This is a genomic window from Mitsuokella sp. oral taxon 131 str. W9106, assembly GCF_000469545.1.
In the GTDB taxonomy this organism is placed as follows: Bacteria; Bacillota; Negativicutes; order Selenomonadales; family Selenomonadaceae; genus AWVT01.
The window spans coordinates 348515-406040 of record NZ_KI273058.1; the positions used below are offsets into that span (position 1 = coordinate 348515).

53 protein-coding genes, 1 tRNA gene and 3 riboswitches (2 of these 57 cut by a window edge) are annotated in these 57526 nt (G+C 58.9%); of the genes, 46 read left to right on the top strand and 8 right to left on the bottom strand.

Annotated elements, in window-relative coordinates:
* Window positions 1-1383, top strand: the 3' portion of a protein-coding gene (locus HMPREF1985_RS06100; protein WP_196805331.1) for a TM1812 family CRISPR-associated protein. Its footprint begins 468 nt before the window's first position; only the last 1383 of its 1851 coding nucleotides appear in the window; its start codon lies off the left edge, out of view; the stop codon is at window positions 1381-1383.
* 127 nt (window positions 1384-1510) lie between these two features.
* On the opposite strand, the gene putP is transcribed toward HMPREF1985_RS06100, so the two are convergent.
* Window positions 1511-2989 (bottom strand): sodium/proline symporter PutP, encoded by a 1479-nt coding sequence (putP, locus tag HMPREF1985_RS06105; protein WP_021771655.1) that lies wholly within the window; start codon window positions 2987-2989, stop codon window positions 1511-1513.
* A 165-nt stretch (window positions 2990-3154) separates the two neighbouring features.
* Here putP and HMPREF1985_RS06110 point away from each other — a divergent pair, with 165 nt between their 5' ends.
* The 18 genes from HMPREF1985_RS06110 to ftsH all read left to right on the top strand — a co-directional run bounded on the left by HMPREF1985_RS06110 (window position 3155) and on the right by ftsH (window position 22579).
* Window positions 3155-4564: an NAD(P)/FAD-dependent oxidoreductase gene (locus HMPREF1985_RS06110; RefSeq protein WP_021771656.1), complete on the top strand. Its 1410-nt coding sequence runs from the start codon at window positions 3155-3157 to the stop codon at window positions 4562-4564.
* 106 nt (window positions 4565-4670) lie between these two features.
* Complete coding sequence (locus HMPREF1985_RS06115) at window positions 4671-5534, top strand: response regulator (RefSeq protein ID WP_040637281.1); 864 nt, start codon at window positions 4671-4673, stop codon at window positions 5532-5534.
* Window positions 5535-5539: 5 nt separating this feature from the next.
* On the top strand, window positions 5540-6007 hold the full coding sequence (locus HMPREF1985_RS06120) for a chemotaxis protein CheX (protein WP_021771658.1): 468 nt from the start codon (window positions 5540-5542) through the stop codon (window positions 6005-6007).
* 132 nt (window positions 6008-6139) lie between these two features.
* The gene (locus HMPREF1985_RS06125) at window positions 6140-6592 is read left to right on the top strand and encodes a DUF1934 domain-containing protein (RefSeq protein WP_021771659.1); all 453 of its coding nucleotides are present in this window, start codon (window positions 6140-6142) and stop codon (window positions 6590-6592) included.
* 10 nt (window positions 6593-6602) lie between these two features.
* Window positions 6603-8258: an arginine--tRNA ligase gene (gene argS, locus HMPREF1985_RS06130; protein WP_040637226.1), complete on the top strand. Its 1656-nt coding sequence runs from the start codon at window positions 6603-6605 to the stop codon at window positions 8256-8258.
* 37 nt (window positions 8259-8295) lie between these two features.
* Entirely contained in the window at window positions 8296-8640 is a 345-nt protein-coding gene (gene rpoE / locus HMPREF1985_RS06135; protein WP_021771661.1) for a DNA-directed RNA polymerase subunit delta, read from the top strand.
* Window positions 8641-8661: 21 nt separating this feature from the next.
* Window positions 8662-10293: a CTP synthase gene (locus tag HMPREF1985_RS06140; RefSeq protein ID WP_021771662.1), complete on the top strand. Its 1632-nt coding sequence runs from the start codon at window positions 8662-8664 to the stop codon at window positions 10291-10293.
* Between the two features lie 122 nt (window positions 10294-10415).
* Entirely contained in the window at window positions 10416-13748 is a 3333-nt protein-coding gene (mfd, locus tag HMPREF1985_RS06145; RefSeq protein ID WP_021771663.1) for a transcription-repair coupling factor, read from the top strand.
* A complete protein-coding gene (locus HMPREF1985_RS06150) occupies window positions 13745-14434 on the top strand; it encodes an SAM-dependent methyltransferase (RefSeq protein ID WP_021771664.1) in 690 nt (229 codons plus the stop codon). Before mfd ends, HMPREF1985_RS06150 begins: the two co-directional genes overlap by 4 nt.
* A gap of 236 nt (window positions 14435-14670) precedes the next feature.
* A complete protein-coding gene (locus tag HMPREF1985_RS06155; RefSeq protein ID WP_021771665.1) occupies window positions 14671-14970 on the top strand; it encodes an HU family DNA-binding protein in 300 nt (99 codons plus the stop codon).
* A 54-nt stretch (window positions 14971-15024) separates the two neighbouring features.
* On the top strand, window positions 15025-15795 hold the full coding sequence (locus HMPREF1985_RS06160; protein ID WP_021771666.1) for an SDR family NAD(P)-dependent oxidoreductase: 771 nt from the start codon (window positions 15025-15027) through the stop codon (window positions 15793-15795).
* Between the two features lie 17 nt (window positions 15796-15812).
* Entirely contained in the window at window positions 15813-16940 is a 1128-nt protein-coding gene (locus tag HMPREF1985_RS06165; RefSeq protein ID WP_040637228.1) for an MGDG synthase family glycosyltransferase, read from the top strand.
* Window positions 16941-17087: 147 nt separating this feature from the next.
* The gene (locus HMPREF1985_RS06170) at window positions 17088-17528 is read left to right on the top strand and encodes a hypothetical protein (protein ID WP_021771668.1); all 441 of its coding nucleotides are present in this window, start codon (window positions 17088-17090) and stop codon (window positions 17526-17528) included.
* 86 nt (window positions 17529-17614) lie between these two features.
* Window positions 17615-17914: an FtsB family cell division protein gene (locus HMPREF1985_RS06175; RefSeq protein WP_021771669.1), complete on the top strand. Its 300-nt coding sequence runs from the start codon at window positions 17615-17617 to the stop codon at window positions 17912-17914.
* 208 nt (window positions 17915-18122) lie between these two features.
* Entirely contained in the window at window positions 18123-18575 is a 453-nt protein-coding gene (locus HMPREF1985_RS06180) for a S1 domain-containing RNA-binding protein (RefSeq protein WP_021771670.1), read from the top strand.
* Window positions 18576-18631: 56 nt separating this feature from the next.
* Window positions 18632-20026, top strand: a complete 1395-nt coding sequence (gene tilS, locus HMPREF1985_RS06185) for a tRNA lysidine(34) synthetase TilS (RefSeq protein ID WP_021771671.1) — start codon at window positions 18632-18634, stop codon at window positions 20024-20026.
* Window positions 20016-20561, top strand: coding sequence for a hypoxanthine phosphoribosyltransferase (gene hpt, locus HMPREF1985_RS06190; RefSeq protein WP_040637229.1), 546 nt, complete (start codon window positions 20016-20018; stop codon window positions 20559-20561). The genes tilS and hpt overlap by 11 nt, the downstream gene beginning before the upstream one ends.
* A 23-nt stretch (window positions 20562-20584) precedes the next feature.
* Complete coding sequence (ftsH, locus tag HMPREF1985_RS06195; protein ID WP_021771673.1) at window positions 20585-22579, top strand: ATP-dependent zinc metalloprotease FtsH; 1995 nt, start codon at window positions 20585-20587, stop codon at window positions 22577-22579.
* A 314-nt stretch (window positions 22580-22893) separates the two neighbouring features.
* Here the strand turns inward: ftsH and serC are convergent, their stop codons facing one another.
* Window positions 22894-23985, bottom strand: coding sequence for a 3-phosphoserine/phosphohydroxythreonine transaminase (gene serC / locus HMPREF1985_RS06200; RefSeq protein ID WP_021771675.1), 1092 nt, complete (start codon window positions 23983-23985; stop codon window positions 22894-22896).
* Window positions 23986-24414: 429 nt separating this feature from the next.
* Here serC and serA point away from each other — a divergent pair, with 429 nt between their 5' ends.
* The gene (serA, locus tag HMPREF1985_RS06205) at window positions 24415-25998 is read left to right on the top strand and encodes a phosphoglycerate dehydrogenase (protein WP_021771676.1); all 1584 of its coding nucleotides are present in this window, start codon (window positions 24415-24417) and stop codon (window positions 25996-25998) included.
* Window positions 25999-26175: 177 nt separating this feature from the next.
* Here serA and HMPREF1985_RS06210 read toward each other — a convergent pair whose 3' ends face one another.
* Entirely contained in the window at window positions 26176-27489 is a 1314-nt protein-coding gene (locus HMPREF1985_RS06210; protein WP_021771677.1) for a replication-associated recombination protein A, read from the bottom strand.
* A 171-nt stretch (window positions 27490-27660) separates the two neighbouring features.
* On the opposite strand from HMPREF1985_RS06210, the gene HMPREF1985_RS11720 reads away from it, so the two are divergent.
* Window positions 27661-27789: a hypothetical protein gene (locus tag HMPREF1985_RS11720; protein ID WP_255349300.1), complete on the top strand. Its 129-nt coding sequence runs from the start codon at window positions 27661-27663 to the stop codon at window positions 27787-27789.
* Between the two features lie 112 nt (window positions 27790-27901).
* Window positions 27902-28486 carry a ComEA family DNA-binding protein gene (locus tag HMPREF1985_RS06220; RefSeq protein ID WP_040637231.1) on the top strand — a complete coding sequence of 195 codons (585 nt, stop codon included), beginning with the start codon at window positions 27902-27904 and terminating at the stop codon, window positions 28484-28486.
* Window positions 28487-28506: 20 nt separating this feature from the next.
* Here the strand turns inward: HMPREF1985_RS06220 and HMPREF1985_RS06225 are convergent, their stop codons facing one another.
* From HMPREF1985_RS06225 to HMPREF1985_RS11590, 3 genes are read right to left on the bottom strand one after another with little or no spacing between them, the layout of a single operon-like run.
* Complete coding sequence (locus tag HMPREF1985_RS06225) at window positions 28507-28692, bottom strand: hypothetical protein (RefSeq protein WP_021771680.1); 186 nt, start codon at window positions 28690-28692, stop codon at window positions 28507-28509.
* Window positions 28689-30200 (bottom strand): Y-family DNA polymerase, encoded by a 1512-nt coding sequence (locus tag HMPREF1985_RS06230; protein ID WP_040637232.1) that lies wholly within the window; start codon window positions 30198-30200, stop codon window positions 28689-28691. Before HMPREF1985_RS06230 ends, HMPREF1985_RS06225 begins: the two co-directional genes overlap by 4 nt.
* A gap of 44 nt (window positions 30201-30244) precedes the next feature.
* On the bottom strand, window positions 30245-30406 hold the full coding sequence (locus tag HMPREF1985_RS11590; protein WP_021771682.1) for a hypothetical protein: 162 nt from the start codon (window positions 30404-30406) through the stop codon (window positions 30245-30247).
* On the opposite strand from HMPREF1985_RS11590, the gene HMPREF1985_RS06235 reads away from it, so the two are divergent.
* The 5 genes from HMPREF1985_RS06235 (at window position 30386) to HMPREF1985_RS06255 (ending at window position 36962) form a co-directional block, all read left to right on the top strand.
* Window positions 30386-31708 carry a TrkH family potassium uptake protein gene (locus tag HMPREF1985_RS06235; protein WP_040637233.1) on the top strand — a complete coding sequence of 441 codons (1323 nt, stop codon included), beginning with the start codon at window positions 30386-30388 and terminating at the stop codon, window positions 31706-31708. The genes HMPREF1985_RS11590 and HMPREF1985_RS06235 overlap by 21 nt on opposite strands.
* Window positions 31709-31746: 38 nt before the next feature.
* The gene (locus tag HMPREF1985_RS06240) at window positions 31747-32397 is read left to right on the top strand and encodes a potassium channel family protein (protein ID WP_021771684.1); all 651 of its coding nucleotides are present in this window, start codon (window positions 31747-31749) and stop codon (window positions 32395-32397) included.
* Window positions 32398-32517: 120 nt separating this feature from the next.
* A complete protein-coding gene (locus tag HMPREF1985_RS06245; RefSeq protein WP_021771685.1) occupies window positions 32518-33462 on the top strand; it encodes a nitronate monooxygenase in 945 nt (314 codons plus the stop codon).
* Window positions 33463-33505: 43 nt separating this feature from the next.
* Window positions 33506-35920 carry a DNA internalization-related competence protein ComEC/Rec2 gene (locus HMPREF1985_RS06250; protein ID WP_021771686.1) on the top strand — a complete coding sequence of 805 codons (2415 nt, stop codon included), beginning with the start codon at window positions 33506-33508 and terminating at the stop codon, window positions 35918-35920.
* 175 nt (window positions 35921-36095) lie between these two features.
* The gene (locus HMPREF1985_RS06255; RefSeq protein ID WP_231385169.1) at window positions 36096-36962 is read left to right on the top strand and encodes an aldo/keto reductase; all 867 of its coding nucleotides are present in this window, start codon (window positions 36096-36098) and stop codon (window positions 36960-36962) included.
* A gap of 128 nt (window positions 36963-37090) precedes the next feature.
* On the opposite strand, the gene HMPREF1985_RS06260 is transcribed toward HMPREF1985_RS06255, so the two are convergent.
* A tRNA-Arg gene (locus HMPREF1985_RS06260) sits at window positions 37091-37165 on the bottom strand.
* Window positions 37166-37198: 33 nt separating this feature from the next.
* Window positions 37199-38386: a Na+/H+ antiporter NhaA gene (gene nhaA, locus HMPREF1985_RS06265; protein WP_021771688.1), complete on the bottom strand. Its 1188-nt coding sequence runs from the start codon at window positions 38384-38386 to the stop codon at window positions 37199-37201.
* 157 nt (window positions 38387-38543) lie between these two features.
* Here nhaA and lepA point away from each other — a divergent pair, with 157 nt between their 5' ends.
* From lepA to modA, 19 genes are all read left to right on the top strand, one after another.
* Window positions 38544-40340 carry a translation elongation factor 4 gene (gene lepA / locus HMPREF1985_RS06270; RefSeq protein ID WP_021771689.1) on the top strand — a complete coding sequence of 599 codons (1797 nt, stop codon included), beginning with the start codon at window positions 38544-38546 and terminating at the stop codon, window positions 40338-40340.
* Entirely contained in the window at window positions 40340-41527 is a 1188-nt protein-coding gene (hemW, locus tag HMPREF1985_RS06275; protein ID WP_021771690.1) for a radical SAM family heme chaperone HemW, read from the top strand. Before lepA ends, hemW begins: the two co-directional genes overlap by 1 nt.
* A 99-nt stretch (window positions 41528-41626) precedes the next feature.
* Window positions 41627-41995 carry a DUF488 domain-containing protein gene (locus tag HMPREF1985_RS06280; RefSeq protein WP_040637293.1) on the top strand — a complete coding sequence of 123 codons (369 nt, stop codon included), beginning with the start codon at window positions 41627-41629 and terminating at the stop codon, window positions 41993-41995.
* 44 nt (window positions 41996-42039) lie between these two features.
* Window positions 42040-42324, top strand: a complete 285-nt coding sequence (locus HMPREF1985_RS06285; protein WP_040637295.1) for a glutaredoxin domain-containing protein — start codon at window positions 42040-42042, stop codon at window positions 42322-42324.
* A 33-nt stretch (window positions 42325-42357) separates the two neighbouring features.
* Window positions 42358-43047, top strand: a complete 690-nt coding sequence (gene thyX / locus HMPREF1985_RS06290; RefSeq protein WP_021771693.1) for an FAD-dependent thymidylate synthase — start codon at window positions 42358-42360, stop codon at window positions 43045-43047.
* Between the two features lie 9 nt (window positions 43048-43056).
* Window positions 43057-43854 carry a 23S rRNA (guanosine(2251)-2'-O)-methyltransferase RlmB gene (gene rlmB / locus HMPREF1985_RS06295; protein WP_021771694.1) on the top strand — a complete coding sequence of 266 codons (798 nt, stop codon included), beginning with the start codon at window positions 43057-43059 and terminating at the stop codon, window positions 43852-43854.
* Window position 43855: 1 nt separating this feature from the next.
* On the top strand, window positions 43856-44395 hold the full coding sequence (locus HMPREF1985_RS06300) for an NYN domain-containing protein (protein WP_021771695.1): 540 nt from the start codon (window positions 43856-43858) through the stop codon (window positions 44393-44395).
* Between the two features lie 87 nt (window positions 44396-44482).
* The gene (sigH, locus tag HMPREF1985_RS06305; RefSeq protein ID WP_040637234.1) at window positions 44483-45229 is read left to right on the top strand and encodes an RNA polymerase sporulation sigma factor SigH; all 747 of its coding nucleotides are present in this window, start codon (window positions 44483-44485) and stop codon (window positions 45227-45229) included.
* Between the two features lie 244 nt (window positions 45230-45473).
* Window positions 45474-45657: riboswitch (cobalamin riboswitch) on the top strand.
* Window positions 45658-45812: 155 nt separating this feature from the next.
* Window positions 45813-46451, top strand: coding sequence for a MotA/TolQ/ExbB proton channel family protein (locus tag HMPREF1985_RS06310; protein WP_021771698.1), 639 nt, complete (start codon window positions 45813-45815; stop codon window positions 46449-46451).
* A complete protein-coding gene (locus tag HMPREF1985_RS06315; RefSeq protein WP_021771699.1) occupies window positions 46448-46861 on the top strand; it encodes an ExbD/TolR family protein in 414 nt (137 codons plus the stop codon). Before HMPREF1985_RS06310 ends, HMPREF1985_RS06315 begins: the two co-directional genes overlap by 4 nt.
* A 3-nt stretch (window positions 46862-46864) precedes the next feature.
* Window positions 46865-47611, top strand: coding sequence for a TonB family protein (locus HMPREF1985_RS06320; protein ID WP_021771700.1), 747 nt, complete (start codon window positions 46865-46867; stop codon window positions 47609-47611).
* A 65-nt stretch (window positions 47612-47676) separates the two neighbouring features.
* On the top strand, window positions 47677-49743 hold the full coding sequence (locus HMPREF1985_RS06325; protein WP_081695813.1) for a TonB-dependent receptor plug domain-containing protein: 2067 nt from the start codon (window positions 47677-47679) through the stop codon (window positions 49741-49743).
* 57 nt (window positions 49744-49800) lie between these two features.
* Window positions 49801-50559: an ABC transporter ATP-binding protein gene (locus HMPREF1985_RS06330; protein WP_040637297.1), complete on the top strand. Its 759-nt coding sequence runs from the start codon at window positions 49801-49803 to the stop codon at window positions 50557-50559.
* Between the two features lie 14 nt (window positions 50560-50573).
* Window positions 50574-50876 (top strand): hypothetical protein, encoded by a 303-nt coding sequence (locus HMPREF1985_RS06335; protein ID WP_021771703.1) that lies wholly within the window; start codon window positions 50574-50576, stop codon window positions 50874-50876.
* A gap of 39 nt (window positions 50877-50915) precedes the next feature.
* On the top strand, window positions 50916-53168 hold the full coding sequence (locus tag HMPREF1985_RS06340) for a TonB-dependent receptor plug domain-containing protein (RefSeq protein ID WP_021771704.1): 2253 nt from the start codon (window positions 50916-50918) through the stop codon (window positions 53166-53168).
* A 14-nt stretch (window positions 53169-53182) separates the two neighbouring features.
* A complete protein-coding gene (locus tag HMPREF1985_RS06345; RefSeq protein WP_196805333.1) occupies window positions 53183-54175 on the top strand; it encodes an ABC transporter substrate-binding protein in 993 nt (330 codons plus the stop codon).
* A complete protein-coding gene (locus tag HMPREF1985_RS06350; protein WP_021771706.1) occupies window positions 54172-55221 on the top strand; it encodes a FecCD family ABC transporter permease in 1050 nt (349 codons plus the stop codon). The genes HMPREF1985_RS06345 and HMPREF1985_RS06350 overlap by 4 nt, the downstream gene beginning before the upstream one ends.
* 90 nt (window positions 55222-55311) lie before the next feature.
* A riboswitch (cobalamin riboswitch) is annotated at window positions 55312-55496 on the top strand.
* 95 nt (window positions 55497-55591) lie between these two features.
* The gene (locus HMPREF1985_RS06355; protein WP_021771707.1) at window positions 55592-56578 is read left to right on the top strand and encodes a sirohydrochlorin cobaltochelatase; all 987 of its coding nucleotides are present in this window, start codon (window positions 55592-55594) and stop codon (window positions 56576-56578) included.
* Between the two features lie 35 nt (window positions 56579-56613).
* A riboswitch (molybdenum cofactor riboswitch) is annotated at window positions 56614-56755 on the top strand.
* A gap of 95 nt (window positions 56756-56850) precedes the next feature.
* Window positions 56851-57526: the 5' portion of a molybdate ABC transporter substrate-binding protein gene (gene modA / locus HMPREF1985_RS06360; RefSeq protein WP_021771708.1), read on the top strand. The gene runs 125 nt beyond the window's last position; 676 of the gene's 801 nt are visible here — the first part of the coding sequence; the start codon lies at window positions 56851-56853; its stop codon lies off the right edge, out of view.

Below are 57526 nucleotides of genomic sequence, written 5' to 3' on the forward strand. Positions count from 1 at the left end.
GATTGGGCAGACTGCAGCCTCTACATCGACCTGACCGGAGGCCCTCGCGCGGCAGACATGGTCCTGTCGCATGTCATGCAGCTTTTGATGCATGACGGGATGCAACTGGAAAAGATGATCTATGCGGATTACGGGAAGCGAAACTGCCTGTACGGCATCGATTCGCTCGTCCATCTGTCAAGGCTCATCGCAGGCGCGGATGCATTCGTGCGCTATGGAAGCTCGTTGATGCTGGAACGCTATTTTGGGTATGTGCATCATGCGGATGAAAGCGGAAATGAGCATCTTTCCGTGCCGCTCCGAAAGCTTCTTTTTGTCATGCATCAGTATTCGGATGTCATGCAGATTTGCCAGGTCAGCGAGATTCAAAATGTGCTTCTTGGATTAAAACATGCGATTGAAGCATGCTCTGCCTATGTCCATTCGGGAAATGCGCCTGTCAAGGAAAGGGCATTTGGCTTGGTGCTCGATACGGTCCGGCGTGAATATGAAGCGATCCTGAAATACGCGGAAGGGGACGACGCGACGCTTTACTACCAGATGATTGACTGGTGCGAAACGAAAGGGTTTACGCAACAGGCGATGACGCTTTGCGTGGAATGGATGCCGGCGTATCTTATGGATAAAGGATTCTGCGAAGTCCAAAACAGGGCGTTTTGTGAGACGCAGGTCACAGCGATCAAGCCGGATTGGCGAAAGAATTTCCTGCGGGAATGCACCGTATCCCAATATCATGCAGATTTTCAGCAGCATCGGCTCGCAAAGGCATCTGAGCTTGCGCAGCGGATTGCACAGGGCGACGAGCAGGCCCTTGATGCAAACGACCCGGCTGTTCCACAGGAGGCAAAAGCGATGTTCCGCTTTTTGCTGGAACAGGGATCGTATCTAGAGGAAATTCAAGCAGAATCACAGGAATCGCAGCGCATCGCGATGCTGAAAAACAAGAAGCAATTAAACGAATGGATTCGGCGCGTGCAGCAATTCGCATTTCCAAACGGGAATCTTTCCGATATGCTTCGGAACAAGCTGGATCGCAAGGATCTGTTTGAAGGGATCGCAAGGATAAAGAAGGAGAAGCGTCCTCATTTTTACCAAATGAAAAAGGCAAAAATGGGTGACAGCAAGGCTTCGACACGCGAAGCGCGCGAGCGTGAGTTTGCGGCGGTCCTACAGGATGTGCAGATCGCGCATACTGCATATCCGAAAGAGAAGGTCGTAAAAATTGCCGGGGCGTATTGGGCGATTGCGCGTATCCGCAATGGGGTCAATCATGCCGCACAGGGAAAAGCCGAAGGAAAAATCGCCCGTGCGGATGTGGATCGAATGATTTGCGATTTGCTTGAGCAGGTGAGGGCGCTTGGGCTCGGTGAGGCAAAGCCGTGACGAAAGACGGTTCTGCGCAGGCATTTTTGAAGGTCGTTTTTTTGGGCGCGGGCACGCAATCAGAAAACGATGGGAAAAGCGCCCTGCGTCTGTCGATCGGCAGATGCAGGACGCTGTTACGTTGGGGTTAGATCTTGCTCTTCCCGACCGCATCGAACGTATCGGTGATTTCCTTCGGCGGTTCTTTTCCTGCAAGGCTCACGCTCCATATAGCGGCGAGGGAGAAGAAAAAGCCCGGCACGATCTCGTAGAGTCCGAAAAACGCGAACGGTTTCCAAACGAGGACGGTGACGCCGCCGACTACGATGCCCGCTAGGACGCCGGCCTTTGTTGTACGCCGCCAGAAGAGGCTCATGAGGAGCGCGGGACCGAATGCCGCGCCGAAGCCTGCCCACGCATAGGCGACCATGTCGAGAATAAAGCTGTTTGGGCTAAGTGCGAGGAATACGGCGAGGCTCGCGATGACGAGGACGCTCGCGCGGCTAATCCATACGAGCTCGCGCTGATCGGCGCTCTCGCGCAGCAGCGTACGGTAAAAGTCCTGCGCAAACGCGGACGCCGCGACGAGGAGCTGCGAGGACGCGGTGCTCATGATGGCGGCGAGGACGGCGGAGAGGATGAGTCCCGCGACGATCGGCGGGAAGAGGTCGTTCGTAAGTACGAGGAAAACGGTCTCGGATGCCGTGCCTTCAAGCGGTGCCTTGAGGTAGACGCGTCCGACCATGCCGACGGCGACGGCGGCGGCGAGCGATAGGACGACCCACGTCATCGCGATGTGCGTCGCCCGGCGAATCTCGCCTGATGTGCGGATCGCCATGAAGCGCACGAGAATGTGCGGCTGGCCGAAGTAGCCGATGCCCCATGCGAGGAGGGATATGAGCTCGATGCATCCCATGGATGAGCCGTCTGGCTTGGTGAGCGGGGCGAGCATGGAGCCGTGAAGGCTCCCGATTGCGGAGAGCGTTGCCGAAAATCCGCCGAACATCATCGCAGCGGTGATCGGCACGACGAGGATCGCGAAGAACATCATGACGCCTTGGATGAAGTCGGTGCGCGAGACGGCGAGAAAGCCGCCGACGAGCGTGTAGAACACGACCGAGCCGGCACCGATGCAGACGGCCGCCGCGTAATTCATGCCGAAGACCGTCTCAAAGAGCCTGCCTGCCGAGACGAATCCCGATGCGGTATAGATGACGAAGAAGATGAGGATGAAGACAGCGGGCACGATGCGCAGGAGGTTGCTCGTGTCGCGGTAGCGGTTTTGCAGGAACTCCGGAAGGGTGAGCGCGTTGTCGGCGAGCTCCGTGTACTTTCGGAGGCGCGCGGCGACGAAGCGCCAGTTTGCCCAAGTGCCGAGCGCGATGCCGATGGCGATCCAGCCCGCGTTGAGTCCTGCAAGGTAGGCGAATCCCGGCACGCCCATGAGCATCCAGCCGCTCATGTCCGATGCTTCGGCGGAGAGCGATGTGACCCATGCGCCGAGCTTGCGGTTGCCGAGGAAGTAGTCGCTCATGTTGCGCGTGCGGCGGTAGTAGTAGACGCCGATCGCCATCATGACGCCGATGTAGAGAACGAAGGTGTTGATGATTGCAAGGTCGTGTGTCAAAAAATCTCCTCCTTGTCCGGCCAGCTGACAGCTTTGTCTGCCAGCATGCCATTATTATACGGGAGTTGGGGACGGTTGGCAATACAGGGTAGATTTTCGGGCAAAGTGCGTTGCTATTTTTGGCCGGAACCCGTATAATACAAAAGGGGGCGCAGCAGGTTCGTTATGCTGCGCGTTTTGTTTGGAGGTGATCGGGTGAAATACGATGTGGCGATTGTGGGCGCGGGACCTGCGGGCATCTTCGCGGCGTACGAGCTGACGAAGGAAGCGCCGCAGCTACGCGTCCTCATTGTGGAGAGCGGCAGGGACATCTATCATCGCGTTTGTCCGATTGCGGCCGGCAGGACGCCGACGTGCATCGGCTGCAAACCGTGCAGCATCATGCGCGGCTTCGGCGGGGCAGGGGCGTTTTCGGACGGCAAGTACAATTTTACGACGGCATTCGGCGGTTGGCTGAACGAATACTTGCCCGATGAGAAGGTCATGGAACTCATCGATTACGTCGATGCGATCAACTGTGAGCACGGCGCGCCGTCCAAGGTCTTTTCGACGGAGCATTCCGCGATTGCGCGCGAGGCGCTCAAGCATGACCTGCACCTGCTCGCGGCGCGCGTGCGCCATCTCGGCACAGAGAACAACCTGCGCATGCTCGAGGCGATGTATGAGCACCTAAAGGAAAAGGTCGCGTTTCGCTTTCTGTCGCCCGTCCGCCATATCGAGAGGGCGGATCGATCACTCGAACTGGAGAGCGGCGAGCGCATCGAGGCGGAATACCTCATCGTCGCGCCCGGCCGAGCTGGTGCGGAGTGGTTCTCGGACGAGTGCGACCGCCTCGGGATCGTACGGGAGAACAATCGCGTTGATGTCGGCGTGCGCGTCGAAGTGCCGGACGCGATTTGGGATGCGGTCACGCGCGAGGTCTACGAGGCGAAGCTCGTCTACCGCACGCATCGGTATGGGGATCTCGTGCGGACGTTCTGCATGAACCCGCATGGCCATGTCGTCATGGAAAACACGGACGGCATCGTGACGGTCAACGGACATTCGTACAGCGACCCGAAGCTCCAAAGCCATAATACGAATTTTGCACTGCTCGTTTCGAATCACTTCACCGAGCCGTTCAAGTCGCCGCATCAGTACGGCAAGCGCATCGCTTCCTTTTCCAACATGCTCGGCGGCGGCATCATCGTGCAGCGCTACGGCGATCTCGTCCGCGGACGGCGTACGGATGCGCACCGTCTCGCCAAGAGCTTTACGCGGCCGACGCTCGCGGCAACGCCGGGCGATCTTTCGCTCGTCCTGCCGAAGCGCCATCTCGACAACATCATTGAGATGATCGGTGCGCTTGACGCCGTTGCTCCCGGCATGAAGAACGAAGACACGCTGCTCTACGGCGTCGAGGTGAAGTTCTACAGTTCGCGTCCGCAGCTCACCAAAGAACTGGAAACGACGCTGCCGAATGTCTTTGCGGCCGGTGACGGCGCAGGTGTGACGCGCGGCCTTTCGCAGGCGGGAGCCAGCGGTGTCTACGCGGCGCGGACGATTCTGTCCCGTTTGAGCAAAAAACAGAGATAATTTTGCCCTTTGGGAAGGTTTTTTTAGGATGCGGCGCGAAAAGATATAAAGATAAGCTGTACGGTTTTTGCCAGTCGAAACTAAGAGAATGAAACAGGTGAGCATTGTGGAAAAAGTCAAGGTACTGATTGTTGACGATTCGAAGATAAGCAGAATGATGCTGAAGACGAGCCTGAAGAAAACAAATTTTGAGGTATGTGCCATGGCGGCGGACGCAGAAGAGGCCGTTGCGCTCTACGCGGAGCACCAGCCTGACGTCGTGACGATGGATATGAACCTTCCGGATGCAGACGGCATCGAGTGCAGCCGCCGTATTCGTATGATCGATTCCAAGGCGAAGATCGTCATGATCAGCGCGATGAAGGACGCGAGCCTCGTTGCGCACGGACGCGAAGCAGGCATCAGCGCGTTCCTGCAAAAGCCGGTCAGCACGAATCAGCTCATCGATACGCTCATGACGCTTTGCCAGCAGCAGGTCGGCAAGCAGGCGATCCTGCGCGAGTCGTACGCAAAGCCGTTTGCGCGTGCGTTCCATGAAGGTATTTTGGATATCACGGGACTCGATGGTGAGGTGGATCTCTCGGCGGATGAGCGCCGCTTTATTGATGTGAGCGGCATTGCGGTCATCATCGGTCTGACGGGGGAACCGGTCGGCCGCGCCATCGTCTCGATGGATACGGATGTCATGCGCGCGTTTGCGCGGCTCATGCTCGGCGCCGAAGACGGCGACGAACTCACCGATGATGAGGCAAGCGACTCCGTCGAGGAGGCGGCAAATATCATCGTCGGGCGCGGCGTATCGAATATCAATGATGTGTTTAAGGATAAGGAAATCCGCATTACGCCGCCGGGGGCGATCTGCGGCACGAATATTCGCATTGCAAGCCCGAAGATCACGACGTTTCGCATCACGGCGCGGACGAGGATCGGGGAAATTCATTTGAACGTTGGGTTTGCAGAAGGAGAATAATCAAAATGGATGCGAAGTTAATCAATCCATTCGTGGATGCTTTCACGTCGGTGATGCCGCAGCTTGGCTTCCCCGAACCGAAGCGCACGAAGCTTTCCGTTCGAGAGAAGAACTCCATCGGGCGAGGCGTTTCGGTCATTCTCGGCTTCACGAAACAGATCCGCGGCAACGTCGTCTACAATATGAAAGAGGACACGGCGAAGTTCATCGCTTCGACGATGATGATGGGCATGCCTGTCGCGGAGTTCGATGCGATGGCACAGAGCGCGATCTCGGAGCTCAGCAATATGCTGACGGCGAACACGGCGACGAATCTTACGGGCATGAAGCTGGAGGTTGATATTTCGACGCCGTCGCTGACGATCGGCGAGGGATTCGTGCTCAAGATCAGCGAGGGGAAGTTTCTCACGATCGATATGGAGTTCGCCGGACATATCGTCGAACTCGATATTGCCGTGGAGCTGCGCGAATAAGAACATGCAGAACGTACGAGGAAAATTGCCGTATCAGCCGATATGGCACTTTTTGATGTTGGCAATTGTCTCGCCTTACGCTATAATGGTACGAATGCCAGCTCCCTCTAGGCGTGAAAGGAAGGCGGCGCGATGCAGGAAGATGCGGTCCACGTGCGCGTAAGCGCCATGCAAGAAGACGCGCGAGGCGAGACGCAGCGCACCGTGATGGAGACGGACGGCCGCCATGCTGTGCGCAGGGGAAAGCACTATGTGCGATATGCGGACGATTCGATTGTGCAGGGCGCGCTCGTCCATACGACGCTAAAGCTCGGGCAGGATGAGGCGTGGCTTTTTAGGCGCGGCGCGATTGAGCACGAGCAGCGCTTTATCATGGGACGCGAGACGCGCGGTACCTATCGTACGCCGTATGGGGAGGTCGCGATCGGTGTGCGGACACAGGCGCTTTCCGTATGCGAAGAGGCGGCATGCACGGTGCTTTCCCTCTCGTATGACCTTTACGCAGCGGGGGAATGGCAGAGCCATCACATCCTGCGCATCGAGGTGACGAAGAGGCGTGCGGGCGAAAATGGAGAGAATGGATAGGAGGATTTTTTTGGAAATCAAGGATATGCTGGCGGGCGCCATCGAAGCGGCCGTGAAAGAAGCGATCGCAGCGGGCGCACTGCCTGCTGCAGAGCTGCCGCAGGTGACGCTCGAAGTGCCGCCGTCAAAGGATCTCGGTGACTTCGCGACGAATTTCGCGATGCAGTCGGCGCGCGTCTTCCACAAGAGCCCGCGCCAGATTGCCGAGGAGATCCGATCGCGCATAGCGGGCGATTTCCTCGACCATGCGGAGATCGCTGGACCGGGCTTTCTGAATTTCTACCTGAAGGGCACCGTCCTCTACGATGCGCTTCGCTCCATCCTTGCGGCAGGCGAGTCGTACGGGAATCTGCCTGCAAAAGACGTGCCGAAGACGCAGGTTGAGTACGTCAGCGCCAATCCGACGGGGCTTCTGCACGTCGGGCACGGACGCGGCGCGGCAGCAGGATCGGCGCTGGTGAACCTTCTGCGCGCTGCAGGCTATCCCGTCGAGAGCGAGTATTACATCAACGATGCGGGCAATCAGATGGATAACCTCGCGCGTTCGGTCAATGCGCGCTACTTGGAGCTCCTTGGAACAGCATGCGAGTTCCCAGAGGACGGTTACCACGGTGCGGACATCACGGAAACGGCGCGCCGCATCATCGAAAAGGACGGCGCGAAGTACCTCGCACTCCCCGAAAAGGAGCGTCTCGCCGTGCTCAAAGAGCTCGCCTACAAAGAGAAGCTCGCCGTGCTGAAGGACGATCTCGCTGCGTTTCACGTCACGTACGACAAGTGGTTCAGCGAGCGCACGCTCCATCCTGACGCGATCCAAGAAGTCATCGCGATTCTCCGGAAGAACGGTACGATCTATGAAAAGGACGGCGCGCTTTGGCTGCGCTCGACGGACTACGGCGACGACAAGGACCGCGTCGTCATCCGCGATAACGGCGTGCCGACCTACCTTGCTGCCGATATCGCCTACCATCACAATAAGTACGAGCGCGGTTTCGGCACGCTCATCAATATATGGGGCGCCGACCATCACGGCTACGTCTGCCGCGTCAAGGCGGCAATGGAGGCACTTGGGCACGATCCGAAGCAGCTTCATGTGCTTCTTTTGCAGATGGTCAGCCTCTACCGTGGCGGCGAGCTTGTCAAGATGAGCAAGCGCACGGGGCAGAGCGTCACGCTGGAAGAGCTCATCGAAGAGGTCGGCACGGATGCGGCGCGCTATTTCTTCCTCATGCGCTCCCTCGACAGCCAGCTCGATTTCGACCTCGACCTTGCCAAGAAGAAGTCGAACGACAATCCCGTCTACTATATCCAGTACGCGCACGCGCGCATATCGAGTATTTTCCGTCAGGCGAAGGAGACGCATCTCGTGCTTGGCGCCGCGCCGAAGCTGGAACTCCTCACGGATGAATCGGAGCAGGCGCTCATCAAGAAGATCATGGAGTACCCAGAGGAAGTCGGCCGCGCAGCAGATGACTGCGCGCCGCAGCGCATTGCGCGCTACAGCTACGACCTCGCGGCGCTTTTTCATAGCTTCTACAACAAGTGCCGTATCATGGGCGTAGGGCAGCCGCTCGCCGAAGCGCGCCTCGCACTCGTGACGATTACGGCACATGTCATTCGCCACAGTCTTGGGATTCTCGGCGTATCGGCGCCGGAACAGATGTGACTGCCGGAAGGCAGCCAGTTGGAAGGGAGAACCATTCATGGAATTTGATTGCCTGAACAAGTCGGAGACCGACGTCGCCTACCATATTCTCACGAAGGCAGGCGAGACGATGTACTACAAGGATCTCGTGACGGAAGTCATCGAGAAGAAGCGCAAGCCAGTCCAGTCGCTTTCGGCGGCGATATCAGAAGTGTACACGCTCATCAATATGGACAGCCGCTTTCAATACGAAGGGGAAGGCCGGTGGGGACTCACGGAGTGGAACCCGCCTGAGGCCAAGCGCTCCCATTCCCGCTCCTCGTCGCGTTCTGGAAGCGCGTCAAAGACAGCAGCAAAGGCAAGCACGAACCGCAAGAAGAAGCTTGAGAGCATCCAGGAATAAGAAAGCGACAGGAGGCACTTCATGGCAAAGTACATTTTCGTGACGGGCGGCGTCGTTTCTTCTCTCGGAAAGGGCATTACGGCAGCATCGCTCGGACGTCTGTTCAAGAGCCGCGGCATCAAGGTCACGATTCAGAAGTTCGACCCGTACATCAACATCGATCCCGGCACGATGAGCCCGTATCAGCACGGCGAGGTGTTCGTGACGGATGACGGGGCGGAGACGGATCTCGACCTCGGCCATTACGAGCGCTTCATCGATATCAGCCTCACGAAGAACTCCAATATCACGACGGGCAAGGTTTACTGGTCGGTTTTGAGCAAGGAGCGCAAGGGCGAGTACCTCGGCTCGACGGTGCAAGTCATCCCACACATCACGAATGAGATCAAGCAGCGCGTCTACGATGTCGCGAAGGCGGACGGCGCTGATGTCGTCATCACGGAGATCGGCGGCACGGTCGGCGACATCGAGAGCCAGCCGTTTCTCGAAGCGATCCGTCAGGTCAAGAAGGAAGTCGGCCCGAATGATACGCTCTACATCCACGTGACGCTTCTGCCGTACATTTCCGCTGCGGGCGAGCTCAAGACGAAGCCAACACAGCACAGCGTCAAGGAACTGCGCGCGATCGGCATCCAGCCCGACATCCTCGTCTGCCGCACGGAAAAGACGATTCCGCAGGAAATGAAGGACAAGATCGCGATGTTCTGCGATGTGCCGCCTGAGGCCGTCATCGAGAACCGCACGGCGGCGACGATCTACGAAGTGCCGCTCATGATGCAGAAGGAAGGGCTTGACAAGATTGCCCTGACGCGGCTTAGGATGGACTACGGTCCCGCCGATATGTCGGATTGGGAGCGCATGGTCTACAAGATCAACCATTTGAAGAAGAAGGTCAAGGTCGCTGTCGTCGGCAAGTACGTCGAGCTGCCCGATGCGTACATCTCCATCACGGAGGCGCTCCATCACGGCGGAATCGCAAACGATGCCACCGTTAAGATCGCATGGGTCAACGCCGAGAAAATCGAAGATCCCGATGTGGATCTCGATGAAGTCTTCGTTGGCTGCAAAGGCATCCTCATCCCCGGCGGATTTGGCGACCGCGGCATCGAGGGAAAGATCCGTGCCGTGCAGTACGCGCGCGAGAAGAAGATCCCGTTCCTCGGCATATGCCTCGGCATGCAGTGTGCCGTCATCGAATTCGCACGTCATGTTTGCGGCATGACGGATGCACACTCGACGGAGTTTAGCCACGAGACGCAGCACCCCGTCATTTCGCTCATGGAGTCGCAGCAGGGCGTCGAGAAGAAAGGCGGCACGATGCGCCTTGGATCTTATGCCTGCAAGCTTCGCGAGGGCACGCATGCGATTGCGGCGTACGGCACGGCAGATATTGAGGAGCGTCACCGCCATCGCTTCGAGTTCAACAATGACTATCGGGAAGCGCTTACGGAGAAAGGGCTCGTCATCGCAGGCACGCTTCCGGATGACAGTCTCGTCGAGATGATCGAGATCCAGGATCATCCTTGGTTCGTCGCAACCCAGGCGCATCCGGAGCTAAAGTCCCGCCCGAACAACCCGCATCCGCTTTTCCGCGACTTTGTGCGCATGAGCCTTGGGGAAGCGAAGGTGGACAAACGCACAGCGGGCGAATAAAACCCAACATACGAAGGAAAGCGACGGGACTGCTGCATGAGCAGGAGTCCCCGCTTTTCGTGCAGGCCGGAAGAAGTACGAAAAGTACGCACGAAGGTACGTACGGAGACTGGGAGAACAAGATGAAGGCTTTGTTTGCGGCGATGCAGCAGGATCCTGCGATGCAGCGCTTGCAGGAATACATAGAGGGCGAGGCGGGCGAGACGCTTGCCTATGGGCTTGGCGGCACGCAGAAGCACGCCGCCTTTGCTGCGTGCTACGCAGCGCATCCGCAGACGATGGTCGTCATCGTGCATTCACAGGAGGCGGCAGCGGACTGGTGCGAGGATCTTGCAGCGCTTCTTCCCCATGCGCACGTCGCGGCGCTGCCCGAGCTCGATGCCGTGCAGGTGCAGGCTACGGCAAAGGGCATGGAGCGTGCGGCACGGCGCATGGAGACGCTCGGGCTGCTCATGCGCACGGCACCCTCGATCGTTATCGCACACGCGGCAGCCGCCGTTCAGAAGGACATGAGCCGTGGCGAGTTCGAGCGCTTGAGCCTCGTGCTGCATATCGGCGATGAGATGGAGCGCGGCGATTTGCTCGCGCGTTTCGTACAGCTCGGCTACGAGCATGCAGACGAGGTCGAGCACGTCGGACAGTTCGCTGCGCGCGGCGGCATTCTTGATGTATTCCCCATCAATGCACGGCAGCCCGTGCGCATCGAACTCTTCGGCGATACCGTCGATTCCTTGCGGGAGTACGATCTCGGCACGAAGCGTTCCCTGCATCATATCGAGCAGGTGCGCGTCCTGCCACTCATGCGAATGGATGCCGCGCAGCGCCCGGAACTCTTTCTTTCCTACCTTTCGGGGCGCGGCCTCGTCGTATTTGACGAGCCTGCCCGCATCCGCGAGCAGATTCGGTCGATGGTGCATGAGAATCCAGACATGAAGGACGCCGTATTCTCGTGGGAGGAGCTCCTCACGGCGGCGAAGGGCAACCGCATCGCCTACTCGGCGCTCATGCTGCAGCAGATTCCGGGGGCAGATCCCGCCCATATGGTCAGCATGACCGTGACGAGCATGACGCCGTTCCAGCGCCAGGTGGACTTGTTCGAAAGCGAGGCGAACCGCTGGGTCGCGCAGAAGCAGCGCGTCCTCGTGCTCCTTGGCAACAAGGAAAAAGCGAACCGCCTGCGTGAGTTCTTTGCGAAACGGCGCGTGCCGTCGCTCGTCGGCGGCGAGGAGGAGACGCTTCGCGAGGATGCCGTGAACGTTCGCGTCGGCACCCTGCTCACGGGCTTTGAAATGGCGGCTGCGCACCTCGTCGTCGTGACGGAACAGGACATCTTCGGCCATACGAAACGCAAGGGCGCCGCGCAGCGTCAGACGGGCGGCGCGCGCATTGCGCACTTCCGCGATATCAAGCCCGGCGACTACGTCGTCCATGAAAGCCACGGCATCGGCAAGTACGTCGGCGTCGAGACGCTCGTCGTTGCGGGCATCCACCGCGACTACCTTCATATCAAGTACGGCGGTGACGACAAGCTGTTCGTGCCGACCGATCAAGTTGGACTCCTGCAAAAATACATCGGCGCAGAGGGGGAAGTGCCGCGCCTCTCGCGCATGGGGGGCACGGAGTGGGTGCGCGCGAAGGCGCGCGCGAAGAAGTCGGTCGAAGATATCGCCAAGCATCTCATCGAGATCTACGCGAAGCGGCGCAAGGCGGAGGGGCATGCGTTCCCGCCCGACGACTCCAGCCAGCGCGAGTTCGAGGAAGCGTTCCCGTATCAAGAGACGGACGATCAGCTCAAGGCGATCGCCGAGATCAAGGCGGACATGGAGCAGAAGAAGCCCATGGAGCGGCTGCTCTGCGGCGATGTCGGCTTCGGCAAGACAGAGGTCGCGATCCGCGCGGCTTACAAGGCGGCGATGGACGGCAAGCAGGTCGCCGTGCTCGTGCCGACGACGGTGCTCGCACAGCAGCACTTTCAGACGTTTACGGCGCGCTTCCAGGACTTTGCGCCGCGCATTGACGTCATATGCCGCTTCCGTACGGCGAAGCAGCAGGCGGAGACGATCGAGAAAGTGCGGAAGGGGCAGATCGACATCCTCATCGGCACGCATGCCATCCTGAACCCGAAAAAGGTCGTATGGAAGGATCTCGGCCTTCTCATCGTCGATGAGGAGCAGCGCTTTGGCGTCAAGCAGAAGGACAGGATCAAGAGCCTCGCGGCAGGCATTGACGTGCTGACGCTCTCGGCGACGCCGATCCCGCGCACGCTCCACATGTCGCTCGTCGGCGCGCGCGATATGAGCATCATCGAGACGCCGCCCGCTGACCGCTTTCCCGTGCAGACGTATGTCGTCGAGAACAACGATACGGTCATCGCGAATGCAATCAAGCGCGAGATACGGCGCGGCGGACAGATCTACTTCGTCTACAACCGCGTCGATACCATCGACAAGATGCGCGACCGACTGCGCTCGCTTGTGCCCGATGCGCGGATCCAGACGGCACATGGGCAGATGCCGGAGGGGATGCTGGAGCGCGTCATGATGGACTTTTACGAGGGCGATTACGACATTTTGCTCGCGACGAGCATCGTCGAGAATGGGCTCGACATCGCAAATGCGAATACGATCATCGTCTACAACGCCGACTATTTCGGCCTTTCGCAGCTCTATCAGATGCGTGGGCGCGTCGGACGCTCGCATCACATGGCATTCGCTTACTTCGTCTATCAGGCGGACAAGATCCTGACCGAGACGGCGGAAAAGCGCCTGCAGGCGATGAAGGAGTTCGCCGAGCTCGGCGCGGGCTTCAAGATCGCCATGCGCGATCTTCAGATTCGCGGTGCGGGCAACCTCCTCGGCGCACAGCAGCACGGGCATATCGCGAGCATCGGCTTCGAGATGTACTGCAAATTGCTGGAAGAGGCCGTCGCGACGCTAAAAGACGGCAAGGCGATCGAAGAGCCCGTGCCGGAGCCGCTCATCGATCTCACGGTCGAGGCGTACATCGACGGGGACTTCATCGCCGATGCCATGCACAAGATCGAGATCTATCAGCGCATCGCTGCCATCCGAACGGAGGAAGAAATATCCTCGCTGCTCGACGAACTCATGGATCGCTTTGGCGAGCCGACGAAGCCGGTCCTGCGCCTTCTCGATGTCGCACGCATCAAGAACATGGCGCGTGCGCTGTCCGTCCGCATGGTCAAGCAGCAGCCGCTCGCACTCGATATATGCCTGCTGGATGGCAAGCAGCTGCCCGCGCGCGCCGTTTTCGCGCTCGACCATGCCTTCGGCAGGCGCATGCGAAAGCGCAGCGATCCGGACGGCTTCCGCTTTGCGCTCGATACGCGAGGCAAGGCGGATATCGCGGGATTCGCACTGCGCGTCCTGCGGATCGCGACGGGCGAGGAGCACGGCAGCCAGCCGAATGTGAAGGGAAAGGGAAGTGCCGTATGAGGGAAATGGAAAAAGGCAACGGCGTCACCGTCGTCGGACTCGGCCCGGGGCGAGCGGGACTCATCACACGCGAGGCGTGGCAGGCGATGGAAGAAGCCGGGCATCTCATCCTGCGCACGCGCATCCATCCGACTGTCACCGCACTGGATGCGGCGGGCATCGGCTATGAGACGTATGACGCACGATACGAGAAGGCGACGAATTTCGAGACGCTGTACGCGGGCATCGCGGATGACCTCGCGAAGCGGGGGAAAGAGGAAGCCGTCGTCTATGCCGTGCCCGGCAGTCCGCTCGTCGCCGAGCGCACCGTCGTGCTCCTTCGCACAGCGGCGGAGCGCATGGGCACGAAGCTTGCCATTCTTCCCGGCATGAGCTTCCTCGAAGTCCTCTGCACGCGCCTTGCGATCGATCCGATCGCGGGGCTTACGATTCTCGATGCCGAGGCGATTGGGGACATGGCGATCTCGCCCCGCCAGGCGCTCGTCGTCACACAGGCCTACGATCCCGTCATCGCCTCTGACGCGAAGCTCGCGCTCATGGCGCACTATCCGGACGACTGCGGGATCGTATTCCTCCACAACCTCGCACTTCCCGACGAATCCATCCGCCGTATCCCGCTCTACGAGCTGGATCGGCAGAAGGATATCGATCACCTCACGAGCGTGTTCGTGCCCGCACAGGAATAGGATGGGGAATGGACTCTTCAGGAAACAAGAACGATGCGCCGCCATGAAAAAACTTGCGTTCTTTTCCCATTTCTGTTAAAGTTTGAACCGTAGCTTTAGGGAAGCACGGATCCATTCAGCCACGCCATCCTGACGCATCTTTTTTGTCCGAACTTCGGCGGAAAATCTACGCCAATCTGACGGACTTCATTTTATCCGTGATTCCTTAGGATGGAATTCGATTGGGAGGCATCACGATGAATCGAACGGAACTCGTCCAAAATGTAGCGGAAAAGTCAAACTTGACGAAGAAGGATGCAGAGAAAGCAATTCATGCGTTCATGGAGTGCGTGCAGCAGGCGCTCGTCGAGGGCGACAAGGTACAGCTCATCGGCTTCGGCACGTTTGAGACGAAGAATCGCGCGGCGCGCAAAGGGCGCAATCCGCGCACGAATGAGCCGATCGAGATCGCGGCGGCGCGCTGCCCTGTGTTCAAGGCAGGAAAGGCGCTGAAGGATGCGGTGAATCCCGAAAGGGACGATATGCGTAAGCGCTAACCAAAAGCCTTCTCTTCGCGGGAAGGCTTTTCCGTTTCGAGGAAGGGGAACCGCATGGACTTGGAACTGGCGGGCAAAGTGGCGCTCATCTCAGGCGGCACGTCGGGGATCGGGCTTGCGTCGGCAGCGGCGTTTCTTGCGGAGGGCGCCTGTGTCGCCTTGATGGCACGCGATACGGGGCACGGCGAGGATGCCGTGCGCGGGCTGCGCGCCGCGCACGGAGCACCGGAGGATGTCGTCTTTTGTGCGGGAAACGTTGCGCAAAAGGACGACTGCGCACGCGTCGTGCAGGAGGTGCAATCCTACTTCGGGCATATCGACGTGCTCGTCAACGCGGCAGGCATTTACGCGGAGGGGGCGCTTGAGGCGCTTCATGAGGAGGAGCTCGACGCTGTCCTCGCGACGAATGTCAAGGGAACGATGCTCCTCTCGCAGGCGGCGCTTCCGCGGATCAAAGAGGTGCGCGGCAATATCGTCAACGTTGCTTCGGATGCCGGGCTGCACGGCAATTACTTTGCAGCAGCGTACTGTGCGAGCAAGGGGGCGGTCGTGCTCTTCACGCGTGCGCTCGCCCTTGAGGTGGCGTCTGCCGGCGTTCGCGTCAATGCGATTGCGCCCGGCGATGTCATGACGCCGATGACGCAGGCGCAGCTCGACGCTGCCCCCGATCCCGTGCAGGCGCTCCGCGAGATGGCAGGCGTCTACCCGCTCGGGCGAATCGCGACGGCGGATGAGGCGGCCGCGCTTATCGTCTACCTCGCGTCGGCCCGCGCCGCCTTTATGACGGGAACGATTTGTCCTTTGGACGGCGGGCTTACGGCATGAGCGCGAAAGGAGCGGATATGGAGCAGAAAACGAAGGCGGCGAAGCGGATTCTCATTTTGACCGCGTCGATCGGATCCGGCCATACCAAGGCAGCAGAGGCGATTGCGACGGAGCTTCGCCGTGCGCTTCCAGGAGCGGAGATCACGACGGTGGATTTCATGGCGCGCCGCATCTCGTTCCTTCATGCGCTCATGAAAAAAGCTTACCTCGTCATGCTCGATTTCGTGCCGAATCTCTACGATGTGTTTTACAAGCTGTCGGGCGGCAAGGCAGGAGGCAAGGCGACGCAGGGCGCCTTTGCACGCGTCATGGCACCGGCGATGCGACGCCTGCTGCGCCGCTATGCGCCCAATCTCGTGCTCTGCACGCACCCATTTCCAGAGGGCGCAGCGGCGCTCGTCAAGCGCGAGGATCCGTCATTCACGCTCGCGACGGTCATGACGGACTATTCGCTCCATTCGATTTGGCTCTGTCCACACGTCGATCATTACTTTATGGCGACAGAGGCGATGCGCGAAGAAATGCGCGCGCGCGGATTTGCCGAAGCGTCGCTCCACGTCACAGGGATCCCCGTTGCGCAGGCTCTCGCCGTCGTGCCGGACTATGCGAGCGTTCGTCACGCCATGGCGATCGAGCAGGGGCAGCGCGCGATTCTCCTCATGGGCGGCGGGCTCGGGCTCGGCGGCATAGAAGAGACGGTGGAGGCGCTCGAATCCATTCCCGAGCGTCTCGCCTTGCTCGTCGTCGCCGGACGCAATGAAGCCCTCAAGGAGCGCGTACAGGACTTCGCTGACCGATCGCATCATCAGGTGTTCGTCTGGGGCTATACGGATCGCGTCCCCGTGCTCATGCGGGCAGCAGACCTCCTCATCACGAAGCCCGGCGCGCTCACGATGAGCGAGGCGTTCGTGCTCGGGCTCCCGATGCTCCTGCACGATCCGATCCCTGGACCTGAGACGGAAAACGCCGTCTACGCGACACGCCACAGAGCTGCCATTTGGCTCCATCCGGGAGAGGATCTTGCGGCAGCGGTGCGCAGCCTCCTTGCAGGCGGCAGCCTGCCTGCCATGGCGAATGCCGCGCAACGCTGCGGGCGTGCCGGTGCGGCCTCCGCCATCGTGCGGACGCTCTTCCCGCACGAATGAATTCTATATGCTTTTTAACCTGTTTTTAAAAGGTTTTCCCTATACACAAATGGAATAGTTTAAATGTGCGGCTCGTCTGGATTCATTTGGAATTGCGGACGTCATGGTTTCAAGTGAGGGAATGCGCCTTGGCATGGAGGAAGAAAGATGTCATTGGTTCAGTTATCGTACCGTTGCCCGACATGCGGCGGAGCGCTTCAGTTCGTCGAAGGCAAGGCAGTGGAGATTGTGGATGGAAAGATCGACATGGACAGCACGAAGCCGCGTTATGAGTGTGAGACGTGCGGCGTTGCCTATCGCGAGCTTTTGGGTTCCAAGTATTTTGAATCATTCCCGATTCCGAAACGGGAAAAGAAACTCCTGCGCACGGGCGATATCCCACCGATGAAGCTGAAACGCGATGCAGAAGGCAAGTGCGATTGCCCGCGCTGCGGGGATCGCATGGACTTCGTCGAGGGCCAGCCCGTCCGCATCATCGACGGCAAGCCCGACATGGAAAACGTCAAAGATCACTTCCGCTGCCCGCATTGCCACTCCGTCTTCCGCCGCATCGCAAGCACGGATTACTTCCAGTGGTCGGAAAAGTAGCGGCAGCAGCGGGATTTCCTATTGCAGATACAGGGCGTTCCCGTTACAATATAGGGGCGGAACAAGATTGACAGGAGGGATTGGGATTGCAGCGGAAAGGACAGCACAAGCGGCGTGGATTCAGTTGGTTCACGCTGATACTTTGCGTCGTGATCGGCTATTTCTCCGTCCTCCTCATTTTCCAGCAGACGTATTTGGGGCAGGTGCGGGATGACCGGATGGCAGCAGAGGCCCGCCTTGCTGCTGCACGGGAGGAGCACGAACGTCTCGTCAAGGAGAAGGAAGACCTCCAAAGCCTGGATTATATCGAGAAAATCGCACGTGAGGATCTCGGCATGACGCGCAGCGGGGAGATGCCCTACAGCATAGGACACAGGCATCCGTAAAGCGGGCGCGAAACGCAGGCTGGCCTGGCATATCCGCAGCAGGAGTGTGGCAGGTCATTTTTGGGTTTTGGGGCGTGTGCTTCGCTCGTTTTCCAGTTGACACTCGAGCGCGTGCAAGCGTATAATACAATAGGTATTTTCATGTAAGGGGTATATCCTTTCACGTACATTTTAGAGTCACGTACATTTTAGAGGAGGAAGAACGAATTTGTCGATTGAAGTAGGCAGCGTCGTCGAGGGCGTCGTTACGGGCATTACGAACTTCGGCGCGTTCATCGAGCTGCCGGAGGGCAAGACGGGGCTTGTCCACATTTCCGAGGTGGCGGATGAGTATGTCAAGGATGTCCACGATTTCCTCTCGGAACGGGACAAGGTCAAAGTCAAGGTGCTGCATGTGGATGCGCGCGGCAAGATAGGGCTTTCCATCAAGCAGGCCCAGGAGAGAAAGCCGGAGGCTGCCGGTCCTGCCCCGCGTCTTTTTCACGCGCCGCGCATGGATCGCGGATCGCGTGATTCCAAAAGAGGCGGCGGGCGCTTCGGTGATCGCGGTTCGTTTGAGGACAAGCTCTCGAAGTTCATGAAGGACAGTGATGAGCGCATGGCGGATCTTCGGCGCAAGACGGACTCCAAACGCGGCGGGCGCGGCTCGCGCAGAGCATAAGGCAAATAGGGGACTGCCTGCATGGCAGTCCTTGTTTTACTTCATAGGAGAAAGAGATGGTCGAGCGCGTTGCGCAGTTCATGCGGTCGCATGGGCTTCTGCAGGCTGGATCGCACGTCGTCGCTGCGTGTTCGGGAGGAGCGGACTCGCTCGCCCTCCTTGACATCCTGCTCGCCTTACGGAAAAAGCTCTCGCTCACCGTTACCGTCGCGCATTTCGAACACGGAATACGCGGCGGGGAGAGCCGTGCGGACGCTGCGTTTGTCGAAGCGTTCGCACGCGCGCGGGGCGCTTCGTTTCAGCTCGGCTCAGAAGACGTGCCGGCGTATGCGAAGCGGAAGCAGATGTCGCTGGAGCTTGCTGCGCGGGAGTGCCGCTATGCGTTCCTTTGGCAGGTCGTAGAGGGGAGTGGGGCGGATGCACTCGCGACGGCGCACCATGCCGACGACCAAGCCGAGACGGTGCTTATGCGCATCCTGCGCGGCACGGGGATAGACGGGCTTGCGGCGATGCGGCCGAGAAACGGGCGGCATATACGCCCGCTGCTCGCCGTGACGCGTGCCGAAATCGAAGCGTACTGCAGGGAGCGGGGGCTTGCACCGCGCCACGATGCGACGAACGACAGTGCAGACTGCATGCGAAATGCGCTCCGCCTCGATGTCCTGCCATACCTTCGGGCACATGCCAATCCTGCCGTCTCCCACGCACTTTGCCAGCTCGCGGAAATCGCAGAGGCAGAAAACGACTGCCTGGACGCCATGCTGGATCAGGCGTGGCCGGGACTTCTGAAGACGCGGGACGGACAGGCGGATGGACCAGCAAAAAAATACCTTTGGCATACGCCGTTCTGCGCCCTGCCCCTTGCCCTGCAGCGTCGTGCCCTGCGCCGCCTTTGGCGTACGGCAGGAGAGGAGCAGGATCTCGCCTTTGCCCACGTCGAAGCGCTTCGCATGCTTTTCCTCACGGGCAAGACGGGAAGCGGCCTCGACCTTCCGCATGGCAGACGAGCGGAGGTATCCTATGGCAGGCTTTTGATCCTGCCGCGCCGTTTGGCGGCAGAGAAAGCGCCGGCACCCGCATCGGTGCGCGTGCCGGGCGTGACGATTTGGGGCAAGTGGAAGCTCATGGCAAGCCTGCTCGCAGCACCGCCCGAAAGGATCGGAAGCGACGCATTTTGCCTTGCCGCACCACCACCCGAAGGGCTTTGCCTGCGCGGCCGCATGGCAGGTGATTTCATGCGCCTTGCATCAGGGCGGAAAAAATTGAAGGAAGTATGGATCGACGACAAAATTCCGCGCGAAGAGCGATCCAGGATCCCGCTTCTTGCCGTTGGGAGGGAAGTGCTTTGGATCGCAGGGCATCGTCGAAGCGCGGCGTATCAACTGGCAGGGAATGTCCCAATCGTATATTGCAGGGTTACCAGTAGGGAGCAAAATGAACATGATGGATGAAGACATTGCGCGAATTTGCTTTACAGAAGCAGCGCTCAAAGCGAAGGTTGCCGAACTCGGCAAGCGCATTTCGGAAGACTACAAGGACGCAGAGGAGACGGTCTACTGTGTGGGTATCCTGAAAGGAGCCGTCGTGTTCTATACCGACCTCGTGCGCAGCATCACGATTCCCATACACTTTGACTTTATGATCGCATCGAGCTACGGCAACGCGACGAGCACGAGCGGCTCAGTCAAAATTCTAAAGGATCTCGACTTCGATATAGAAGGAAAACACCTCATCGTTATCGAAGATATTATAGATTCGGGCACGACAATGCATTATCTCATGCGGATCTTCCGCGCGCGCAAGCCGAAGAGCGTGCGCCTCTGTGCCCTGCTCTCGAAGCCCTCGCGCCGTACGGCAGAGGTCGCTATCGACTACTGCGGCTTTGAAGTGCCGGACGAGTTCCTCGTCGGCTACGGGCTCGACTATGCAGGCGAGTACCGCAATCTGCCGTATATCGGCGTACTGAAGCCTGAAATCTATCAATAAAAATTCCAAAAGGAGGAAAAGGCTTGAATAAGTTTTTGCGCAACGTGGGCTATTATCTCTTGATAATCCTCGTCGCGATCTCCGTGATCGATTACTTTTCCGCGAAGAGCACCCAAAAGCAGGAAGTGGAGTACACCCAGTTCCTCGCAAAGGTCGACAGCGGCGAGGTGCAGAAAGTCGTGCTCATCCAGAACACGATCCACGGCACGCTTGCCGATGGAACGGAGTTCACGACGATATCGCCAGATGAGCCCTACAGCGACCCGGATCTCTACAAGAAACTGACGGACAAGGGCGTCGATATCGCGGCGGCGAATCCGCCCGAACCTCCATGGTGGTCGCAGATGCTCTCGTCCGTCCTGCCGATCCTGCTCCTCGTCGGCCTCTGGTTCTTCATGATGCAGCAGACGCAGGGCGGCGGCGGACGCGTGATGAGTTTCGGCAAGAGCCGTGCCCGCATGAGCGGTGCGGACAAGATCAAGGTCACGTTCCAGGATGTCGCGGGCGCGGACGAGGCGAAGCAGGAGCTCGAAGAAGTCGTCGAGTTCCTCAAGCAGCCGAAGAAGTTCAACGATCTTGGCGCACGCATCCCGAAGGGCGTCCTTCTTTACGGCCCTCCGGGCACGGGCAAGACGCTGCTCGCACGTGCTGTTGCAGGTGAAGCGGGCGTTCCGTTCTTTTCGATTTCGGGCTCGGACTTCGTCGAGATGTTCGTCGGCGTCGGTGCGTCGCGTGTGCGCGACCTCTTCGAGCAAGCGAAAAAGAGCGCGCCGTGCATCGTCTTCATTGACGAGATCGATGCGGTCGGCCGCCAGCGCGGCGCCGGCGTCGGCGGCGGCCATGACGAGCGTGAGCAGACGCTCAACCAGCTTCTCGTCGAGATGGACGGCTTTGCCGCCAATGAAGGCATCATCATCATCGCGGCGACGAACCGTCCCGATATTCTCGATCCCGCACTTCTGCGCCCCGGCCGATTCGATCGTCAGATCGTCGTCGACAAGCCGGACGTGCGCGGCAGGCTCGCGATTCTCAAAGTCCATACGAAGGGCAAGCCAATCGCAGGGGATGTCGACCTCGATATCCTCTCGCGCCGCACGCCTGGATTCACGGGCGCGGATCTCAGCAACCTCGTCAACGAGGCGGCGCTTCTTGCCGCACGCCGAAACAAGAAGCAAATCTTCATGGGCGAGCTCGAGGAAGCAATCGAGCGGGTCATAGCCGGACCGGAGCGCCGCAGCCATGTCATGAGCGATGAGGAAAAGAAACTTACGGCATATCACGAAGGCGGCCATACACTCGTCGGCATGATGCTGGAACACGCCGATCCCGTCCATAAAGTCACGATCATTCCGCGTGGACGCGCAGGCGGCTATACGCTCATGCTCCCGAAGGAAGACCGCAATTACGCGACGCGCTCCGAACTGCTCGACCGGCTCAAGGTCGCGATGGGCGGCCGTGTCGCCGAAGAGGTCGTATTGAAGGAGATCTCGACGGGGGCGTCACAGGACATCCAGCAGGCGTCGCGCATTGTGCGAAGCATGGTCATGCAATACGGCATGAGCGAAGTCTTGGGACCCGTCTCCTATGGAGAAGGGGCAGAGCATCAGGTGTTCCTCGGACGTGACATCAATCATCAGCGCAACTACTCTGAGGAAGTTGCGAGCGAGATCGATAAGGAAGTGCGCCGCTATATCGAAGAGGCGTACGAGGCATGCCGCAAGATCATCATAGAGAACCGCGACAAACTCGACCTCATCGCACAGGAACTCATCGAACGCGAGACGCTGACGGCGTCCGAGCTGGAAGAGCTCATGACGACGGGCAAGATCCGTGAAAAGGACGAAGATCATGACGACCGTGATGACGAGCCGAAGGATGGCGATCCTGCCGTGACGCCGCTGGCAGCATCGGAGGAGAGCGAGGAACAAGCCGCAGAGGAGGCATCGGAGGAGGAAAAGGTCTCCATCCCTGAGAAAGCGGCTGAGCCGAAGTTCAACGTCACGCATTACGACAAATAGATCGGCATGGAGAGGGGAAAACGATGACAGGCGCGGCAAAACTCTTTTCCTCGTTCCTGGTGATGAAAAAGATTCGGGATTTTGAGATGAAGGAAATTGGCGACGAGGATCATAGCGTCATTTTTCGTCCGAGCTTGTATTCACGGTGGTCATGGTGGCGCGTGTGATGGCAAGGGAACTGGAATATCACTACGGCGAATTTCTGAAGATCCTTTGGGATGCATAATGGACACGGGAAAAAAGCGGCACGACGAGGAGAATCCTCTCGTGCCGCCTTCTTTTTCCGTGATGATAGCATCGCACACGTGCTGCTGTTACGCGTTTTCCTTGCGGAATTTTTCCATGAAGTCGACGAGCGCCGCGACGCCTTCGTACGGCATGGCGTTGTAGATGGAGGCGCGCATGCCGCCGACGCTGCGATGTCCTTTGATGCCGGAAAGACCGTGCGTGAGCGCCTCGGTGACGAATTTCTTTTCGAGGTCTTCGCTTGGCAGGCGGAATGTTGCATTCATGAACGAGCGGCTTCCAGGCTCTGCATGGCCGCGGTAGAAGCCGTTGGAGCGATCGATTGCCTCATAGAGGATTTTTGCTTTCTTCTCATTGCGGCGCGCCATTTCCGTGAGGCCGCCCTGCGCCTTGATCCATGCAGCGACCTTGCCGACCATGTAGATGCAGAAGACAGGCGGCGTGTTGTAGAGCGAGTCCTTCTTGTAGAACGTCGCGTAGCGCAGCATCGTTGGCAGCTTGTCCGCATTCCTTTCGAGCAGCGATTTCTTTGCGACGACGAGGACGACGCCGGCAGGACCGAGGTTCTTCTGCACGCCCGCGTAAATGAAGTCGAACTTCTTGAAGTCGACAGGGCGTGAGAGCATGTCGGACGACATATCGGCAAAGAGCGGGATGCCGTTCGTCTCAGGCACGTAGTGGTACTCCGTGCCGTAAATCGTGTTGTTGCAGCAGATGTGGAGGTAGGCGGCGTCCGAAGGGATCTGGAGCTCTTCCTGCTGCGGGATGTGCTTGTAGCTGCCCTCTTTGCTCGATGCAGCAATCGTGCCGACGCCCAAGTGCTCCGCCTCTTTGTACGCCTTTTCTGCGAAGCTGCCCGAGAGGACGTAGGCACCCTTATGCGGCCCTGATGCGAAGTTCATCGGGATCATCGCGAACTGTTGGCTCGCACCGCCTTGGCAGAAGAGCACCTCGTAGTCATCGCCGAGCTCCATGAGCTCTTTGATGTCCTTCTTTGCCTGTTGGTGCACGGCTTCGTACTGCGGCGAGCGGTGGCTGATCTCAAGGATTGACATGCCGCTGTGGTTGAAGTTCAGAAACTCTGCCTGCGCCTCCTTGAGCACGTCCAAAGGGAGCGTGCCGGGACCAGGGTTGAAGTTATAGACGCGATCTGCTTCCATGGAAAGACCTCCTAATGCGTGTAAGCGAAAGCCCGTATTCGCGGACGAATACGTATATTCTAGCGTGAAAGATTTTGAAATGCAAGCAGAATATACATTTTTGCATCAGAGGCGCACTTGACGGCGTAAAATGGATGCGCTATAATACGCCTTGTAAAGTGAACGCGAGGAAGAGGAAGCGAAGGATACGTTCCTGAAAGAGAGCCTGCGGCAGGTGCGAGCAGGCAGGAAGATCCGACGTTCCGCCTTGGAGCGGCTGACGATGAGCCAGACGGGTGCGCCCGATACAGCGCCAGGAGAGGTACGTTTTGCGTACCACTTGGGTGGCACCGCGGAGCAAGCGCTTCGTCCCAAATCGGGACGCGGCGCTTTTTTATTTCCGGCTCGGCGATTCGTTCGCGGGCGGAAGCAAAGGAAAGGGAGAGCAACATGAAGGTACTGGCAGCAGACGGCATTTCACCGAAGGGCATTGCGCTTTTGCAGGAGGAATTTGAGGTGGACGTGCGCGACAAGATCTCGGCAGAGGAGCTTCTTTCCATCATTCCCGAATACGACGCATTGCTCGTGCGCTCGGCATCGAAGGTCACGGCAGAGGTCATCGGCCGCGCCGCGAAGCTCAAGATTATCGGGCGCGCAGGCGTCGGCGTCGACAACATCGACATCCCTGCCGCGACGGCGAAGGGAATCATCGTAATAAACTCGCCGGGCGGCAACACGATTGCGGCGACGGAGCACACGATGGCCATGATGCTCGCGCTCTCGCGCAACATCCCCATCGCGAATGAGACGATGCAGAAGGGCGAGTGGAACCGCAAGAAGTACGTCGGCGTCGAGCTGCGCGGCAAGACGCTCGGCGTCATCGGCATGGGGCGCATCGGCGCGGGCGTCGCAAAACGCGCGATGGCATTCGATATGGATGTCATCGCCTACGACCCGTACATCAATGAGGAGCGTGCAAAGTCGCTCGGCGTGACGATTGGAACGCTCGATGATGTCATCGGGAAGGCGGACTTCATCACGGTGCACATGCCACTAACGAAGGAAACGAAAGGCATGATTTCGCTTGCCGAGATGAAGCGCATGAAAAAAGGCGTCCGCCTCATCAACTGCGCGCGCGGCGGCATCATCGTCGAGGAAGACCTCGCCGAGGCCGTAAAAAGCGGCCTTGTCGCGGGCGCGGCAATCGACGTGTTCACGAGCGAGCCGGTCGGTCTGGGTCATCCGCTCGTCGGCGTTCCGGGCATCATCCTGACGCCGCATCTCGGCGCGTCGACGGTCGAGGCACAGATCGGCGTATCCATCGACGTCGCTGAAGGCGTCCATGCGGCGCTCCATGGCGAGCCGGTCGCGACGGCAGTCAACATGGCGCCTGTATCGCGCGAGGTCATGCGCGTGATTGCGCCGTACCTTACCCTCGCCGAGCGCCTCGGCGGCATGGTCGTCGGCATGGCGGACGGTGCGATTGAGGAAGTCGAGGTCACCTACAAGGGCGAAATCATGGAAGTCAGCACGGGGCTTTTGACGACGGCTGTTGTCAAGGGGATGCTGAACCCCATCTTGGAGGACACGGTCAACTACGTCAACGCGCCGAGCCTCGCGAAAGACCGCGGCATCACCGTCACCGAGCGCAAGCAGAAAGAGTCGAAGCACTATGAGAGCCTCATCTCCGTCCGCATCAAAGCAGGCGGCAAGGAACTCACCGTCGCGGGGACGCTCTTCGGTACGGAAGGGCGCATCGTCCGCATCAATAAGTTCCGCGTCGATGTCGACCCGCACGCACGCCTCCTCGTCTGCCCGCATACCAACCGACCCGGCATCATTGGTGCGGTCGGCACATTGCTCGGCCGTGCGAATATCAACATCTCAGGCATGCAGGTCGGCCGTACGGAAATCGAAGGCACAAACATCATGGTGCTGACCATTGACCATGATATTCCCGGGGATATGCTCGAAAAAGTCAAGGCAATCGATGGCATCTTCGGGGCGAAGCTTGTCAACTTCTATGCAATCTGAGCCTTGGATGCGCTGCCCATGCAGTTTGTCTGCATGGGCATTTTTCTTTGCCAAATACGAAACCGTGATGATCTTAAGATCGGAAGAAAGGAAGAGGGTACACGTGCCATTCCAGACGGATTTGGTAAGGGAAGGAAAAGGCCCTTGCAGGAGATAGGATTCTCGCAAGAGCCTTTTTTATGGATTCTTCCACGCCTTGATAGCCGCAAGGCGGTCTTTGAATCGCCCTTCGACGCCTTCTTCTGTGGGGCGGTAGTAGCTGCGTCCGACGAGGGAATCGGGCAGGCACTGCATGCGTGCCATTTTTTCCTTGGTGTTGTGTGCGTAGATGTAGCCCTTTCCGTAGCCGACTTCCTTCATGAGGCGCGTCGGCGCGTTGCGGATATTCATGGGGACGGGTTCAGATAGCTCCCTTAGCGCGTCGGTCTTTGCTTCGTTGTAGGCGACTTCCATCGCGTTGGACTTCGGCGCGAGCGAGAGGTAAACAACGGCCTCTGTAAGGTGTACATTGCATTCGGGATAGCCGATGAGGTGGCACGCCTGAAAGGCAGCGACGGCAATTTCGAGCGCGCGCGGGTCGGCGAGCCCGACGTCCTCGCTCGCAAAGCGCGTGACGCGCCGCGCGATGTACATGGGATCCTCGCCTGCCTCAAGCATGCGCGCGAGCCAGTAGACGGCGGCGTCGGGGTCGGAGTTCCGCATCGATTTGTGCAGGGCGGAGATGAGGTTGTAGTGCTCTTCCCCCTTCTTGTCATAGAGAAGCGATTTTTTCGAGGTGCACTGTTCGATGGTTTCGGCGGTAACGGTCGTCTTTCCATCCGCCGTATCGCCGTTTAGGATTGCCATTTCGAGCACGCCGAGTGCCATGCGCGCATCGCCGTTTGCGAAATTTGCAATACGCGCGAGGAGATCCGGCTCGATGGCGATGTCCTGCCCGCCGAAGGCGCGCGGGTTTTTGAGCGCGTTTTCGAGCAGATGCGTGAGGTCGCCTTCCGTGAGCGCGTGCAGCACGAATACCTTGCAGCGCGAGAGCAGGGCGCTGTTCAGCTCAAACGAAGGATTCTCCGTCGTCGCGCCGATGAGAATGATGCTGCCGTGTTCGACGAAGGGCAGGAAGGCATCTTGCTGCGCCTTGTTGAAGCGATGGATCTCGTCGACGAACACGATGGTGCGCTCGCCGTAGGAACGGTTTTTCTCCGCCTGCTGCATGACGGAACGAATCTCCTTGACGCCGCTCGTGACAGCGGAAAACGTCAGGAAGCTCGCCTTCGTGCGCCCCGCGATGATGCGCGCGAGCGTCGTCTTGCCCGTGCCGGGCGGGCCCCAGAAGATCATGGAGGAGATTTGGTCGCTCTCAATGAGGCGGCGCAAGATCTTTCCCTTGCCGAGGAGATGCTCCTGCCCGACGTATTCCGCAAGCGTCTGCGGGCGCAGCCGCTCCGCGATCGGCGCGGGGACTTCCCCGGCAAACAGGCTCGTTTCCAGATCCAATGGGCTCACCTCTTTCTATTGGTCTGTCGGGCAATTCAATCTGTTCCCATTATAGCATAAACGGCAAGCGCCGTGCCTGCGCCAAATGGGGCATAAAGTTTATTCTTAACGTATATAATCATAAAATATATTTAGCTTATACTTCGTGTGCCTTTTCCCGTTCCATTTGGCTTGCGATTGGTTGTCTTCCCCGCGCGCATGGCGGGGCTCATCGCCGTCCTGTTCGTGCTCGGCATCGGCATTTGGGCAGAGCCCCTTTCGGTGTGCCGCAACATCGCCGTATTCCGTTTCATGCGATAAGGAAATCCAATTTTTGCTCCTGCCTGCTTTCGCGGCAGGAGTTTTTTCGTCATGCGCGAAACTTACCGAATATAGAGTGAATTCATCCGTACATTCGCAAGGAGGGACTGCTATGCCGATGTACCGAAAGTCCATGCTTGTCCTGCTCGTGCTCGTGCTTGCTGTGATAGGCGGCATGGTATACGGCTTCGAGACGAAAGATGCCGTAGAGCCTTTGGCTGCGGGAACGGCGGAGCAGGGAGAGCCGGCGCGCCTTGCTGTCTACGTGACGGGTGCCGTCAATAAGCCCGGCGTCGTATCACTCGTGGAGGGCGCACGCATCGCCGATGCCGTGAACGCCTGCGGCGGCCTCTTGCCGACGGCGGACGCAGAGAAAATCAATATGGCGCAGCCCGTGAAGGACGGCGCACAGATTCGCGTGCCCGAAAAGCAGTCGATGCCTGCGCTGCCCGCGGGAAAGAGCGGTACGGATGGGAAAACGGCGGGAAGCGCGGCAGGGCAAAGGGACCGCGTCAATATCAATACGGCGGATGAAAAGGCACTGGACAGCCTGCCGGGCATAGGTCCCGCGATGGCGAAGCGCATCATCGAGTACCGCGAGACGCAGGGCGCATTTCAGAGCATCGAGGATCTACAAAATGTGAAGGGAATCGGCAAAGCGAAATTTGAGAAGATGAAGGACAAAATCTGCATTTAAGCCGCAGCATGGCGCAGCTCTCAGGAATGCTGCCGCTCGGTCTTGTGTGCCGTCTCCGCCAAAGCTTCCGCATGCCCTGTCAATGCGGCAAACGGGGCGAACTGTGCCGCGCGCTTTTCGCGCGGCATGGGGGGATGCGCCTTGGAAATGGGACGCGGCATGTGCAGGATATCGCCGTAGCGGCTTTGAACCTCGGCTTCTTTCATGCGCGATGCCCTCCGATCTGATTGTTTCGCGCGATGGCAGTCGCGCCTTCCTGTAGGCTGGCTGCGCGCAGGAGCGCGTTCTTTCCGTATTTTTGTTTCACGGATAGGATTGCTTCCTGCATGGATTTTTCGCGGCGCTCGTCCGATTCGTTTTTGGCGTCTGCCCTCGTCTCGTCCATGAGCCCTGCGAAGAGATTGGTCGCGTATGGGTCGCCTTTTTCGCATGCCGAACGTTCCCTTTGGACGTGGCTTGCCGTGACGGTGATGCGGTGGACGAGCAGTCCGGGATTCGCGATGCGGATGAAAAGCGCCATGGTGCGTGCGGTGATTTCGCGCGATGAGGCGGTGCAGCGCGTGAAGGACTCACTGCCGTGCGCCGCCTTGGGAACGATGCGCCCGTAATGGTCGGTATGCGTCGCGCCGTCGTAGCCGCCGTTTGCCAAGCTTTCCCTGCTGTAGCCGATGGTGAGCGTGATTTGATCGGTGACGAGCCGTTTTTCGACGAGGTCGAGCGCGAGCTGCTCTGCCATTTCGCGCACGACGATGCGTGCCTTGTCAAAGGAGTAGGGGGACTGGAGCACTTGCCCGGCACCCATGCTGTGCGCTTTTGGCTCGTATGCCTTGATGTCCGCCATCGTGCAGGGTTCATATCCCCACGCATGGTCGATGAGAAGCTCGGCATTGACGCCGAAGAGACGGTAGAGCAGGTCTTCGTTATGGTAGTCCCTTGCCGTGCCGAGCGAGCAGCGCGCGATGTCGCCCATCGTAAAGAGCCCATGCGCAATGAGTTTTTTGGCATATCCTCGACCGACGCGCCAAAAATCGGTGAGCGGACGATGCGCCCAAAGCTGCTCCCGATAGCGTCTTTCATCGAGTTCGGCGATGCGGACGCCATCGCGGTCGGGCGCCATGTGCTTTGCCACGATGTCCATTGCGATCTTGGCGAGGTAGGGATTCGTTCCGATTCCGGCTGTCGCCGTGATGCCCGTCTCGCGCAGGATCGCGCGTATCATGCGGAGTGCGAGCGCATGCGGCGTTGCATGGTACATGAGGAGGTAGTCTGTCACGTCGATGAATACCTCGTCGATGGAGTAGACGTGGATGTCCTCGGGTGCGACGTAGCGCAGGTAGACCGCATAAATGCGCGCGCTGTAGTCGATGTAGAGCGCCATGCGCGGCACGGCGATGATATAGCTTGCGGCGAGGCTGGGATTTTGGGTGAGTTCCGCCTTGTCCGTGGATTCCCCGACGAGCCTGCGGTGCGGCGCACGAAGTGCCCGTCCGCGATTGACCTCGCGTATGCGCTGGATGACTTCAAAGAGGCGCGGGCGTCCGGGCACGCCGCATTCCTTGAGTGCGGGCGATACGGCAAGGCAGATCGTCTTTTCCGAGCGGCTTTTGTCGGCGACGACGAGATTCGTGCCGAGCGGGTCGAGCCCGCGCTCGTGGCACTCGACAGAGGCGTAAAATGACTTTAGGTCAATGGCGAGATAGGCACGTGGGATCATCGCAATCCGGGCTCCTTTCAGAATATATGTTCGCCAATATTGTATCATGTGATGTACGAGAAGGCAAGGCCGTGTAATTTTTCTGCTGGGAAGGGTTTTTCGGCAAAAGCGCGAATACGTTTATATACGCGAATCAGCAAACCGTAGAATGCAACCCTTGGAGATGCTTTTTTGGAGATGATTTTTTGATCCCATTTCTCCGCCATCTTTCCTCGTTTCAAATTATCACGCTCAGCTTTATTGTCCTTATCGGATGCGGGACGGGACTTCTCATGCTTCCCATTGCGACGCAGGCGCGTATTTCCACAGATGTTCTTTCTGCGCTCTTTACCGCGGTCTCTGCCTCCTGCGTGACAGGGCTTGTCGTGGTGGATACAGCGAGCCATTGGTCGCTTTTCGGACAGGCCGTTATCCTCTTGCTTATCCAGATCGGTGGGCTCGGTGTCATCACCATGGCCGTTGCCATCACAGTCGCTTCGGGACAGAAGGTTGGACTCATGCAGCGAAGTACGATGCAGGACGCCCTTTCCCTGCACCAGCTCGGCGGAATCGTACGCCTGCTGCGTTTTGTGCTCACGTTTGCAGCAGGCATCGAGCTATGCGGCACGCTCCTGCTTTTCCCTGTCTTTTTTCAAGACTTCGGCGCTCTTGACGGGCTTTGGATGGCGCTTTTCCACGCCGTCTCCGCTTTCTGCAATGCAGGCTTTGACCTCATGGGAACCAAAGGCGGCGGATCCCTCATGGCATACGTCGCCAATCCTTGGGTGAATGTCGTCATCATGGCGCTTATCGTTAGCGGCGGACTTGGCTTCCTGACCTGGGCAGACCTGCACCAAAACGGGCTCCGTATTCGCCGATGGCGATTCCAGACAAAAGCCATCTTGTCGATGACCGCTTTCCTCATCCTTTTCCCTGCCATTATCTTCTATTTCGGCGACATGGGATTCCTTGCGGACGGGCGCGGGCTTGCCGCAGTTTTTCAAGCCGTCACGGCACGCACGGCGGGCTTCAATACGATCCATATTGAAGATATGACGGAAGCCGGCAAGTGCATGATGGTGCTCCTCATGTTCACGGGCGGCGCACCGGGGTCGACGGCGGGCGGCATCAAGACGACTACGGCATTCACACTCTTGGTCACGGCGCTATCCATACTCCGCTATCGACTGGATATCGAATGCTTTTCGCGGCGCATCTCGCTCGAGACGCTGCAAGAAGCCGTTGCCATCTTTCTCCTGTACGCCATGCTGCTCTTTTCCAGCAGCATCTTCTTCTCGTACTTTGACGGTGCAGGGATGCTCGACAGTCTTGTTGAAACGTCTTCAGCATTGGGTACGGTCGGGCTCTCCATAGGGCTGACGGAACGGCTTTCCGCTCCGTCGAAGTGCCTTTTGATGTTTCTCATGTACTTTGGCCGCGTCGGTGCGCTGACACTCGTCTATGCCTTGCACAGCAAAAAATCGCATTTGGCAAGGCGAATGCCGGAAGGAAAGCTTACCATCGGCTGACCGGACACTATGATTTGCATACGGCAGAGAGGTCTCTTATGAAATCCGTTCTTCTCATCGGACTGGGACGCTATGGACGCCACGTCGCCCGTAAACTTTGCGAACAGGGAAACGAAGTCTTGGCGGTCGACAAGAATGAAGAACTCGTCAACCAAGTTCTTTCCTTTGTGACAAACGCGCTCATCGCCGACAGTACCGATCAAAACTTTCTCGCCTCCCTAGGCGTTCGTAACTTTGATGTGGCCATCGTAGCCATTGGCGACGACTTTCAGAGCTCGCTCGAAACGACGCTCCAATTAAAGGAACTCGGTGCGCGCCAAATTGTCGCAAGGGCTGCCAGCAGCATCCATGAAAAAATTCTTTTCAAGAGCGGTGCCGATGAGGTTGTCTACCCGGAAAAACAACTTGCTCTGTGGACGGCAATGCGCTATGGGAGCGATCATCTGCTCGACTACTTTGCCCTGAGCAGCCGCTACGGTGTCTATGAGGTAACGATGCCGACCAATTGGGCAGGGCATACCGTCGGTGAGCTCGACATCCGCCGCAACTACCATGTCAACGTCCTTGGCGTACGCCTCGGTGGGCACTTGACGGTTGACATTACGCCGAAAACCAAGCTGCAGGAGGGGGACACCGTCTTGATTCTTGGAAAACACGATAACATTGAAGCGATCATCGGGAAATTTTGACCATTTACGCAGCGCCTTTCGCCTGCATCCAAGCAGGATAGCAGGATAGCAGGATGCATTCCATGAATTTATGCGGTATTGGCGTGATGAAGATGGATTCCATTTGTGAGGAGGATTTGTATGAGCACGAAACTGACGGAGCTTCTCGGGATCGAATATCCGATCCTGCAGGGCGGCATGGCTTGGATCTCGGATGCGGCGCTCGCATCGGCGGTATCGAATGCAGGCGGCGCGGGCATCGTCTCGACGGGCGGGCGCACGACGGCGTACACGCGTGATGAGATTCGCCGCTGCCGCACGCTCACCGAGAAGCCGTTCGGCGTCAATGTCATGCTGATGGCGCCAAATAAGGACGAGATCGTTGCCGTTATCTGTGAGGAGAAGCCGGCGTTTGTCACGCTCGGTGCGGGCAATCCCGTTCCGTATTTTGAGACGCTCCATGCGGCGGGCATCAAAGTCATTCCCGTCGTGCCGAATGTCAAGCTCGCGAAGCGCGTCGAGGCAAAGGGGGCAGATGCGATCGTCGTGGAGGGCATGGAGGCGGGCGGCCATATCGGCTCGATCTGCACGATGCCGCTGATGACGCAGGTCATTCCGGAGGTCTCGATTCCCGTCGTCATGGCGGGTGGGTTTGCCGACGGCAGAGGGCTTGCCGCTGCGCTTACGATGGGTGCCGCGGGCGTGCAGATGGGCACGCGGTTCCTGGTCGCCGAGGAGTGTCCCGTCCATCCGAACGTCAAGCAGAAACTCATCGAGGCGGTCGATACGGACAGCATTGTGACAGGCGCGACGATCGGTGGGGCAGTGCGCGGCCTGCGCAACAAGTTCGCCGAGGAATTCGTCGCGCTTGAGTACTCGGGCAAGGCGACGAAGGAAGAGCTTCTCGAAAAAGCGACGGGCACGAACAAGCTCGCCGCCGTCGACGGCGACACGGAAAACGGCATGATACAGGCGGGACAGAGCCTGATGCCGCTTACGAGAATCGAGCCGGTGAAAGCGATCGTAGAAGGGATTGTAAACGAGGCGCGCGAGACGCTTCGTGCAGCAGCGCGGATTTCGCTCTAGGGAGCGCGGATCGAACTCGTCTGGAGGAGGGGAGGCGCGCGAAATGGAGCAGGGACAGCATCCCAAATGCTTTGCCGCAGGGCTTCTCCTGGTGCTCGCACTCGGCATTTACGCGGCGCACGCCGCATTTTTTCCTGTGATGCCGCTTTGCATCGTCCTGGGCATTCTCTTTCTTTTGAGCGCGTTCCTTGCGTGGCGCAGCAGCAGGTGGACCTTTCTGTCCTTCCTGCTGCTCTTTTTTGTGCTCGGCATCGTGCGCGGCGCGATGGGGTTCTCGCTGCCCGCAAATGATATTTCGCACATTCCAGGAAGCGATGTAAAGGTGCGCGGCATCCTGCGGGAAGCACCGCAGGAGAGCATGAACGGGCGAGGTGAGGCGCGGTCGCGCTATCGCATCGAGGTCACGGAGGTGAAGCGGCCGCGCGACGAGGATTGGAAGACGGCATCGGGCGGACTGCGGATCTATGCACAGGGCGCAGCAAAGGAGGCGCAGATCGGCGACAGGGTCACAGCGTCGGGAAATCTGCGCCTGCCGCACAGCTATCGCAATGAAGGGCAGATCGATACGGTGCTGCTGCTTCGCGCAGACGGCATCACGGCATCGCTCATGGCAAAGGCGTCGCAGGTGAAAATCGAATCGCGCGATGCAGGGTGGCGCGATGCCGTGCTTCGCATCGGCACACGCCTTCGGGCGCATTACTTCGAGACGATGCAAAAAAGCATGGCACGTCCCGATGCAGCAGCGCTGTTTGCCATGCTTTTCGGCGGCTACGATGGGATCAAAGAGTCGCTCGTCGATTCCTTTGTGACGACGGGACTCGTCCATATCCTTTCCGTTTCAGGCTCGCACGTCAGCCTGCTCGCAGCGACGATTGCATGGCTTGGACTCCTGCTTCGCCTGCCGCGCCCGCTTACGGCAGGACTCGTGCTGCTCGCCGTCGCCTTCTACGTTATCCTTGCCGGCTGCGTGCCGCCTGCCGTTCGGTCGGGAGTCATGGGCGGGCTCGCCTTTATTGCTCTTGCCATTGATCGAGAGCATGAGGGACAGTACATCATGCTTTTGACGGGCATGCTTATGCTTGCCGCATCGCCGTTGTTGCTCTTTCATATCAGCTTTCAGCTATCCTTTGCAGCGACGGCGGGACTCCTTTTCCTCGCGCCCGTTTTCCGCACATGGATGAAGGCGCACGGCCTGCCGAACTTCGCTGCGGCAGGTCTCTCGATCACGCTCGCCGCCCAGCTTGCGACACTGCCGCTGCTCGCCTATTACTTTGGGCGCGTGTCGCTCGTTGCGTTCCTCGCCAATCTTATCCTCGTGCCGCCCGTGGAGCTGCTCATCGTCATCGCGCTCTTCGGCGGCATGGCGGCGCTCGCCCTGCCGATCCTTGGGCAGCTCGTGTTCGCCCTGCTCGGTCTTTTGCTTGGGTTCGTCTACGAATTGGCACGGAAGCTTTCTGGAATGCCGCTTGCGATGGTCGGCGTATCCGCGATGGGAGCAGGAAAGACGGCGTGCTATTACCTCGCGTTGTCTTTCCTGCTCTTTCCCGATTGCCTGAGGAATAGACTTCGAGAATATGCGAGTCTTTTCCATAGACGGGAAGTATGCGCTATTGCATCCGTATCGCTGCTCCTGCTCTTATTGCATGCTGTCCTTGCGCCGAAAACGATGGAGGTGCATTTCCTCGATGTCCATCAAGGCGACGCATGCCTCATCAAGACGCCGCATGGACATGCCTTTTTTATCGATACGGGCGGCACGCGCGATGGAGCATACGACGTGGGCAAGCAGATCGACGTGCCGTATCTTCGCCGGAATGGCATTCGTTCGCTCGATGCGATCTTTCTCTCGCACGCGCATGAAGATCATGCGGCAGGTGCGGGCGGTATCCTGCGTGAATTGCCAGTATATCATGTTTATACTGCATCAGAAGGAAGAAATGTGTATGCGAAAAGCATGGGGATGTCTATCGCAGATCCGCTTTTGGATACGCTGACGCCGCTTTGCACAGGGGAACGCTTTGCGATTGATGGCGTGACGGTAGACGTGCTCTTTGCACCCGCTGCGGCACAGATGAACGGAAGCGGGAATGAAGCGTGTGATGTGCTTCGCGTAAGCTACGGGGATGTTTCGATCCTATTTACGGGCGATATGGAAGAGCCGGAAGAGCACGATCTGCTCGCGCATGGAATCGATCCGGCGAGTACCGTCCTGAAGGTCGGCCATCACGGTGCGGCGACCTCGACGAGCGGGGCATTCCTTCGCGCTGTCGCGCCGAAGCTTGCCGTCATCTCGGTCGGCGCGGACAACACGTATGGGCATCCTGCCCCCGCTGTGCTCGCGCGGCTGGAAGCGCAGGGCGCTTCCGTCCTGCGCACGGATGAGCAGGGTGCGGTCATTCTCACGACGGACGGAAAGGGCGTCCAAGTGAAAACGTATATTGGCGCCACCGTTCCGTAGAAGCAGCAGGCAATGCCAGATATCGCAGTCAACCGCATTCGATAGGGATAAAATGTTCTAAGAGAGAGTACGCAAAAGACCGTTCTTGCGGTATAATGCGGTATAATAAAAAATATATTGCAGCGCGCAAATGGTTGGACAGAAACGCCAACAGAAACGGCAAAGGAGGGCTTCGATGATGAAAGCAGGACAAGTGACAGTGACACTCAGCAATGGCGTGCGGATGCCGATGGAAGGGTTCGGCGTGTATCAGATCGCGGATCCGGCAGAGTGCGCGCAGATGACGGAAGCGGCGATTCGCTGCGGGTATCGCCTCATCGATACGGCGGCGTTTTACGGCAACGAAGAATCGGTCGGCGCGGCGATTCGCACGGCGGGGGTACCGCGTGAGGAACTGTTTGTCACGACGAAGCTCTGGGTTCAGGATATGAGCTACGAAAATGCGGGCAAGGCGTTCGAGACATCGCGCGAAAAGCTTGGGCTCGATTCCATCGACCTCTACCTCATCCATCAGCCGTTCGGCGATTTCTTCAGTGCATGGCGGCGGCTTGAAGAACTTTACCATGAGGGAAAGGTGCGCGCCATCGGCGTATCAAACTTTTTTCCCGCACAGCTCGCCAATTTCTGTGAGACGGTTGCCGTCAAGCCCATGGTCAATCAAGTCGAGCTGCATCCGTTCTTCTGTCAGGAAGCGGCACTTGCGACGATGCAATATTACGGCGTTGCACCGCAGGCTTGGGCGCCGCTTGCGCGCGGCAAGCGCGGCATCTTCGTGCATCCCGTCCTGACGAAGATCGGAGCGCGCTACGGCAAGACCGCAGCACAGGTCGCACTGCGCTGGAATGTGCAGCGCGGGGTCTCCATCATTCCGAAGTCCGCAAACGAGGAGCGCATGGCGCAAAACCTTGCCATTTGGGACTTCCAGTTGACGGATGTCGAGATGGCGGCGATTTCACAGCTGGATATCGGACACAGCGAGATATCGTTCCATGACGATCCCGCCTACGTGCGGCGCATGCATGCGCGAAAAATACACGGCTGACCATGCGCAGTCATGCCATAGGATAAACGAAAGCCACTCAAAAGCAAGCACGGCGCTTCTTTTTGAGTGGCTCTTTCTATACGACGCGTTCACGCGGACGTTCCTGCGTGAGCTGCATTGCGTCTTGTTGGTGCGCTCGGGCAGAGTCGAACTGCCGCTTTCGGCTCCGGAGGCCAACGTCCTATCCACTGGACTACGAGCGCATAGGGAAAGTATACTATAGCCTGCAACCGGCGTCAAGATTCTTTTGCCGGCGCATGCTTGCGCGCGATCCGAAATGCAGCGGTGCCCAAGATGCCGGAGACGATGGATGCAAAGAGGATGCTGATCTTCGCTTGGGCGAGCATGGCTGCGTTGTCAAAGGCGAGAGAGGCGATGAAGATCGACATGGTGAAGCCGATGCCGCCAAGCATGCCGGTTGAGACGATTTGGGCCTTTGGCGCGCTGCCGGGGAGAGCGGCGCCAAAGAGCTTGTTCAAAACGAAGACGGAGCCTGCGATGCCGATGGGCTTGCCGAGACAGAGACCGATGAAGATGCCGAGAAAGATCGGCGAGGCGAGGTCGAACGAGGCGAAGGAAATTGCGACGCCCGCATTGGCGAGCGCGAAGACCGGCATGATGAAGTATGCCGACCACGGCTCGAGCTGATGCTCAAGCTGATGGAGCAGGGAGTCATCGGGATCCTCGGCAATCGGAATCGCGATTCCTAGGAGCACGCCAGCGATCGTCGGATGGATGCCCGCATGGAAGAATGCGAGCCATGCAGTGCCGCCTGCGAGCAGGTAGGCACCCATCGAGCGTACGTCGTAGCGTCCGAGAACGAATGCGGCGGCGAGTGCGAGAATGCCGATGAAGAGCCAAGAGAAGCTCAATGCTGATGTGTAAAAGAGCGCGATGACGATGATCGCGCCGAGATCGTCGACGATGGCGAGCGCCGTCAGAAAGACGACGAGACCCAAAGGCGCGGAACGCGCCGCCATCGTCATGACGCCTAGCGCAAAGGCAATATCCGTCGCCATCGGGATGCCCCAGCCGACAGCCGATGGCGTGCCGCAGTTGATCGCGGTGTATAGGAGCGCAGGCACGATGATGCCGCCGAGCGCTGCCGTGACGGGAAGCAGCGCAGCGCTTTTCGTGCGCAGCTCGCCGTATAAGAATTCGCGCTTGATCTCAAGTCCGATCGCGAAGAAGAAAACGCCCATGAGGCCGTCGTTGATCCAGTGCAGCAGCCCAAGCTCAAGGCGGAAGTCGCCGACACGCACGGCGATCGGCGTATGCAGGATGTGCTCATAGGAAGCCGCGAGCGGTGAATTTGCGAGGAGGATCGCAAGCACCGTGCAGAGGAGCAGCAGGATGCCGCTGCTCGATTCCCAGCGCAGGAACGTCTGAAATGGTTCGATAAAAAAGCGTAGTTTTTTTCGCATGAAATCGGGAGATCCTTTCGATTAAAGTCTACTGCTAAAGTCTACTATAAGGCGATTGCAGCAGTCAAGCGCATCATCCGAAGGTATTTCTTGCGGGAATGCGGGCAGGAATGGTATAATGCGTTTATCGCATTATACTACGGAAAGGAACGAAACTATGGCGAAGAAGAACATTCGCAATTTCTCCATCATTGCCCATATCGACCATGGCAAATCGACGATTGCGGATCGTCTCATTGAATACACGGGAACGCTCAGCGAGCGTGAGATGGAGGCGCAAGTCCTAGACAACATGGAGTTGGAGCGCGAGCGCGGCATCACGATCAAGGCACAGACCGTGCGCCTCGATTACAAGGGCAAGGACGGGCAGATGTACGAGCTCAACCTCATCGACACGCCGGGGCACGTCGACTTTACCTATGAGGTCTCGCGCAGCCTCGCCGCATGCGAAGGCGCATTGCTCGTCGTCGACGCAGCGCAGGGCGTCGAGGCGCAGACGCTTGCGAATGTCTACATGGCGATGGAGCACAACCTCGAAATCGTGCCCGTCATCAACAAGATCGACCTGCCGAGTGCGGATCCCGAACGCGTCAAGCATGAGATCGAGGAGACGATCGGGCTCGACACATCGATTGCCGTCCTCGCGTCGGCGAAGACGGGCATCGGCATCGAAGCGATACTCGATTCGATCGTCGACTACATCCCTGCGCCTGAGGGGGACGAGCATGCGCCGCTCAAAGCACTTATTTTTGATTCGTTCTTTGATTCCTACAAGGGCGTCATCGCACATGTCCGCATCGTTGACGGATATATTGAAACAGGCATGAAGCTCAAGATGATGGCGACGGGCAAGGTCTTCGAGGTCACGGATGTCGGATGCTTCAAGCCGCAGCCTAAGGACATCGGCCATCTCGGTGTCGGCGAAGTCGGCTTCGTCGCAGGTTCGCTGAAAGACGTGCGCGACGTGCGCGTCGGCGATACGATCACCTTGGCAGAAAATCCTGCTGCCGAAGCGCTCCCTGGCTATCGCGGCGTCAATCCAATGGTCTACTGCGGGCTTTACCCCGTCGAGAGCGCGGATTACGACAACCTGAAAGACGCGCTTGAGAAAATGCAGGTCAACGATGCGGCGCTCGTTTTCGAACCGGAGACGTCTGTTGCGCTCGGCTTCGGATTCCGCTGCGGATTCCTTGGACTCCTGCACATGGACGTCATCCAGGAACGCCTTGAGCGCGAGTACAACTTGAAGCTCATCACGACGGCGCCGTCCGTCATATACCACGTCTACAAGACGGACGGTACGATGGTCGAGGTCAGCAACCCGGCGGAGCTTCCGCCCAAGACGAGGATCGATCACATCGAAGAGCCGTACGTCAAGGCGACGGTCATCGTGCCGAGCGATTTCGTCGGCGCCGTCATGGAGATTTCGCAGGAGAAGCGCGGCGAATTCAAGGGCATGGACTACATCGACACGAACCGCGTGCTGCTCACGTATCATATTCCGCTCAACGAGATCATATTCGACTATTTCGACCGCCTGAAGAGCGCGACGCGCGGGTACGCTTCGCTCGACTACGAACTCGCAAGCTATCAGACTTCGCGCCTCGTCAAGGTCGATATCCTCCTGAACGGGGAACCCGTCGACGCACTCTCGACGATCGTGCACAGCGACCGCGCACAGGCACGCGGGCGCCAGCTCGCAGCGAAGCTCAAGGAGCTCATCCCGCAGCAGATGTTCGAGATTCCCATTCAGGCGGCGATCGGCAGCAAGGTCATCGCGCGCGAGAATGTCCGCGCGCGTCGCAAGGACGTCCTCGCGAAGTGCTACGGCGGCGATATTTCGCGCAAGCGCAAGCTGCTCGAAAAGCAGAAGGAAGGCAAAAAGCGCATGAAGGCGGTCGGCAGCGTCGAGATTCCGCAGGAGGCGTTCATGGCCATCCTCAAAATCGACTGATGGCGAGCCCGTCGAAAGGGGGAGGCGCAATCCCAAAGCGATGGGGCGTCTACGTCCACATCCCGTTTTGCCGTCAGAAATGCTTTTACTGCGATTTCGCGTCATTCGCAGGGCGCGAGCGCGATGAAGCGCCGTATATCCGCGCACTGTGCGGTGAGCTTCGGCGTGAGGGCGCGCTTTATCGCAGTCGGTGGGGGGCACCCGCGACCGTTTACATCGGCGGCGGCACGCCGAGCGTCCTGCCGCTCCACTTGATGGAAGAGCTTCTCGTAAATTTGCGGGAAGTTCTTTTTATGGGCGACCCATCCGCGATGGAGGCCGTCGAGTTTACCATCGAGTGCAATCCTGGCACGGTGAGCGAAGCGGGATTTCGCCTTATGCGGCAAGGCGGCGTCAATCGCCTTTCCTTTGGCGTGCAGACGTTTGATGATGCCCTCCTGGAATCTATCGGGCGCATCCATACGGCGCGCGATGCGCGGCAGGGCATCGAATGGGCGCGGGCGGCAGGCTTTCGGAATATCAGCATGGATCTCATCTACGGCCTTCCGACGCAGACGCTTGCGGGCTTTCGGCGGGACATGGAGCAGATGCTCGCGCTCGTGCCCGCGCATATTTCCGTTTACGGCCTGCAAGTCGAAAGCGGCACCGTTTTTGCGCGGTGGCAGGAGGGGGGAAAGCTCCTGCTGCCGGATGAAGCGGAGTGCGAGGCGATGTACGACCTCATGGCCTCGCGCCTGCCTGCGAAAGGGTACGAGCGATACGAGATCTCGAACTTCGCAAAAGCGGGCTGCGAGAGCCGCCATAACCTCTCGTATTGGCAGGACGTTCCCTATCTCGGACTGGGCGCAGCGGCGCATTCGTACCTCGATGGGCAGCGCTACGGCAATGCGGAGCAGATCGAAGCCTACCTCGACGGCGCGGCGGACGGCTCGGCACGCCGGGAGGAAGAGCCTGCGACGCGCGAGATCCAGATGGAAGAGTTCGCCTTTCTCGCCCTGCGCACGTCGCAAGGCATCGAAAAGGAGCGCTTCCAAAAGAAATTCGGCGCGACGCTCGACGCAGTCTACGCCGAAGCGATCCATGCGATGAAAAAAAAAGGATTGCTGCACGAAAGCAAGACGCACGTCACGCTTACACCTCGTGGCATGAAATACGGCAATCTCGTCTTTGCGGCATTTTTGCTTTAAGCGGGCACACGAGACATAGAACGTTTTGCATGCGATTGTATTTTAGTCACAGAAAACGCAGGCGCAAGCGCGTATCCTAAAGAATGGGAAGGGATGAACATGAACAAAATTCAAATCAAGCGCGTCTATGCAGCCCCCGAAGAGTCGGACGGCGTGCGCGTCCTTTGCGACCGTCTTTGGCCGCGCGGCGTCAAGAAGGACGCCCTGAAGTACGACGTTTGGGCGAAAGAAATCACGCCGTCGCCAGAGATCCGCAAGCTTTGGCATCACGGCGAGATGCCGTACGAAGGGTTCTCGGAGGCGTACATCGAGGAGCTCGACGCGAGCGACGGTGCAGCGGCATTCGTGAAAAAGTGCAGGGGCTGGCTCGCTGATCGGAACGTCACATTGCTCTACGGCGCGAAGAATGAGCAGGAAAATCACGCGCTCGTCCTACAGGCGTGGCTCGGCCGCAAGGTCAAGGAATAAAACGCTGGACAATGGATGGACTGGGAAAGGAAAGAAAAGGCGACATGAAGAAAATTACGATGATTCAAATGGAAGGCTGCCCTTACTGCAGGAATGCGCTTCGCGCAATCGAGGCGCTGCGCGGCGAGAACGCGCAGTACGCCGCGGTCGAGATCGAGCACATCGACGAGAATGGGACGCCGGAAAAGACGAAGCCGTTTGCTGGACAGTATTATTACGTGCCGAGCCTCTTTGTGGGCGGCGAGAAGATTTACGAAGCGCAGCCCGGACACGATTACGCTACGGTCAAGGCGGGTGTCGGGAAAGCGTTTGCTGCGGCGATTGCCTGAAGCCAGTTTTTCGGAGGAGCATTTATTTTGAGCATGAAGGTCAAGCTGCTGGAGTACACGCCGGAGCCGGAGCGCGTCGTTGCGATGGCGGCGCGTCTCTGCTACTCGGCGATTGGGGCGGAGGAACTCGCAGAGCGGCTCAGTGAGGAAAAAGTGCGCGAGATGGTGCGCAAGATGGTGAAGCTTGGTCATGCCTCAACGATCGAGCACGTTTCGTTTACATTCGGCATCGAAGGCGTGAGCCGCGTGCTCACGCATCAGCTCGTACGCCACCGCATCGCCTCGTACGATCAGCAGTCGCAGCGATACGTTGCGTCGCATGGGTTCCAGTACATCACGCCGCCGACTATCGCAGGGAATCCCGCCGCGAGCGAAAAGTTCACGGCGCTCATGGAGGAGATTCGCCGCGCCTACGATGCGCTTACAGAGCTTGGCGTGCCGAAGGAGGATGCGCGCTACGTCCTCGCCAATGCCGCCGAGACGAAGATCCTCGTGACGATGAACGCACGGTCCCTGCTGCATTTCTTCAACCTTCGCTGCTGCAACCGCGCTCAGTGGGAGATTCGTGATATGGCATACAGGATGCTCGCCGAGGTCAAGCGGGTCGCGCCGACGCTCTTTCGCAATGCGGGCGCGAGCTGCGTCAACACGGGACGCTGTCCCGAGGGCGATATGACGTGCGGAAAGTTTGCCGAGATGATGAAGCTGCGCGAGAAGGATTGACGAATCAGGATGGATGCGAGAAAGCGGCGCGCGAAACCGACGCGCGGAGAACAAAATGCGCTTCCCGACGATGTGCTCATCGGGCGAAATGCCGTTGCGGAAGCATTGAAAGCAGGGCGCTCCATCAATCGCCTGCTCCTTGCGGGCGGCGACAGGGATGGATCGGTTGCGGAGATTCGCGCGCTCGCAAAGGAGCGCGGCGCCATCTGCCAAACGGTCGAGCGTGCGAAAATCGAGGCGATTGCGGGTGGCCTTCGCCATCAAGGCGTACTCGCCTACGTCGCGCCCGTCGCTTACGCGGAGCTTGACGATATCCTCGCAGCGGCGGAGGAAAAGGGCGAGCCGCCGTTTCTCCTGCTCCTCGACGAGCTCGAGGATCCGCATAATCTCGGCGCGCTCCTGCGCACGGCGGATGCGACGGGCGTGCACGGCGTGCTCATTCCAAAGCGGCGAAGCGTGCCGCTCACGGCGACGGTCGCGAAGACGTCGGCCGGCGCGGTCGAGTACGTGCCTGTCGCGCGCGTCGGCAACATCGCGCAAACCCTCAAAATGCTAAAGGAAAAGGGCTTTTGGGTCGCGGGGGCGGATATGGACGGTCCAGCGACGTGCTGGGAAGCCGACCTCACGGGTGCGCTCGTCCTCGTCGTCGGCAGTGAGGGGCATGGCATGAGCCGCCTCACGCGGGAGCTCTGCGACTTTGTCGTGCGCATGCCGATGGTCGGCAGGATCAACTCGCTCAACGCCTCGGTCGCAGGCTCGATTCTCCTCTACGAGTCCATGCGGCAGCGTCTTGCGAAGAAGGCATAGCATGGCGAAGAAAAAGAGGGAATGCTACATTCTCGATGGATATAACATCATCCACGCATGGCCGGAACTCAGGAAGCGGAGCGGGAACCTTGCGGAAGCACGCCTTGCACTCGTGCATGAGATGGCGGAGTACGGTGCGTTTGAGTCCTTTGACATGATGATCGTATTCGATGCGATGTTCACGGAAGACGAGGGACACGAGGAGATGGTCAATGCGCATACGCATGTGATTTACACGAGGGCGGGCGAGACGGCGGACAGCCGCATCGAGCGGCTCGCCTACGACCTCGTGCGGGCGGGGCGCGAGGTGCACGTCGTCACGTCGGACGGGGCGGAACAGAGCGTCATCCTCGGTGCGGGTGCGTATCGGATTCCCGCGCCTGCATTTCGGAAGACCGTCCGCCGGACGCAGGAGCAGCTGCGGCGCGAATTCGTCGGAAAGACGGCTGCGACGCCGACGGTCGCGCGCCTTGACGTATCGGAGCGACTCGACGCCGCGACGGCAGCAAGGCTCGATGCGCTCCGCAAGGAGAAGGACTAAAGTGGTGCTGTCTTGACGTGACTTTTTAAGAAGAGTATAATGCTTGAAGTAATGCAGGGACCAAGGGACTCAGCAGAGGGGGCAGCAATGGAAGCAGATCCGAATGTAGGCACGATGGACGATTTGTACCGTGCCTATGAAAATCTTACGGATGAGGAAATTCTGCTGATTATCCGCGAAACGAATGACAGGCTGGCGCTCGATTACCTCATCGGAAAGTATCGGACGTTTGTCCGCGCAAAGGCGCGGTCGTACTTTCTGATCGGCGCGGATCGCGAGGACATCATTCAAGAAGGCATGATTGGCTTTTACAAGGCGATCCGCGATTTCCGCAAGGACAAGCTGTCCTCTTTCCGCGCGTTTGCAGAGCTGTGCGTGACGCGTCAGATCATCACGGCGATCAAGACGGCGACGCGGCAGAAACATATCCCGCTCAACACGTATGTATCGCTCAACAAGCCGATTTACGACGAGGACTCCGACCGCACGCTCCTCGATGTCATCTCGGGCATCAAGGTCGCCGATCCGGAGGAACTCGTCATCAGCCAAGAGGAGTTTCTCGATATTGAGAGAAAGATGGAAGAGATTCTCTCCGACCTCGAATGGAAAGTGCTCATGAGCTATCTCGATGGCAAGTCGTACCAAGAGATTGCCGAGAACCTCGACCGCCATGTGAAGTCGATTGACAACGCGCTTCAGCGCGTCAAGCGCAAGCTCGAAAAATACATGGAAAACCGCACGGACGACCTCGACCTCTCGACGATATACCGCGGACTGTCCTCCATCAATCGCCGCCTGCGCGGCGTCGTGGATGACGACGGCATGAAGCATTAAGCGGAAAAGGCCTCCCAACGCCATTTGGGAGGCCTTTTCGTGTATCGGGCCGAAACACCGTTGCGTGCGGGATCAAAAAGACGAGGGCGAACAGCAGGTCCCGCCTGCCAACCAGGACGAAAAGGCGGAAGCAGATGCATCGAAGGCGTAATTCGGCGCAAGCAGATATCGTAGCTCGTTGCGGACATGCGCTTGACAGGTGCGCTCGTTTGTCTTAGAATAGAGCCAAAATTTATTTTAGGAAAATTTATATGGAGGAACAGGTACCATCGCCTACGGGCATGGTTGAAAAGAGAAGCCGGTAAGAGCCGGCGCGGTCCCGCCACTGTGAGGGGAGCGAACCTGCAAGACGTCACTGGAGCACTCTGGGAAGGCGCAGGCGAGCGATGAACCGAGCCAGGAGAACTGCCTGTTTGACAATCACCGTTTGACCTACGAACGATGGGGAAGGGGATTTGCTTTTTGTGCGTGCATCTTGATGCCATGAGCAGGAAGGGCTTTTCTCTTTTGTGGGGGAGAGGCTTTTTTTTGTGGCGTGGATCGATTTAGGCGACCGATCCAATAATAAGTAGGAGGATTTTCTATGGAAGCAATATCGACGGGCATCGCGTTTTTCCACAAGGGCGGCTTTATCATGTACGTGCTTCTTATCTGCTCGGTCTTTGTCATGACGATTGGCATTGAACGTGCGATGTATTTCTCGCGCACGGATACGGGGCGCGCCTTTGCAAGGGCATTTTACAAGTGTATGGCAAATCACGACATTGCGGGAGCGCAGAAGCTCGCCGAAGACCACCGCGGCGCGCTTGCCAATATCCTGTTTACGGCGATGAAGCTCGCGCGAAAGGATGCGGATCAGGTCTCTTCCTACATGGAGATCCAGTCCGGCATCGTCCTCTCGAAGCTTCGGAAGCGGCTCTACTACCTCAGCGTCATCGTGACAATGGCACCGCTCCTGGGGCTTCTCGGCACGATCAGCGGCATGATTTCGGCATTTTCCATCTTCAACCTCGACTCCGGGCAGGCATCCGCGATAACGGGCGGTGTCGGCGAGGCTCTGATTGCGACGGCTATGGGGCTTTGCGTCGCCATCATCGCGCTTGCCGTGCACGCATATTTCGTGCAGCGTATCGAGAACATTGTGACGGACATGGAGCAGTGCTTCTCGCTCGTCGAGAGCGCGAAGGGGGAGCTCGCCTCTCCTGAGGGGGCAGCGCGATGAGGCTCAGGGACCGAAAGGGATTCACGCGCCCGGAGATCATCATCATCCCGATGATCGACATCATGTTCTTCCTGCTCGTGTTCTTCATGCTCAGCACGCTCTACATGGTGAACATCAAGACGGTTGATGTCCATATGCCGAAGGCGGCGAATGTGGAGACGCAGATGCGTGTGACGTACGTGGTCACGATGAAGAAGGACGGAAGTCTCTACCTGGAGGATCAGCCCATCGCGGAGGCGACCTTGCTTGCGCGTGCCAAGGCGGAAAATGCGCGAAACGCGAAGTTTGCGCTCGTCCTGCGGGCCGATTCGGGACTCGACTACGGCAAGGTCTACGCGCTGCTCGACCGCTGCAAGGGCGCCGGCATCACGCGCGTGGGACTGGCGGGCGAAAGTGCGGGGGGCAAGTGACGCATGGAACGCTCATGGGATAAATACAAGGCGCTGCTTGCGGCGCTCGGCGTGCATCTCCTCCTTTTCCTCCTTGCGGCGGCGTTTGGCGTTTTCCCCGTGGCAAAGACGCAGCAGGCGCAGGACGACGTCGAGGTCGCCGTATTGGATGAGACGCCGGACGAGGGAAGCGAGGGAGGCGGTTCGCCGCCTGAGACACCGGCGACACCAGCCACAGATCCGGTTGTGATCCCGGATAAGACCCTTCCGCCAACGGAAGATACGCCTGCGCAAGATGAGAAGGCGAGCCAGGCGCATGAGGCGCAAAAGGGAAGCCCCTTTGGGCGCGGTGGCGAGGGAGGCGGCGAAGACACGGGAACGGGAAACGCCAAGGGACCGGGCACGGGCGGAAACGGAGGCGGCATCCAAAAGACCGAACCGCCGCCCCCGCCACCGCCGCCACCGCCGCCTGCACCAGAGCCGCCGTCACCGCCTGCGCCGCCTAAGGAACGCATCCAAGCGAGCCTTCGCGCGGAGGCACGACCCGAGTACCCGCCGGAGCTCATCGACGAGGATGTGGAAGGAAGTGTCACGATCAAGATCTTCGTCGCAGCGGACGGCACGGTCGAAGACGTTCGGGTCATTTCGTCCTCCGGCTACGCTGCCATGGACAATGCGGCTGTCGCGGCGGGCTACCGCTTCACCTTCAACCCGGGGGACGGCGGCGCGCGCGGCACGTGGACGAAGACGTTCTATTTCCATTTGGAATGAAGCCGAAAGCGCAATCATGTGGGACGGGATTGGCAGAATGAAATTCTAGGAGAGAAGGTTTTATGATGCAGAAACGAAAGCTATTGGCGCTTGCCGCCGCCACCGTGTGGACGGCATCCGCCGCACCTGCATGGGCGCAGTCCATGCAGGCGGACAAGCCCGCGGGGCAGCAGGCCGTCGCAGACACGGCAGAGCGGACGCCCGCTGCCGCGCCTGCGGAAAAGGAGCAGCATGCTGCCGACGCGGCGGCAGCATCCCATGACCATCATTTGGGCGATACTGTCGTGACGGCGACGCGGCGCATGAAGCGCGATCTCGACGTTCCGGCCGCGACCATGATCATCACGGGGGAGGCCATCCGTGAAAGCGGCGCGTCGGATGCAGCGGAGGCACTCGCAAAGGTCAATGGATTCACCTATAAATCGTTTGGCGCAAACGGCGCTTCGATGGGGACGATGGTCAATGAGCTCAGCGTGCGCGGCTTCAAGAGCGGCACGCTCGTGCTCCTAAACGGCAACCCGATTTCGTGGCGCGGCAAGTACAACCTCGACCAGATCCCGGCGGATTCCATCGAGCGCATCGAGGTCGTCAAGGGGGCGGGCTCCGTTCTCTACGGCAGCGATGCGATGAGCGGCATCGTGAACATCATCACGAAGAAGGGTGCAGAGAACACGGTGCATGCCGGCTTCGGCAATTTCGGGCAGCGGGAGTATGGCGTGCGCATCGGAGACAAACGTTTCAGCGCCTACTATAACAGCGACAAGTGGGGGCATCAGAATGACGTTGCCGAGTCGGATGTCCGGGCGAGCGGATTAAAGGGTTCCATGCGCACCGACCTGCGCGATGCAGAAAAGACGAGTGCAGGCCTTACGTATCGGTTCAACTCCCATCTCGATTTTCTTTTTGGCTACTATGAGACGGAGGCGACCTATCTGCGTTTCATCGACCGCGTGGATCAAACGGCGTACGGCGTTCACGCCGGTGATCCATACCATGTGCGCCACTATACGACACAGCAGTATATTACCCAACTCAATTACCATGACCGCAAGTGGAAGGGCAGCCTCTACTTCAATACGGGAACCGTGGGGGCGAAAGGGCGGACGGACATCAACTCCAAGACGGGCCAGAAGACGCCCGGCGGTTGGTACGAGACGCGCGAGCGCAATCAAACGTACGGCGCGAAACTGCAGCGCACGTGGAAACTATCCCCCAAATCGACCGCCGTGCTCGGCCTGGACATGGAGCATGAGACATACGCATCGCTTCTTGCCCCCTCGACGGCAAACGCGGCGCGCTACATGCGAAACAACTGGGGCGCATTCGGCCAGTGGGAGCAGAAGTTCACCGCGCGCGACACGGGGATCATCGGCGTGCGGGAGACGTGGACGACGGCTGCAGCACGTGATGAGAATTACCATAACTTCAGCGCTTCCGGGCAGTGGCTGCACAAGCTCGACCGCGAAAACAGCCTCTATCTTTCCGCCAGCCAGTCCTTCATCATGCCGACATTCGCGCAGATGTACGGGGAGAGCAGCCGCCATGCACCCGCTCCGGATCTAAGGCCACAGACGGGCGTCACCTACGAGCTCGGCTGGAAGGCAAGGCATGCGGGGCATACGTGGAAGGCGGCGCTCTTTCACATGCGCGTGAAGGACAATATCACGCCGCACTGGGTGGGGGCGCGAGCGGAGTACCAATACACGAACGAGGATTTCCGCAATACGGGACTGGAGCTTTCGTGCGAGACGCAGGGGAGACACGGCTTTTCGTGGAACTGGGGGCTCACGTGGCAGAACCCCGAGACGCGGGCAAAGGGCGCGGACTGGGAACGCACCTTTGGCAAGCTGCAGCTCACGGGCGGCGTTCTCTACAAGAAGGGAAAATGGAGCTCCGCGCTAAATGCTTCCTATCTCGCGAGCCGCGTGCAGTCACCGCTGCACGATCCCACTTACCCATGCAGGCCGTACCTCTTGACGAGCTGGAGCACAGCGTACCATCCCGACGCGAGGAGCGAGATCCGTTTGACCGTGGACAATGTGCTCGACCGCGCGGACGTGACTTCGCACACGGGCGCGAACTACCGCGTCGCACCGACGAGCTGGATGCTGAGCTGCAACTACGTCTTTTGAGCGGGAAAGGGCTGTGCCGTGGAAGAGGGGCGTGTTCCTGCGGGAAAGGGTGAGGCCATGGACATTCGCGTAGAGGATTTGGAGAAGTCGCTCGACGGCAGGAAGATCATCGAGCATATCCATCTCGCGGCAAGGGACAGGGAAACCGTCGGCATCATCGGCCCGAACGGCAGCGGCAAGAGCACGCTCCTGAAGTGCATCTACCGCGTGCTCGAACCGGAGAAGGGAAAGGTATTCTTAGGCAGCGAGGAACTGAAGGAACTCTCGGTGCGCGAGTCGGCACAGCGGCAGGCCGTGCTCGCGCAGCACCATAGCACGGGCTTTGACTTTACCGTACTGGAGGTCGTGCTCATGGGCAGAAGCCCCTACAAGGGCCTATTGGAACGGTACAATGAGGAGGACTTTGCGCTCGCGCGCAAGTACCTCGCGTTTACGGGCATGGAGCGGTTTGCCAAAAGCTCGTTTGCGACGCTTTCGGGCGGCGAGCAGCAGCGCGTGATGCTCGCGCGTGCGCTCACGCAGGCGACGCCGTGCCTTATTTTGGATGAGCCGACGAACCATTTGGACATCCGCTGCCAGCTTCAGGTCATGGAAAACGTGCGGCAGATGCATCTGACGGTAATCGCCGCCATCCATGACCTGAATATTGCCGCCGCCTACTGCGACCGGCTGATTGCCATGCAGCATGGGCGTATCATCCGCGAGGGCACGCCGAAGGATCTCTTGACGGAAGCGTTCCTCTACGAGCTTTACGGCGTCCATGCGCGCATCGTGGAGCTAGGCGATGGCACGGTCGTGATTTCGTATCGTCTTTAAGGGAGGAATCCATCATGATGGAAAAGGAATGGCTGGTGGGAAATCCGCATCTTTCAGCGGATCGGATGCGCCCCATCGAGGAGCGTATTCCAAGCGGGAAGAAGGAGGTGCTGGAGGGACTCCTGCGCGCGCGGGAACTTCTAGGCGAGTCGTGCTACCAAACGCACCTTGCGCCCTTGCAGGGCCTCGCAAAGGACGGTACGACGCTCCTCGTCACGGTACGCACCGCTAGGGAGCGAACCCTGCTCATAAAAGCCTGCATGCCTGCACTGAAGGAAGCGTTCGGCGCGAAGATCGTAAAAGTCGTTGCAATCTGATGGCAGGATAATGGAAAAGGGAAAGGATTCAAATTGAAGATGCACAAGAGGATTCAGAGGGATAAGAAGGCAGTTCTGGCTGTTGCCGTTTCGTGCATGGCCTTTGGCATAGGCGGCATGACGCAGGCATTTGCAGCGCAGGGCGCAGAAGAGCGCGCGCAAAAGATGGAAGCGGACATGGAAGTGCCGAAGGATCCGGCACAAGCGCAGGGAAGCGATGCATACGATCTCGGCAGCACGGTGATATCGGCGGATCGCCATAAGATACGGAATCCCTATACGACGGGCGGCGATGTCAACGTCATCACGCGCCGCGACATCGAGAAGCACAATGATTCGACCGTGCAGGATGCCTTGCAGCGGATTCCCGGCGTGCGCATCTCGACGCCGGGGTACCGCGGCGGGGAGTACGGCTTTGAGTCGTTCAACACGGAGTTCACGATCAACGGCGAGGGGAGCATTGTCGTCCTCGTGGACGGCAGCCGCGTCGATAACGATGCGAATGCCTTTGCCGGCAACAAGTCGCGCGTTAATCTCGCCACGCTGCCTGGCATCGACGACGTTGAGCAGATCGAGGTCATCAAGGGAAGCGGCGCAGCGATCTACGGCGCGGATGCCGCAGGCGGCGTCATCTCCATCACGACGCGCCGCGGCACGAAGGAGCCGCGCACGGCGCTGAACCTCTCGACTGGGTCTTGGGGACATCATCGCGCTTCGCTCACGCATACGGGGGCGGATGCGAGCGGCACGCTTCGCTACGCCCTTTCCATGAGCCGTGAGATGAGCGGGGATACGGCGTATCAGGATGCGTATACGGGGACGTCGCAGCGGTTTGACAATACGCATTACCAGAGCAACAACCTTTCTTTTGGCGTGAGCAAGGATTTCGACGCACAGCACAGCCTGTTGCTTCGTTACTACCATGCCGACGAGACGGCGCATTACCCCATCACGGCGCCGGACTACCGCACGATGGGATCCTTTTATAGCGGCACGATGGCGCCCGTGAACGCGGCGACGCATCGCTATGTCGGGCTAAGCAGCAGGATACCGGGCTATCGCAATATCTTTCTCTACGATGCGTGGCTCGGCTCGCATGACGAGACGCGGACGAACAATGCGTCGCTTCGGTATGTCTTTGGCAAGACGGATGAGGGAGCGGAGAGCTTCGTGCACCTATTCCGCAATTACACGCGCTACAATATGACGGACTATGCGGGAATATGGAACGTGCCGTATCCGTATATCGGTGCGTTTTGGGATCACGCAAAGGCATATCCGGGCCAGCATGAGGACATCGAGCAGACGACGGGCGCGTCCGTCCAGCTTGCCAGGCGTATCGGCAGGCATAGCCTGACGGGCGGCGTCCATTTCCGCAAGAGCGAGTACGAGGGGCATTCGCCGGATGGGACGAGCGATACGAGCCGTACGATGCTTGATCTGTACCTGCAGGACAAGATGCGCCTCGGCGATAAGTTCGTTTTGACGCCTGGTCTCGTATACACGCATTACGGCAGCGGGCGTTATGAGGGCACGCATTTTGCTTCCGCAGGGAAGCTGACCGGCTCGCTTTACGGCAGCTACGATTTCGACCGAAATTCCAATGCATACTTCTCCGCCGTACAGATTTTCAAGCCGGTGACGGGACTGGATCGTTCGCGGCAGTTTGCGGGAGACGTCCTGCAGGACGAGACGGGCTGGAGCTATACGGTTGGGGCAAGCCGTAAGTTCACGCCGCGCGACAGCGCTGAAATCAACTACGGCGTGACCGATATGGACAATGCCATTGGCCGCTACAGCATCCATGACGGCATGCAGTGGAGACGGTATTCGGTCAATGCCAAGCGCAGAAAGCAAGCCTTGAATCTCGCGTATACGCATCATTTTGGCAAGGCATGGTCGCTTGGCACATCCTACAGTTGGGTCCATGAGACCTTCTCGACAAAGCGCGTGCGCCGCAATCCGGACGGAACGAATCCCGATGATTTCATCAATGCCTACCGCCCGCGCAACATTTACCGCACGCATCTGACGTACGACCGCAATCGATGGTTTGCGGATCTTTCCTACACGATTTATTCCGGCAATGATACGCGATTCTTTTCCGACTCGCACTTCGACCTGCTCGACCTCTCGCTGAACTATCAAGCGGGCAAGGATTGGCAGATTTACCTGAATGGATACAATCTCTTGAACACGGCGTACGAAACGAGAGGCTTGGCGGCCTATGGGCCTGGCGCCCTGCCGGAAGCAGGACGCAGCTTCATGCTCGGCGCGAAATACACATTCTGATGGGGCGGTGGTTGATGGGAAGATGCGCTTCTTTTGGCATGATCATGCTCGTCTGCCTCGCCTCCTCCGGCTGTCTCTTCGGCGGCGAGATGCCTTCTCCTCCCGAAGTAGGAGGCATCTCGGTCATGACGTACGATTCGGCAGGCAAGGAACGGCAGGAGGTGTTTGCGCATCCGCCGCAGCGCGTCGTCGCCATTTGGCAGAACGATGTGGAGACCGTGCTCGCCTTAGGCGCGGGAGGAGCTCTTGTCGCGGCAGTCGGCGTGCCGTACACGGAATGCCTGCTGCCCGAATACCGAGACGCGTATGCACGGATTCCCCTGCGTCAGATGGAAATGCCAAGCGTGGAGGAGCTTCTGATGCTGAGGCCAGACCTCATCCTGGGCTGGTATTCCACCTTCTCCGACCGCGTGGCGAAATCGACAGACTTTTGGCAGGCGCGCGGCATCCATACCTATATGCCCGCCTCCTCCATGGGCAGAAAGGGCAAACATACCATTGCGGGCGAATGCCGTTATATCCTCGACCTCGGATGCATCCTAGGCAAGGAGGCGCGCGCGGAGGAACTCGTCCAAAAGATGCGGGAGGAGATTCGCTACGTGCAGGCCCGCACGCAGGGGAGGGCACGTCCGCGCACGCTCATCATCGAGCGCATGGGAAACCAGTTCATGAGCTACGGGGCGGACACGCTCGCTGCGGACATCCTGCGCCATGTGAACGGCGAGCCTCTCTCCTACGATCGCTACATTGGCTTTGAGCAGGTCGTCGAGGCGAACCCGAATGTCGTTTTTCTCATCGTGAGCGAGAACCGCTACAAGGAGGCGGAGGCAATCCGGCAGGATTTTTTGGAAGACCCCGCGTTTCAGGATGTGCGGGCCGTGCAGGAAGGCAGGGTCTATGTCCTGCCGCTCTACCTAGTCTATGCGAGTGCGACGCGCACCTATGATGGAATCCGCGCCATGGCGCAGGGGCTTTACCCGGATCTTTACGAGGGGGCGCGAAGATGAGTGCAGATGGAAGGCGGCGGATGCTCTTTTTGCTTTTGCTCGCTGTGCTTATCGCGGAGCTGTTTCTCTGCCTCGGCATCGGCTCGGCGCATCTTGGCTACGATGCCATATACGCGGCTGTGCGGGAAGGGATTTTCAGCCCGGTTTCCGTGACCGCGCCCAGGCAGGGCCCCGTGCACGACATCGTTTGGATGCTGCGCATGCCGCGCCTTTTGCTCGCGGCGTGCACGGGGGCGGGGCTTGCGGCCGTCGGCGTCGTCATGCAGGCCATCGTCCGGAATCCTTTGGCAGATCCCTATATCCTAGGCGTATCCTCGGGCGCGTCCCTTGGTGCGGCGGCTGCGATCCTCTTAGGTGTCGGCGCGTGGCTCGGCACGAATTTCGTCGGCATGGCGGCGTTTTGCGGTGCGCTTGGCGTCTCGCTGCTCGTGCTCCTCGTGGCGAATCTCCGCGGTGCGGCAGATCCCGTTCGGCTGCTGCTCGCGGGCATGGCGCTCTCCGCCGCATGTTCAGCGGTTTCGAGCTTCCTCATCTATTTCGCGAACGACAGGAGCGGCGTGCAGTCCATCGTCTTTTGGCTCATGGGCAGTTTTGCGGGCGCGCGCTGGGATATGATGGCGGCGATCACCCTCGTGACGCTGCTCGGCATCCTGTTCTTTTGGACGCAGGGCACAGTGCTCGATCTCATGCTTTTAGGCGATGCCGAGGCCGTGACGCTTGGCCGGGATCTCAAGCGGTACCGCGCGCTTTATTTGGTGCTGGGCTCGCTTATCATCGGCTTTCTCGTCTATGCGGCGGGCATGATTGGCTTCGTCGGGCTCATCGTGCCGCATGCCGTGCGCTTCTTCACGGGCGCGGGGCATCGTGCGCTCCTGCCGCTTGCGAGTGTCACGGGCGCGATTCTCATGGTCGGTGCGGACGCGCTCGCACGCAGCCTGATCCCGCGCACGGAAATCCCCGTCGGGCTCATCATCTCTCTGATCGGTGCGCCGGTCTTTGTCTACCTGATCGTTCGGCGCAGGTACAGTTTCGGCCGCAGGGAATAGGCCCGTATGGGATGGGTTTGCCTTGCGGGGGAGGGCTTGACAAAAGGAGGTGTTTGGCATAGAATATAATCGAAATTTATCTTCAGATAAATTTCAGGTTTTGGAACAGGTACTGTCGCCATGGACGATGGTTGAAAAGAGAAGCCGGTAAGAAGCCGGCGCGGTCCCGCCACTGTGAGGGGAGCGAACCTGCAAGACGTCACTGGAGCACTCTGGGAAGGCGCAGGCGAGCGATGAACCGAGCCAGGAGAACTGCCTGTTCGAAAGTCACCGTTACACCTGCGAGCGATGGGGAGGGGACTGCTGGAGAAGAGCCCGGCCTTTCCTTCGCGTACAGGAAAGGCTGTTTTTATGATTGGGAGGAATTCGGATGAACAAGAAGAGGATGCTCGCCGCTGCTATCGCGTGTGCCACGCTGTTTGGCGTTTCGGCGCAGAGCGAGGCGGCATACCAGCTCAATCCAGAGGTCAAGGACGCGACGATGGCATTAAAGTCCGCATCTGAGATCGGCGTCCTGAAGTACGAGAACCAAGAGATGCAAAATCTGCCGGACAAGGACGCGATCGTCGTCATGACGTTCGGCACGACGTTCAAGGACACGCGCGCGAAGACGATCGATGCGACGGTGGACGCTATAAAGGCGGCGCATCCCGGCGTGAAGGTCGTCACGGCGTACACGAGCCACATCATCATCGACCGCGTCAAGGCGAAGGAGGGCATCACGTACCCGACGCCTGAGGAGGCGCTCGACCAGCTCAAGGCAGATGGCTACACGCGTGTCGCACTCGCGTCGCTCGATGTCATCCCCGGCATGGAATACCAGTACGACAAGGGCGTATTCGAGAACTACAAGAAGAATTTCAAGAAGATGACACTCGGCACGTCGCTGATGTACTGGCAGGGGCAGGAAAATCAGGCGGATGACGTGACGGAGACGCTAAAAGCGCTTTCCACACAGTTCCCCGAGCTTGGCAAGGAGGATGCCCTCCTCATCATGGCGCACGGCACGCCGCAGGTCTCGAATGCTTACTACTCTGTCATTCAGGCGAAGATCGATGAGATGGGCTACAAGAACGTATTCGTCTACACGGTCGAGGGCTGGCCAAGCCTGGAGACGGTGATGCCGAAGCTCAAGAAAAACGGCATCAAGCACGTCACGCTCATGCCGATCATGATGGTCGCAGGCGACCATGCGAACAATGATATGGCAGGCGCGGATCCCGGTTCGCACAAGTCGATCCTGGAAGCCGCAGGATACAAGGTGGACGCCTACATCCACGGCATCGGCGAGAACAAGGCCATCCAAGGTCTCTACGTCCGTCGCGCAAACGATGCGTGGGATGCCCTGGAAAAGTAAGAAAGATCATTTCCCTTTGTCTTTTCTTATGGTATACTAAGCGAGTACTCCGAGCAAAAGTGTCTAACGGGCAACGCGCCCCATGGCACTGCGCCTGAGCCGCCCCATGCGGCTCACAGGGCGGCAGGGGAAACCCTGCCGCCTTCCGTGTTGAAAAGGAGCACAGGCAACGTACCGGAAAAGGCTGTCCTTTGGGCCGTTGTTTCGTGCGCCTTTCGTGCGAAGCAACGGCCTTTTTTGTTGCTTCCAGGAAGAAAGGACAGGGAACCTGCATGAAGAAACTATGGACAGTCTTGTTGGTGGCCGTTCTTGCCATCACGGCGGGATGCGGCGGCGGAAACGATGGCAAGCCGTCTGCCGCGTCGTCTGCATCGGGCGAGAAGGTCGAATTGCACGTATCGGCTGCGGCGAGCCTGACGGACGTGATGAATGAAATCGGTGCGGATTACGAGAAAGAGCATCCGAATGTCAAGGTCGTATTCAACTACGGCAGCTCAGGCGCACTGCAGCAGGCGATTGAAAGTGGCGGCGGGGCGGATCTCTTCTTCTCTGCTGCACAGAAACAGATGAATGCGCTCGAAAAGGCCGGTCTTCTCGCGGATGGAACGCGCAAGGATCTCCTTGTCAATGAGGTTGTGCTCATCGTACCGAAAGACGGCGGCAAGGATATTCCGTCGTTTGACCAGCTCGCGAGGGCGGACGTGCAGCGCGTCGCGCTCGGTGAACCGAAGGGCGTGCCCGTCGGTCAGTATTCCGAGGAGATTTTGACGAAGCTCGGCATCCTAGATGCCGTCAAGGCAAAGGCCGTCTACGGATCGGACGTGCGCCAGGTGCTTACGTGGGTTGAGGGCGGCGATGTGGATGCAGGACTCGTCTATGCGACGGACGCTGCCATTTCCGAAAAAGTGAAGGTCACGGCACAAGCACCTGCAGATTCGCATAAGCCTA

Excerpts from the sequence above, each read along its gene's own strand:
- HMPREF1985_RS06335 (WP_021771703.1), top strand. The coding sequence starts at position 50,574 with ATGATGGAAAAGGAATGGCTGGTGGGAAATCCGCATCTTTCAGCGGAT.
- HMPREF1985_RS11590 (WP_021771682.1), bottom strand. The coding sequence starts at position 30,406 with ATGGCGGAGAAATGGGATCAAAAAATCATCTCCAAAAAAGCATCTCCA.
- HMPREF1985_RS06125 (WP_021771659.1), top strand. The coding sequence starts at position 6,140 with ATGCAGGAAGATGCGGTCCACGTGCGCGTAAGCGCCATGCAAGAAGAC.
- HMPREF1985_RS06330 (WP_040637297.1), top strand. The coding sequence starts at position 49,801 with ATGGACATTCGCGTAGAGGATTTGGAGAAGTCGCTCGACGGCAGGAAG.
- HMPREF1985_RS06315 (WP_021771699.1), top strand. The coding sequence starts at position 46,448 with ATGAGGCTCAGGGACCGAAAGGGATTCACGCGCCCGGAGATCATCATC.
- HMPREF1985_RS06325 (WP_081695813.1), top strand. The coding sequence starts at position 47,677 with ATGCAGAAACGAAAGCTATTGGCGCTTGCCGCCGCCACCGTGTGGACG.
- lepA (WP_021771689.1), top strand. The coding sequence starts at position 38,544 with ATGGCGAAGAAGAACATTCGCAATTTCTCCATCATTGCCCATATCGAC.
- HMPREF1985_RS06170 (WP_021771668.1), top strand. The coding sequence starts at position 17,088 with ATGTCATTGGTTCAGTTATCGTACCGTTGCCCGACATGCGGCGGAGCG.
- HMPREF1985_RS06150 (WP_021771664.1), top strand. The coding sequence starts at position 13,745 with ATGAGGGAAATGGAAAAAGGCAACGGCGTCACCGTCGTCGGACTCGGC.
- nhaA (WP_021771688.1), bottom strand. The coding sequence starts at position 38,386 with ATGCGAAAAAAACTACGCTTTTTTATCGAACCATTTCAGACGTTCCTG.
- HMPREF1985_RS06250 (WP_021771686.1), top strand. The coding sequence starts at position 33,506 with ATGGAGCAGGGACAGCATCCCAAATGCTTTGCCGCAGGGCTTCTCCTG.
- sigH (WP_040637234.1), top strand. The coding sequence starts at position 44,483 with ATGGAAGCAGATCCGAATGTAGGCACGATGGACGATTTGTACCGTGCC.
- HMPREF1985_RS06245 (WP_021771685.1), top strand. The coding sequence starts at position 32,518 with ATGAGCACGAAACTGACGGAGCTTCTCGGGATCGAATATCCGATCCTG.
- HMPREF1985_RS06160 (WP_021771666.1), top strand. The coding sequence starts at position 15,025 with ATGGACTTGGAACTGGCGGGCAAAGTGGCGCTCATCTCAGGCGGCACG.
- HMPREF1985_RS06165 (WP_040637228.1), top strand. The coding sequence starts at position 15,813 with ATGGAGCAGAAAACGAAGGCGGCGAAGCGGATTCTCATTTTGACCGCG.
- HMPREF1985_RS06310 (WP_021771698.1), top strand. The coding sequence starts at position 45,813 with ATGGAAGCAATATCGACGGGCATCGCGTTTTTCCACAAGGGCGGCTTT.
- HMPREF1985_RS06140 (WP_021771662.1), top strand. The coding sequence starts at position 8,662 with ATGGCAAAGTACATTTTCGTGACGGGCGGCGTCGTTTCTTCTCTCGGA.
- rpoE (WP_021771661.1), top strand. The coding sequence starts at position 8,296 with ATGGAATTTGATTGCCTGAACAAGTCGGAGACCGACGTCGCCTACCAT.
- HMPREF1985_RS06300 (WP_021771695.1), top strand. The coding sequence starts at position 43,856 with ATGGCGAAGAAAAAGAGGGAATGCTACATTCTCGATGGATATAACATC.
- HMPREF1985_RS06280 (WP_040637293.1), top strand. The coding sequence starts at position 41,627 with ATGAACAAAATTCAAATCAAGCGCGTCTATGCAGCCCCCGAAGAGTCG.
- HMPREF1985_RS06220 (WP_040637231.1), top strand. The coding sequence starts at position 27,902 with ATGCCGATGTACCGAAAGTCCATGCTTGTCCTGCTCGTGCTCGTGCTT.
- rlmB (WP_021771694.1), top strand. The coding sequence starts at position 43,057 with ATGGATGCGAGAAAGCGGCGCGCGAAACCGACGCGCGGAGAACAAAAT.
- tilS (WP_021771671.1), top strand. The coding sequence starts at position 18,632 with ATGGTCGAGCGCGTTGCGCAGTTCATGCGGTCGCATGGGCTTCTGCAG.
- hpt (WP_040637229.1), top strand. The coding sequence starts at position 20,016 with ATGATGGATGAAGACATTGCGCGAATTTGCTTTACAGAAGCAGCGCTC.
- HMPREF1985_RS06345 (WP_196805333.1), top strand. The coding sequence starts at position 53,183 with ATGGGAAGATGCGCTTCTTTTGGCATGATCATGCTCGTCTGCCTCGCC.
- thyX (WP_021771693.1), top strand. The coding sequence starts at position 42,358 with ATGAAGGTCAAGCTGCTGGAGTACACGCCGGAGCCGGAGCGCGTCGTT.
- HMPREF1985_RS06120 (WP_021771658.1), top strand. The coding sequence starts at position 5,540 with ATGGATGCGAAGTTAATCAATCCATTCGTGGATGCTTTCACGTCGGTG.
- HMPREF1985_RS06240 (WP_021771684.1), top strand. The coding sequence starts at position 31,747 with ATGAAATCCGTTCTTCTCATCGGACTGGGACGCTATGGACGCCACGTC.
- HMPREF1985_RS06110 (WP_021771656.1), top strand. The coding sequence starts at position 3,155 with ATGCTGCGCGTTTTGTTTGGAGGTGATCGGGTGAAATACGATGTGGCG.
- HMPREF1985_RS06230 (WP_040637232.1), bottom strand. The coding sequence starts at position 30,200 with ATGATCCCACGTGCCTATCTCGCCATTGACCTAAAGTCATTTTACGCC.
- HMPREF1985_RS06255 (WP_231385169.1), top strand. The coding sequence starts at position 36,096 with ATGATGAAAGCAGGACAAGTGACAGTGACACTCAGCAATGGCGTGCGG.
- serC (WP_021771675.1), bottom strand. The coding sequence starts at position 23,985 with ATGGAAGCAGATCGCGTCTATAACTTCAACCCTGGTCCCGGCACGCTC.
- HMPREF1985_RS06155 (WP_021771665.1), top strand. The coding sequence starts at position 14,671 with ATGAATCGAACGGAACTCGTCCAAAATGTAGCGGAAAAGTCAAACTTG.
- hemW (WP_021771690.1), top strand. The coding sequence starts at position 40,340 with ATGGCGAGCCCGTCGAAAGGGGGAGGCGCAATCCCAAAGCGATGGGGC.
- HMPREF1985_RS06285 (WP_040637295.1), top strand. The coding sequence starts at position 42,040 with ATGAAGAAAATTACGATGATTCAAATGGAAGGCTGCCCTTACTGCAGG.
- mfd (WP_021771663.1), top strand. The coding sequence starts at position 10,416 with ATGAAGGCTTTGTTTGCGGCGATGCAGCAGGATCCTGCGATGCAGCGC.
- HMPREF1985_RS06355 (WP_021771707.1), top strand. The coding sequence starts at position 55,592 with ATGAACAAGAAGAGGATGCTCGCCGCTGCTATCGCGTGTGCCACGCTG.
- HMPREF1985_RS06340 (WP_021771704.1), top strand. The coding sequence starts at position 50,916 with ATGCACAAGAGGATTCAGAGGGATAAGAAGGCAGTTCTGGCTGTTGCC.
- serA (WP_021771676.1), top strand. The coding sequence starts at position 24,415 with ATGAAGGTACTGGCAGCAGACGGCATTTCACCGAAGGGCATTGCGCTT.
- HMPREF1985_RS06350 (WP_021771706.1), top strand. The coding sequence starts at position 54,172 with ATGAGTGCAGATGGAAGGCGGCGGATGCTCTTTTTGCTTTTGCTCGCT.
- HMPREF1985_RS06225 (WP_021771680.1), bottom strand. The coding sequence starts at position 28,692 with ATGAAAGAAGCCGAGGTTCAAAGCCGCTACGGCGATATCCTGCACATG.
- HMPREF1985_RS06320 (WP_021771700.1), top strand. The coding sequence starts at position 46,865 with ATGGAACGCTCATGGGATAAATACAAGGCGCTGCTTGCGGCGCTCGGC.